We start from the raw sequence: 56,204 nt of genomic DNA, 5'->3' as shown, positions 1-56,204 counted from the left end.
CAGCGGGATGAATTTTCCGCTCACCTTGAAAACGCCGGAACTTTCGGTGGACGCAAACGGCAAGGGCGTGCGGACGAAGCCGCTGCTCGACCTGCTTGCCTTTGCCGTGGCCAATGAGGACGAAGCCAAGCTCAAGGCCAACCAGGCTGAGCTCAAATCGCTTATGCTGGCCGCGCTGCCCATCTGGGAAAGGATCGACGGCAATTACGGCTTCAAGAATTTCGAGGTCGACAGCCCTGTCGGCAAGTTCGGCGCCACGCAATTCAGCACCGCATTCGGCATGGACGGCATCTCCCAGAACGGCAAGGTCGATTACGCGATCAAGGCTGCCGGTCTGACGATCCCGCATCAGACCCTGCCGGAATGGACCACCCCATTGCTGCCCACCGACATCGACCTGCATTTCGGCGGCGCCAATATCGATCTCGATACGATGGCGAAAAAGGCGATCGAAGGCTTTGATCTCAATAAGAATCCGCCGCTGTCGGATGAATTCGGCAAAGCTTTGGTCGCCGATTTCAAGGCCAAGAATCCGAAGGTCGTGATCGCGCACAGCACGGTGAAGAACGGCGCCATCGAAGTTGCGCTGGAAGGCGAGATGACCTTTCCCGGCGAGAAACCCGATGCGAGCGTGACCGTCGATGTCGCCGGCTATGACAAGATCGTCGATGCCTTGAAGGAAGCCGCCAAAAGCGATGAGCAGATGGCGCAGGCCTTCCCCTTTGCCCTGGCCGTCAAAGGCTTTGGCAAGACGCTGCCGGATGGCCGGCTGGAGTGGACGATCAACACCAAGGCCGATGGATCGGTCACGGTCAACGGCGCGATGCTGAAGGGACCGGACGCCGCCCAGGACGACAGCGCAGGTCAGGATGACAACTCAGGCGATGACGGCGCGGACGGAACAGATGATTCCACCGGCAGCGATGATTCCGACGGCGGCGACAATGGTGGGGCCGGAGCGAAGCTGAAGCCTTGAGTGCTTGAGTTAAAGCCCGAGCGCGGCCGCGATCTTTGGCGCCGCATCGCGCCAGTCGTCGACCGAGATAATGTCTTCCGGCGTCGGCGGCAGGAAGGCGCGCAGCGAGTTGTCAGCCATCAAATGGAAGAGATGGGCATCCGCCACGGAGTTGCGCGCCGAAACCAGGTTGGAAGGCTGGTCGTCGACGAAGGCGACGGGCCGGCCCTTGACGCCGCGCAGTTTCGCGATGGCCGGTCCCTTGGCCATTTCCGTCGTCAGCAGCGGGTAATTGAGCCCCAGCGCATCGAGATGCGCGCGGCGCACGGCGCGGTGCTTGTGCGGCATGGCGGTCAGCAGGATGATCTCGGCGCTTCGGCCAAGCGTCGCCAGCGCGTCCGCCGCACCCTCTGCGATGCTTTGCCAATCCGCCTGGGCGTCGAAGAAATCGCCGAGCAGCGCCGTCACTTCCGGCTGCTCGATCAGCCGCCCGCTCGCCGTCTCGGCGATGTTGCCGGTGAGGCGGAAGGAAGCCAGCGTCAACCCGAAGCCGCGCGACTTCAGGAAATGCGGGAAGGGCCGGACGAATTCGAGCACGACATCGTCGACGTCGAGCACCAGCAGCGGCCGATCGTCGGCGGCAAGCTCTTCGATCTGCCGCGCCGTCTCGGGATCGTCGCTCATGTCGAGCGCTCGTGATCGTCGTCGCCGAGCGGAAGGGCGCGCAGCGCCTTGCCGACGGCGGCTGGCGGCGTGCCGGTTTCCTCGGCGAAGCGCAGAAGCGTCGGCTCGTGTGCCAGGATGAATTGCAGAACGCCGGCAAGGAAGCCCGGCTCAGCTGCGGCCCTGCGGATCGAGTTCGCCTCGATGCCGGTGATCGCCAGAAAGCGGGGCAGAAGCTCCGGGTCGGCGGCGACGAAGGCCAGGGCCTTGACGGCAATGGTTTCCGCTTCCTCGCGCATTGACGCTGCGTTCGCCATCGTTACCTTTGCAATGGTGGATTTTTTCGAGTCTCCTTCCGCAGTAACGGCAAGCGTCGCTTGCGGCAAGCCTCCGCTCTTTCCCATGCAACGTCCGAAGGTGGAATTGGTGCAGCTTTCCAACCTCCGGTTTCCGTTTCGTCAATCATATTGGGCTAGAGTGGAAATGGGTTGGGTGCGGTCCGAAGGGGACGCATTGCGACGGCCTTCGGCTTCGAGGGCGGTCGGGACGGGAAACTGATGGCTAAGAAGGTGATGATCGTCGAGGACAATGAGCTTAACATGAAGCTCTTTCGGGACCTCATCGAAGCCAGCGGTTACGAAACGGTTCGCACGCGCAATGGCCTGGAGGCGCTCGACCTCGCGCGCCAGCACCGGCCGGACCTCATCCTGATGGACATCCAGCTGCCGGAAGTGTCCGGCCTGGAAGTGACCAAATGGCTGAAGGAAGACGACGAATTGCATTCGATCCCCGTTATCGCCGTCACCGCCTTCGCCATGAAGGGCGATGAGGAGCGCATCCGCCAGGGCGGCTGCGAGGCCTATATTTCCAAGCCGATCTCGGTGCCGCGCTTCATCGAGACGATCAAATCCTATCTGGGCGACGCCTGATGCCCGAGACCAGCAGAACCGGAGTTTTGAGATGACCGCGCGGATCCTCGTCGTCGACGATATCCCCGCCAATGTGCGGCTGCTGGAGGTTCGGCTGCTTGCCGAGTATTTCGAGGTGCTGACGGCCAATAACGGCCCCGATGCGATCGAGACCTGCGAGAACGGCAAGGTCGACGTCGTGCTGCTCGACGTGATGATGCCGGACATGGACGGGTTCGAGGTCTGCAAGCGCCTGAAGAGCGATCCGGCGACCTCGCATATCCCTGTCGTGATGATCACCGCGCTCGACCAGGTGTCGGACCGGGTACGCGGCCTCGAGGCGGGTGCTGACGATTTCCTGACCAAGCCCGTCAACGACCTGCAGCTGATGACACGCGTCAAGAGCCTGGTCAGGCTGAAGTCGCTGACCGACGAGCTCAGGCTGCGCGCCTCGACCACGCGCAATATCGGCATCGAGGAACTTCTGAGCCGCGATTTTGCGACCGAAGACTCCAAGCCGCGGGTGCTGCTCATCGACGAGCGCAAAACTTCCGTCGAACGCATCCAGAAGATGCTGCGCAACACCGCCGAGCTCGATGTCGCGACCGACCCGAATGCGGGGTTCTTCCAGGCGGCCGAGACGGCGTATGAATGCGTGCTGATCTCGACTGCCTTCTCCGACTTCGATGCGCTGAGACTCTGCTCGCAGCTGCGTTCGCTCGACCGCACCCGCTTCCTGCCGATCATGCTGCTCGCAGACGAGGGCGAGGAGGGCCGCATCCTGCGTGGTCTGGAACTTGGCATCAATGACTACCTGATCCGGCCGATCGACCAGCATGAGCTGACGGCGCGCCTGCGCACACAGGTGCGGCGCAAGCGCTACAACGATCAGTTGCGCGCCAGCGTCGCCCAGACGATCGAGATGGCGGTCATCGACGGGCTGACCGGGCTGCACAACCGCCGCTACCTCGACAGCCATCTGCAGACACTGTTCGATCGCGCCGTGGCGCGGCGGCGGCCCTTGTCGGTGATGATCACCGATCTCGATCGCTTCAAGTCGATCAACGATACCCATGGCCATGACGGCGGTGACGACGTTCTGCGTGAGTTCGCCCGGCGGCTGCGCAAGAATGTGCGCGGCATCGATCTCGCCTGCCGCTTCGGCGGCGAGGAGTTCGTCGTGGTTATGCCGGACACCGACGGCGCGGTCGCCGAGAAGGTGGCCGAACGCATTCGCGCCGAGATCGCACAGGCAGCTTTTGCCATCGGTGCCGACGGCAAGGCGATCGAGGTCACGGTCAGCGTCGGCGTGTCGTCTCTCCTGAAAGGGACCGACAGCGTCGCCGCGCTGATGAAGCGCGCCGACCTTGCGCTCTATGAGGCCAAAAGCGGCGGCCGCAACAGGGTGGTCGCCAAGGCTGCCTAAAACGCGTCGCGATCTTTCAGACCCCGCACGCGCCTGTCTTTATCCTGAAACCGGTTTCCACTTTCGGGAGACATGCTCGGCATAAAGGCGACGATTCTCCAGCGCTGCAACAGGGTTACGAATTTACCTTAACCCAAGCGATTCGTGAGCGGTGGTTAAGAAATGGTTGATTTTTATGAGGTCTTGCGCAAATCTGCGACGCATAGACAGAAGACGAGGCCGGCGCGAGGGTAGAGTAGCCGGCTCGATCCAAAAATACCCCATGATGCTCAGGTCCGCCGCATCTCCTGGGTCCGTGGGGTCGGCCGGCCGGCGCTGGCACATAGTGGCCTCCTCGTACCGCTGCCAACCGCCGACCGGCCCCCTTTTCTCAACACCGACATCGGAACCCCCGTGCTTGATCGTGGCACGGCTCCTTTGTCGTCCGGTCCTTCCTAAAACAAAAACGCCGCCCAGAGGGCGGCGTTTCGATTTCTCGGGATAGCCAGATTACTTGATCTTGGTTTCCTTGAACTCGACGTGCTTCTTGGCGACCGGATCGTACTTGCGGAACGAGAGCTTGTCCGTCTTGGTACGGCTGTTCTTGCTGGTGACGTAGAAGAACCCGGTGTCGGCGGTCGACAGAAGTTTGATCTTGATGTTTGCGGCTTTGGCCATGATTTTCGTCCGTTAATGTTCGTGGAGTTTTGGCCGCTGAAGCACGGGGAAACACCCGGACGCGGGAAACTTGGCGCGACACATAAAGAACGCGCCTGGAAAGTCAAGCCCGAGCGCCTTCTTCGCCTCATTTCGGCATGGCCCGTGTCCACGTCTCAAGCGTTATGCTCGACCAATTGCCCCGCCTTTTTCCAGTCGCCCGTGGTGTTCCACCAGCGGTTGGGATTGGCACGATCGTCAAGACCCTTGGAACGGCTGGCGAGCAGCGGCTGGATGCGGATGACGGGCTCCTGATAGGAATGGGCTTGGAATATCGCCTCGACGACACGAGCGGCGAGTGCCTGGTCGTCGGCGATCTCGAACGACACTTCGACGGTGCCGGGTCGCCGGCGCAGTTCGGTCTCAGCGCCGGCCGCGGCGCCTTCGAGCGGCCGGTAGCGCTCGATGCCTTGCGCCGACTGATAGGCGTTGGCGTCATACTTGCCCATGCGCAGCGGCGTGATCGCCACCACGGCCTCCATGATGCGCTCGACATCGGCGGCCGGCGCTTGGAATGTGACGAGCAGAAGCAGTTCCATCCTGAGGGATCTGGTTTCAAAGCCGCTGTCGACCATCGCAATTCTCCTACCTCGCGTCGGAGGCAGGTTATAGCAGCGGTGCTGCTGACACGGTGATGTCAGGATGCCCGACGCTTCAGCGGCATCGCCTAGAGAATCTTGCGCACCAGCCTGACCAAGATCAAAGCCATGTAGGCGGCAAAGAAGAAGGCCAGCGACCAGCCGAAGCCGGATGGGCCGAAGGCATCCATGCCGATGCCGATCGCCTGCGGACCCAGCACCATGCCAACACCATAGCAGAGCACGAAGGCAGCATTGGCCGATGCCAGCTCATGGCCGGACAGCTGCGAGCCGAGATGGGCAAGGCCGATCGTGTACATGGCGGCGACGACGCCGCCCCAGACGAACAGGAGGGCCGCCATCAGATGCCAGTTCTGTGCGAAGAACGGCATGAAGACCGTGCCGATGAGCCCGACCGTGGCGCAGGCCAGCAGCAGGTAGCGGCGGTCGGAAACGCGGTCGCTGATCATGCCGATCGGGATCTGCAGAAGCACATTGCCGAGCCCGATCATTGTCAGAAGCAGCGCGGCGTCGGCTTCCGAATAGCCGATACGGCTGCCATAGACGGGGAAGAGCGAGAAACCGCCGGTCTCGACGGCGCCGAAAACAAGCACGGCGAAGGTCGCGGTCGGCACCAGCCAGATGTAACGCAGGAAGTGGCTGGTCTCGCTCTCGGCGACGATGGTCGGGCTCTCGTTGCGCGCCGCAAGCACCGGAATGGCGGCAAGCGTCACCAGCGCTATGGTGACGCCGAACGGCAGGAAGCCGGAACTGCCGAGATGGGCGAACAGCCAGGGTCCGGCGGCAAAGCCGAGCGACAGAACGGTGGCGTAGATGCCAAGCACAAGGCCGCGGCGGCTGGGCGGGGCGGAGGTGCTGATCCAGAATTCCGACAGGATGAACAGCACCGTCAGCGAGATGTGCAGGGCGACACGGAGCGGGAACCACATCCAGAAGTCCGGCGCGAAATGGAAGCCGACAAAGGCGAGCGCACCGATGGCAATCATCAACAGCATGGTCCAGGCGACGCCGAGCCGCATGGCCAGCGGGGTGGCCAGCGGTGCGCCGGCGATCGAGGCGAGACCGGCGACGGCGGTATTCAGGCCGATCATCGAAGCGGAGTGGCCGCGGCTTTCCAGAATGACGCTGAGCAACGGCATGCCGAGGCCGATGGCGATGCCGACGACGCTGATCGAAGAGATCGCGGCGACCATCGGCAGCCAGTGTACGCGTTCGTCGCCCTGTTGTTGGGTATCGACCGTCATGAGATCAAAATGCTCTGCTTCTAAAGGACTTCGCGGACGAAGCGGTTGCGGACGAGCCGGAAGAACGGCACGGCGCCACCCGGCCGCAACAATGGATCTTCGGCAAGCCGACTTTCCAGTTCTTCCAGGACCATGCCGGTGATGTCGGGGATGTCGGCATTGCGGGCATCGGCAAGCGGCAGCCAGACGAGTTCTTCGAGTTCGTTCGTCGGACCGCCGCCGGGCAATTCCACGGCAACGTCGTGGCGCCAGGCGCTGAAAAAACGCGTGTCGAAACGGCGCACGCGATTGGGCGGAGTGATGGCGCGGGCGACGAAGCGGAGCGCGTCCAGCGAGGGGATCACGCCGTGTTCGGCGAAACCCTGCCAGTCGCGCTTTGCGGTCGAGAAGGTGCCCTTGCGGCCGATCAGCAGGCCGGCTTCCTCATAGGTTTCGCGAATCGCCGACAGGGCGATTGCGCGGGCCCGCGCCGCGCTGGCACGGCCGGGGCCTGCGGCCAGCTTGCCTTCTTCCTCACCACCCAGAGGGGCAGCGACGGGAACGCGGCTGTCGGCGGGATCGGTGCGGCCGCCGGGGAAGACGAATTTTCCGGGCATGAAGGCGTGCCCGGCATGGCGCCGGCCCATCAGCACCAGAACGTCCTTGCCCCGGCGATCGAGCAGAATGAGGGTCGCCGCATCACGCGGACGCAACGCTCGGCCGCTGCGTACGGCCAGGCCCTTATCGAGCTTGTCGACATCCGCCTTGGTCATTCCTTCCATGCGCTCGACCTAGCGGAAACTTCCTTGATGCGAAAGTGGCTTGCGCGTCGTGGCCTTTGCACCAGGGCCGACCGCGGTGCGGCCTGGCTTAATTAACGGCTCTCGAATTCGTCCTTCTCGTCGCCGAAGCCGTGCATATAAAGCGCCCATTGCAGGCCGATGACAGCTCCCTTGACCGGCTGCAGCAGTGCGACGGCCAGAATAATGGTCAGCGGAACCCAGATCAGCGCGTGCTGCCAGGTCGACAGCGTCGACGCGGCCTCAACGGCCATGAAGCCGCCAACGACGATGTGACCGACGATGACGATGACCAGATAGGCGGGCAGGTCGTCCGCGCGATGGTGGTGCAGCTCCTCGCCGCAGACCTCGCACTTGTCCACGGGCTTCACGAAAGCGCGGAACAGCTTTCCCTTGCCGCAATGCGGGCAGCGGCCGAGTATCCCGCGCTTGATCGCCGTCCACAGGGGACGCGCGACGCGGCCCGAATGATGCTCGCCGCCGAAAACCTGTTCTTGCACTTGGACGTTACCTGGCATTATCGTCTCCTGCCGCGCGGACCGACGCGCGATTGCGACGCGCGGGCGCGGCCCTTGGCCTTGTGGAACGACCGCCTCGAGCCGGGCAGAGGCTTCGGGTCGGTCAGCATCTCGAAACGCATCGCACCGGCCATTGGCGCGACCTCGACCAGCCGGACTTCGACGCGATCGGCAAGCTGATAGCCCTTGCCGGTGCGTTCACCGAACAGTGATCGGGCGGTTTCGTCGTAGATATAGTAGTCGCCGCCCAGAGTTGACACCGGAATAAAGCCGTCGGCGCCATACTGCGGCAATTGGACAAAGAGTCCCGCCTTGGTGACGCCGGAGATGCGCGCGTCGAACGTGTCGTTGACGCGCTCGGCGAGATAGGCGGCAATCAGCCGGTCGACCGTATCGCGCTCGGCCGCCATGGCGCGACGCTCAGTCGCCGAGATCAGCGCGGCGACCTCTTCCAGCCGGTCCGCCTCCTGCTGCGCCAGGCCGCCGGGCCCGAGGCCAAGCGCCGCGATCAGCCCGCGGTGCACGATCAGATCGGCGTAGCGGCGGATCGGCGAGGTGAAATGGGCGTAGCGCCTGAGGTTGAGACCGAAATGGCCGATGTTCTTCGGCGAGTACTCCGCCTGGCTCTGCGAGCGCAGCACCACTTCGTTGACCAGCGCCTCGTTGTCGGCGCCGCGCACCCGCTCCAGAATGCCGTTGAACTGGCTCGGCCGCATCTGCGCGCCGCGCGCCAAGGACAGGCTGAGCGTTGCCAGGAACTCGCGCAGCGATTCCTGCTTGGCGAGCGACGGCGCGTCATGGATGCGGTAGACGAGCGGCTCTTTCTTGCCCTCCAATGTCTCGGCGGCCGCGACATTGGCCTGGATCATGAATTCCTCGATGAGCTTATGAGCGTCGAGGCGCTCCGGCACGACGACGCGGTCGACCGTGCCGTCGGGTTTCAGCAGGATCTTGCGCTCGGGCAGGTCGAGTTCAAGCGGCTGGCGGGACTGGCGGCCGCGCCTGAGCACGGCGTAGGCGTCCCATAACGGCTTCAAAGCGCTGTCGAGGATCGGCCGTGTCTTGTCGTCGGGCGCGCCGTCGATCGCGGCCTGCGCCTGCGGGTAGGCGAGCTTGGCGGCCGACTTCATCATGACGCGGTGGAAGGAATGTCTGAGCTTGCGGCCTTCCGAGGAGAAGGTCATGCGCACGGCGATTGCCGGCCTGTCTTCGCCCTCGCGCAGCGAGCAGAGATCGTTGGAGATGCGTTCAGGAAGCATGGGCACGACGCGGTCCGGAAAATAGACCGAATTGCCGCGCTTCAGGGCTTCGCGGTCGAGCGGCGTACCGTAGCGAACATAGGCTGCGACATCGGCGATCGCCACGGTGATGACAACGCCGCCGGGATTTTTCTCGTCCGTGTCCGGCGTGGCGAAGACCGCGTCGTCATGATCCTTGGCATCGGCCGGATCGATGGTCACCAGCGGCAGACTGCGCCAGTCCTCGCGGTGATCGAGCGTCGCCGGCTTCACCGCTTCGGCCTCGGCAATCACGTCGGCAGGAAAGACATGGGGAATGTCGTGGGCGTGGATGGCGATCATCGAGACAGCCTTCTCGCTGCTCAGCGAGCCCAGCACCGCCAGCACCTTTGCCCGGGGCAGTCCGTAACGGGATGCCCGCGCCGGCTCCACCTCCACCAGATCGCCATTTCTGGCGCCGTTCTGGAATTCCTTGTCGACGATCAGTTCCGGCTGGCGCCGTTCGACCGGCTCGATGCGGAAGGTTCCGTCCTTCAGCACGCGGAAGACGCCGAGCACGGCGTCGCTGCGCTTCTCGAAGATCTTCATCACCCGCCCGGTATAAGCAGGGCCTGACGGATCGTCGGTCGGGAAAGTCTTGGCAAGCACGCGGTCGCCAATGCCGGGGACCGGGCCGCCGGCGGCGCGCGAGATGCGGATGGCGATGACGGGGGGCGAGCCGGCGCCGGTATATTCGCTCGGATTCGCCAGAAGCACGCCGTCATCGTCGCGGCCGAAAATGTCGAGCACCGCGACATGAGGCACGGCGCCCGCGCGGGTGAGGCGCTTGCGCTCCTTGTTGAGGAGGCCTTCATCCTGCAGGTCTCGCAACAGGTCTTTCAGCCAGATGCGGTCCTCGCCGCGCAGCGCGAAGGCCTTGGCGATCTCGCGCTTGCCGGAGCGATCGGGATTTTCGGCGATGTAGCGCAGGACCTCGTCACGCGACGGACGATAGTCGTCCTTGACCTTGGCCCTGGTGTCGGCGTTGCGCGGATCGCCGTGGCTTCTTCCGGAGATCCTGCGCGCCACGTCCTGCTACCCCTTCTTCGCCGCCCGGCGGAAGGGCTTTTTGCCGCCTCCGCCCTTGGCTTCCTTCTCAGCAATCAGGGCGAGCGCTTCTTCCATCGTCACCGATTGCGGGTCCTTGCCTTTTGGCAGCGTCGCATTGACCTTGCCGTAGTTGACGTACGGGCCGTATTTGCCGTCGCGAACGACGATCTTGCCGCCGCCGTCCGGATGATCGCCCAATTCCTTGAGCGCCGCCGGCGTGGCGCCGTTGCGGCCACCCTTGCCCTTCTGCTGCTTCTCGGCGATCACCGAAACGGCGCGGTTCAGGCCGATCGAGAACACGTCCTCGATGCTCTCCAGATTGGCGTAGGTGCCGTCATGCAGCACGAACGGGCCGTAGCGCCCGAGGCCAGCCGAGATCATCTTGCCGGTTTCGGGATGTTTTCCCACATCGCGCGGCAGACCCAGCAGCGCCAGCGCCTTCTCGTGGTCGATCGAGTCGGGCGTCCAGCCCTTGGGCAGGCTTGAGCGCTTGGCCTCCTTGCCTTCGCCGCGCTGGATATAGGGGCCGAAACGGCCACTGCGCAGGGTAATTTCCTCGGCGGTATAAGGATCTTTGCCGAGCAGCTTGACGCCGTCCTCGCCATTGCCGTTCTCGCCATTGGGATTGGCGGCGTCGCCGAGCTGGCGGGTGTAGGAGCATTCGGGATAGTTCGAGCAGCCGACAAAGGCGCCGAACTTGCCGAGCTTCAGCGACAGGTTGCCGGTGCCGCATTTCGGACAGATGCGCGGATTGGAACCGTCCTCACGCTCCGGGAAGACCAGCGGCGCGAGTTCTTCATTGAGCGCATCGAGCACGTCGGCGACGCGCAGTTCCTTGATGTCGTCGACGGCGCCGGAGAAATCCTTCCAGAAGTCGCGTAGCACGTCCTTCCAGGCGAGCTTGCCGTCGGAAATCTCGTCGAGCTTCTCCTCGAGCGAAGCGGTGAAGTCATATTCAACATAGCGCTCGAAGAAGCTTTCGAGAAAGGCCGAGAGCAGCCTGCCCTTGGCCTGCGGCACGAGCTTGCGACGGTCGATGGTGACGTAGTCGCGATCCTCGAGCGTCTTCAGGATCGCGGTGTAGGTCGATGGCCGGCCGATGCCGAGCTCTTCCAGCTTCTTGATCAGCGACGCCTCGGAATAGCGCGGCGGCGGCTCGGTGGTGTGCTGGGTCGCGTTGATCGCCTGGCGGGCAAGCTGCTCGCCGGAGCGGATCTCGGGCAGGCGGCGGCTCTCCTCGTCCTCGGCGTCCTCGTCCTTCTGATCGGTGTAGGCGGCAATGAAGCCGTCGAAGCGGACGACCGAGCCGATCGCGCGCAGCTCGGCGGTGCGGGCGCCGTTGACCGCCTCGATCTCGACCGTGGTGCGTTCGATCTCGGCCGGCTGCATCTGGCTGGCGATGGCGCGCTTCCAGATCAGCTCGTAAAGCCGGGCCTGGTCGGCATCGAGATATTGCCGAACGGAAGCCGGCGTGCGCTTGAAATCGGTCGGGCGGATCGCCTCGTGGGCTTCCTGGGCGTTCTTGGCCTTCGTGGTGTAGAAACGCGGCTTCTCCGGCAGGTATTTCGCGCCGAACTCGCTGACGATAGCGTTGCGGGCGGCCTCGATCGCCTCCGGCGCCATCTGCACGCCGTCGGTTCGCATATAGGTAATGAGGCCGGCGGTCTCGCCGCCGACATCCATGCCTTCATAGAGCTTTTGCGCCACCTGCATGGTGCGGTTGGCCGAGAAACCGAGGCCTGACGAGGCGGCCTGCTGCAGCGTCGAGGTTGTGAAGGGCGGGCCGGGATTGCGTTTTGTCGGCTTAGCTTCGACCGACAATGCCTTGAAGGTCGCGCCTTCGAGCATCGCCTTGATGTCGTCGGCCTGCGCCTTGTTGGCGATATCAAGCTTCTGCAGCTTCTTGCCGGCAAAGGCGGTCAGCCGCGCCTCGAAACTGTCGTTGCGCGGGGTGCCGAGGATGGCGGCGATCTGCCAGTATTCCTCGCGGATGAAGCGCTCGATTTCGGATTCGCGGTCGCAGACCAGGCGCAACGCCACCGACTGGACGCGGCCGGCAGAGCGGGCGCCCGGCAGCTTGCGCCACAGCACCGGCGACAACGTGAAGCCGACGAGATAATCGAGCGCGCGGCGGGCGAGATAGGCGTCGACTAGCGGCGCGTCGATCTGGCGCGGATGGGCCATGGCATCGAGCACCGAGGCCTTGGTGATGGCGTTGAAGACGACCCGGCTGACCGGCTTGTCCTTCAGCGCGCGCTTCTGCTTCAGGACTTCCAGCACATGCCAGGAAATCGCTTCGCCCTCGCGATCCGGGTCGGTGGCGAGGATCAGCCCGTCGGCATCCTTCACCGCCTTGGCGATGTCGGCAAGGCGCTTGCCGGACGCGGTGTCGACCGACCAGGACATGGCGAAGTCCTCGTCAGGGCGCACCGAGCCGTCCTTGGCGGGAAGATCGCGGACATGGCCGAAGGAGGCCAGAACCTTATAGTTCTTGCCGAGATATTTGTTGATTGTCTTCGCCTTGGCCGGCGATTCGACGACGACGACGTCCATGAGGTCTCTTAATCAGCTGTGAGGTGGCGGAAGAACTCCGCGACGCACGACGAAATCCCACTCTTTTCGTCGCTCACATGGCCGTGCTTTTGCCATCGGTCAAGGGGAAGCGGCCAATTTGGGAAGCGGCCGCGGACGATACACTCTTAGAGTGTATGGCAAAGATCACATTTTTTGGGGATGGATGTATGCGCGCCTCGAACCGGGCGGGCGGCTATCGCGCGCTTGTTCGGTCAACGCGTTTGCCTGTTTCTTCCTGCGGCGAAGCGGCGACGTGCCACACAATGGTGATTGGCAGGGGCGTGCCCGCATCGCTATATCGTCGCTAGCACAATCGGACTCATTGGATGGCATTGGACATCGGCTATGTCAGCGCGGTCGGGGCAGGGGCGATCTCTTTCCTGTCGCCATGCGTGCTGCCGCTGGTGCCGCCCTATCTCTGCTACATGGCCGGCGTTTCCGTCGACGATTTCCGCGGCAATCAGAGCGTCACGGCGAAGGAGGGCGCGCGCGGCGCGCTGCTTTATGCTTCCGTGGCCTTCGTGCTCGGCTTTTCCACCGTCTTCGTGGCGCTCGGCGCCGGGGCCTCGACCATCGGGCGGTTGCTGCGCGTCTGGCAGGAGCCACTGGCGGTGGCGGCGGGAGCGCTCATCATCATCATGGGCCTGAACTTCCTTGACATCCTGCGCATTCCGCTTTTGTCGCGCGAGGCGCGCTTCCAATCGCAGGGCAAGCCGGCCAGCATGATCGCGGCCTATGTCATGGGGCTGGCCTTCGCCTTCGGCTGGACGCCCTGCATCGGCCCGGTGCTGGGACCGATCCTGACTTTGGCCGGCGGGCGCGAGACCGTGGGTGAGGGCGCGCTTTTGCTTGCCGCCTATTCGCTCGGCCTCGGTATCCCGTTCCTGATCGCGGCGCTGTTTTCCGGCGCCTTCATGCGCTTCCTCGGCAAATTCCGCGTCCATCTCGGCCGCGTCGAGAAGGCGATCGGCGCGCTGCTGGTCATCGCCGGCGTGTTTTTCCTCACTGGCGGCGTACAAAGCGCGTCCTATTGGCTCTTGGAGAATTTTCCGGTGCTGGGAAGGCTGGGGTAGTTTAGTTGCTGGCAGAGAGTCGAGCTGTGAACCCGTTGTAGAGATCAGTATCGAAGGGTCCTGTGCCCTCTATCTCGTGTTCCATAATTTGCTATGGAGACCTGGGGCGACCACTATGTTCAGACAACCCATCGAGTCACCTGCTCCGCCGTCTCACCGGAATTTCCGCCGCGGCGATCACTTCGGCACGCCGGAGATGCCCAGCGCCTCGACGTAACGCTCGCCGAACACCTTGTCCTGCCATGGGTTGATCTGTCTCTGCAGGGTGAGCGTGTAGGTCGGGAACGCCTCCATCAGCCGCCGCGCCGCCGCCCGCGCCTCCTCCAGCCGGTTGAGTTTGACCAGCGCCATAATCACCACCCGGTGCGAGGAGCCGTAGTTCGGCATCTCCTGCAGCGCGCGTTCTCCCCATGCCAGCGCTTCCTCGTAGCGCTCGAGCATCAGGTAGCTCATCCCGATGCCCGAGAGCGCGATGCCCTTCTCGGGGTCGACCGGGCTCAGCCGCATTGCCCTGTGAAAGTGCTCGATCGCGACGAGCGGGCGGCCGGAATGTGCGTTGACCCAACCGCAGCTCGTATGGCCCTGCGCCGAATTGGGATTGAGCAGCAGGGATCGTTCGATCGTGGCCAGCGCCATCTCGTAGTCCTTCGCGCTGTAGGCGATCACCTGCGCGGCGAAGCGCAGGCTCGTGGGGTCGTCGCGCGCTTCCGCCAGTACCTCGCGCGCCATGCGCGTGGCGACCCGGGTATCCTCGGGCTCGTGCCAGCACTGGCTCACGGATATGCTGCGGATATAGGCGCCGAGTGCCTTCGCCAAGTTGAAGCCGGGGTCGATGCTAAGCGCCTCGTTGGTGAGCCGACGCACGTCGGCAAAGCCTTCGCGCGTCATGCTGTAGAAGCGCGGCAGCGCGCGAAGGTAGAGGTCGTAGGCGCTCATGTAGTCGGTCGGCTTCATGCGCGCCTGCTTGATTTCCTCCAGCCGGATGCTCGGCTCGACAGCGCCGACGACGCTCTCGGTCACCTTGTCCTGCAGGTCGAAGATGTCGCACATATCGCCCTCGAAGCGGTCGGCCCAGACATGGTGTCCGCTGATCGCGTCCACCAACTGCCCACTGATACGCACCCGCGATCCTGCCCTGCGGATGCTGCCTTCGAGCACGTAGCGGACGCCCAGCTCGCGCCCGACCTGGCGCAGGTCCACCGCCCGGCCCTTGTAGGTGAAGGACGAGTTGCGGGCGATCACGAAGAAGGAGTTCACTCGGCTCAATCCCGTGATGATGTCCTCCACCAGCCCGTCGGCGAAGTATTCCTGATCGGGGTCGCCGCTCATGTTGGTGAAAGGCAGAACCGCGATCGAGGGTTTCTCGGGCAGGGGAGGCGGGGCAGCGCTGGCGTCGGACTCGACGCGGTAGGCGCGCACGGGCCGCTCGATGTTCTTGAGGCGCAGCTCGCCGAGCGGCGTGAAGCCGCAGTCGAGCTTGCCCTGAAGGTGGTCGTAGGCGGTGCCCGAGACGACAACGGTGCCGGGATCGGCGACGCTTTCGAGGCGGGCGGCGATGTTGACCCCGTCGCCGTAGAGGTCGCCGTCCTCCTCGCAAACCACGTCGCCGAGATTGACGCCGATGCGGAAGCGAATCCTCTCTTCCTCGGGGGTCTCCGCCTCGCGTTCTGCCAGGGTCCGCTGGATCGCCATCGCCGAGGTCACCGCGTTGACGACGCTCGCGAATTCGCACAGCATGCCGTCGCCGGTGAGCTTGACGATCCGACCCTGATGCTCGGAGACCAGCGGTTCGAGGAGGTCCTTGCGGTAGATCTTCAGCCGCTCGAGCGTGCAGCGCTCGTCGCGCTCCATCAGGCGCGAATAACCGACCACGTCGCAAGCCAGGATCGCAGCGAGGTGGCGCCGCACGGTCATCGCACCGCTCGGCCAAGCGCCTGCACGCGTGCCGCTCCGCGTCCATGTCCCGCCAACTTCCAGACGCGCCACGCGCATGGTATCCATCTCTCCCAGTCTCCGCCCGTCGCCGATGTGGAACGGAAAACGCAGCTCGACCTTGCCTTCACGACATTTCGCCATCCCGCTTGCGACGCAGCACCCCCAGCAGGCCGGGGATATTTCCTGACCTGTGTAACCGGCTGACGCCACCGTGGCGGTGCTTTTGTATCGGGCATCACACCCGACGTTCGCACTTGGAGACTTGGCTTTGCCATCTCACCGGAATTTAACCGCATTGGTGCAGCATGGCCTACGCTGTTAATATGCGTTGATTCAAACCTTTTTCATACGGTTGCCCATCCATGAGCCAGAGATCCTGCCTGTCTGTCATCCTTGCCGCCGGCGAAGGCACCCGCATGAAAAGCGCGATGCCCAAGGTGCTGCATGCCATTGCCGGCCTGCCGATGGTGGCTCACGTCGTGAAAGCCGCTGAGGGTGCCGGTGCGACCGGCGTGGCGCTCGTGATCGGCCACGGCGCAGACGAGATGCGCAAGGCGGTGCAGAAATTTGCGCCAAAGGCGGAGACTTTCGTGCAGGACAAGCGGCTCGGCACCGCGCATGCGGTCCTCGCGGCGCGTGAAGCAATATCAAAGGGTTACGACGATATTCTCGTGATGTTCGGCGACACGCCGCTAATCGATGCGCAGGCGCTGGCCGCAGCGCGGCAGAAGCTGGCTGAGGGTGCCGCCGTCGCGGTCATCGGCTTCCGTCCGCCAAGCCCGGCCGGCTACGGCCGGTTGATCGAAAAAGGCGGTCATCTCATTGCCATCCGCGAGGAGAAGGACTGCTCGGAGGAAGAGAAAAAGATCGGCTTCTGCAATGCCGGCATGATGGCGGTGGCGGGCAAGCATGCGCTGCGGCTGCTCGACAAGGTCGGCAACAAGAACGCCAAGGGCGAATTCTACCTCACCGACATCGTCGAGATCGCCGGCGCGGAAGGGCTCGACGTAGTGGCAACGGAAGCGAGTTTCGAAAGCGCGCTCGGCATCAACAACCGGGCCGAGCTCGCCGAGGCGGAAGCGATTTGGCAGGCGCGCCGTCGGCGCGAGGCGATGCTGTCCGGAGTTACGCTGATCGCGCCCGAAACCGTCTATTTCTCGCACGACACCGAGATCGGCGCCGATACGCTCGTCGAGCCGAATGTCTGGTTCGGGCCGGGTGTGAAGATCGCGTCAGGCGCCAAGATTCACGCCTTCAGCCACATCGAGGGCGCAACGATCGCCTCAAATTGCGATGTCGGGCCGTTCGCCCGGCTGCGGCCGGGCGCGGACCTTCGAAACAAGGCAAAGGTCGGCAATTTCTGCGAGGTCAAGCAGGCGACGATCGAAGAGGGCGCCAAGGTCAATCACCTGACCTACATCGGCGATGCGCGCGTGGGTGCCGCTGCCAATATCGGCGCCGGCACCATCACCTGCAATTATGATGGCTACTCGAAATTCTTCACCGATATCGGCGAGGGCGTCTTTGTCGGCTCGAATTCCTCGCTGGTGGCGCCGGTCTCGATCGGCAAGGGCGGGTACATCGCTTCCGGCAGCGTGATCACTGAAAGCGTGCCCGACGATGCGCTGGCCTTCGGCCGCGCGCGCCAGAAGACGATTCCCGGCAAGGGGAAGGAATTGCGCGAACGCTTCGCCTCGGCCGCCGCGGCGCGGAAGAAGGCAGCGGCGGAATAGCGTTTCAGGTGGTGCTTTCGGTGATTTTGCCGAAAGCAGCCGTTACCACGATCTCGCCGACGATTGCCTTGTTGAACTGAGGCAGGTCTTCAGCGGGTATCCAATACTCGAGATGCGCTCTGCTGCCGGCATGCTCGACGCGGTAGCCGTCGAGGAAGCTTTTCAGGACCTCAAACCGCGTGACGAAACCGGAACCGCTCGCCTGCACGTTCCAGTCGCGGGCGATCTGGACAGCATAGGCTTGAGTGAGCACCGGATAGAAATCGGCTGATCGGGCAGGCGCGGCGGAAATTCGCGCATGCCCAAAGCCTTGATCAGCGTCAGCAAGGCCCCAAGGAGCGTTCGCCATACGGGCCTTTGCCAACTGTGGCGTGGCGTTTGTCGTTCGAACGATGACATGCTCCGGCCACAAATGTTTACATGGTGATGAACGCCGCCAAACCGTCTAAGCGACAAGACAAGGCGTTTGCGGTAACCGGATGCAAGGGCGTTCTGAGAATGTCCAATGGTACAAAAACCGTTCCCGGTGACATGGAACGAAACGCAAAGTGACTTTTACGGCAGGCCGGCAATCCATAGATAGCGCTGGGTTTTCTGCTGGGAATCGGGGGCAATCGCCATGTGCGGTATCGTTGGAATCGTTGGCCGAAGCCAAGTCGCGCCGCTCATCGTCGATGCGCTGAAGCGGCTTGAATATCGCGGCTACGACTCGGCCGGCGTCGCCACCATCGAAAGGGGCGAGCTCGGCCGCCGCCGCGCCGAGGGCAAGCTGGTCAATCTCGAACGCCGGCTGAAGGACGAGCCGCTGGACGGCACGATCGGCATCGGCCACACACGCTGGGCGACACATGGCGTGCCGAACGAGACCAATGCGCATCCGCATTTTTCCGAAGGCGTCGCCATTGTCCACAACGGCATTATCGAGAATTTCGCCGAGCTGCGCGACGAACTCACCCGCGACGGCTACTCTTTCTCTTCGCAGACCGACACCGAGGTCGTCGCGCATCTGGTGGCGCGCGAGCTCGCCAAGGGGCTGAAGCCGGTGGAAGCCGCGCATGCGGCGCTGAAGCGGCTTTCCGGCGCCTTTGCCCTGGCAATCATGTTCAAGGGCGACGAGGACCTGATCGTCGGCGCCCGCAACGGACCGCCTTTGGCCGTCGGCCATGGCGAGGGCGAGATGTTTTTGGGCTCCGACGCCATTGCGCTGGCGCCTTTCACCAATGCGGTCACCTATCTCGAAGACGGCGACTGGGCGGTCGTGCGTCGCGAAAGCGTGACCATCTACGACATCGACGGCAGACAAGTCGACCGCAAGCGCCAGCAGTCACTGTCGACCAGCTTCATGGTCGACAAGGGAAACCGCCGCCATTTCATGGAAAAGGAAATCCATGAGCAGCCGGAGGTGATCTCGCACACGCTGGCGCATTACTTGGATTTCGCATCGGGGGTGTCGAAGCCGCTCGACCTGCCTTTCGACTTCGCCAAGATCGGCCGCCTGGCGCTTTCGGCCTGCGGCACCGCCTATCTCGCCGGGCTGATCAGCAAATACTGGTTCGAGCGCTATGCGCGGCTGCCGATCGACATCGATGTCGCCTCCGAGTTCCGCTATCGCGAGATGCCGCTTTCGGCCAATGACGCGGCGTTCTTCATCTCGCAGTCGGGCGAGACCGCCGACACGCTTGCTTCGCTGCGCTATTGCCGCAAGGCCGGCATGAAAATCGGCGCTGTCGTCAATGTGCGGGAATCGACCATGGCGCGCGAATCCGACGTCGTGCTGCCGACGCTGGCCGGGCCGGAGATCGGCGTCGCCTCGACCAAGGCTTTTACCTGCCAGCTATCCGTCTTGGCTGCGCTCGCGGTCCGCGCGGGCGTGGCGCGCGGCACGATCTCGCGCGATGAGGAAAAGCAGCTGGTGCGCGAGCTTTCCGAGGCGCCGCGCTACGCCACCCGGGTGCTGAAGCTTGACGAGCAGATCGAGCGCATCTCGCGCGAGCTGTCGCGCTACAAGGACGTGCTCTATCTCGGCCGCGACACCAATTTTCCGCTGGCCATGGAAGGCGCGCTGAAGCTCAAGGAAATCTCCTACATCCACGCCGAAGGCTATGCCGGCGGCGAGCTGAAGCACGGGCCGATCGCGCTGATCGACGAGAACATGCCGGTGATCGTCATTGCGCCGCATGACCGCATCTTCGAAAAGACCGTCTCGAACATGCAGGAAGTGGCGGCGCGTGGCGGCAAGATCATCCTGATCACCGACAAGAAGGGCGCGGCGCAGGCCGGCATCAAGACGATGGAGACGATCATCCTGCCCGAAGTGCCGGAGATCATCTCGCCGATCATCTACGCGCTGCCGATCCAGATGCTGGCCTATTTCACCGCCGTCTTCATGGGCACCGACGTCGACCAGCCGCGCAATCTGGCGAAGTCGGTGACAGTGGAGTAGCACCGTCACTACCGCCGGATTGTGGATTGCGTCATGGGTTCCTCGGTTAGTGACAGTACTTCGAAGTGCGACGGCCAACAGCCTTCTTTCGTCATCCACGGGCGGAGCAGGAGCGAAGCTCCTGCGCAGACCCGAGGATCCATTCCGTGACGTTTGCGGCGGATCAAAGCGGTGCAGAATTAGGCACTACCACCCGATACCCCGGAACAGCTCGAACCACTCGGGATTGGCCTTTTCGATCAGTTCGATCTTCCACTGGCGAGGCCAGCGTTTCAGCGACTTTTCACGCTGGATCGCATCGCGGATGTCGAAATACTCCTCGTACCAGACCAGGCGTTGTACGCCGTAGCGCCCGGTAAAGCGCGAGCCTTCGCCGGACCTGTGCTCCGGCATCCGCCGGCCAAGATCGTTCGTCACACCAGTGTAGATGGTGCCGCGCTTCTTGCTTGCTGTCATATAGACATAGCCGGTCATGCGTGAACGATAACGAATTGATGGTTAGGGACTATTCTGACGGGTGGCATTTTTTGGCCGGCGTCACGGAATGGATCCTCGGGTCTGCGCGTCCGCTTCGCTCCCGCTCCGCCCGTGGATGACGAGGGAGGAGTGTTGCGGCCAATCGCGAACGGAGCAGCTTCCATTTGGAATGCTGAAAGCCGGTTGATGGAGGGCACCCTTAAAAACTTCGCAGTTCCAAACCGGCTCGCGGTTCACTAATCTCAGCGTTGCAACCTGCGCCGCGGTGAACTCATGTCCGACGCCCTGAAGACCTCTGGCATGACCCGGCTAAGGAATTATTTCCTGACCGGCTTCATCGTCTGCGCGCCGCTGGCCATCACGGTCTATATCGCCTGGTCGCTGATCGGCTGGGTCGATTCCTGGGTAAAACCCTATATCCCAGCCCGCTACAACCCCGATACCTATCTGCCGTTCCCGGTTCCGGGCTTCGGGCTGATCGTGGCGCTGGTGCTGATCACGCTGATCGGTTTCCTGACGGCGAACATCGTCGGCCGCGCCATTGTCAATTTCGGCGAGCGGCTGCTTGGCCGCATGCCGCTGGTGCGTGGCATCTATGGCTCGCTGAAGCAGATTTTCGAGACGGTGCTGTCGAACAAGGGCGACATGTTCCGCCAGGTCGGGTTGGTCGAATATCCGAGAAAGGGCGTCTGGTCGCTGGTCTTCGTCGCCAGCGACAAGGAAACCGAGATCAACCAGAAGCTCGATCAGGAAGGCGATCCGCTGATTGCGGTGTTCATGCCCTGCACGCCCAATCCAACCACTGGTTTCCTGATGTATGTCCACAAGTCCGAGATCGTGCCGCTCGACATGTCGATCGAGGACGGCGCCAAGCTGATCGTCTCGGCCGGCATGGTGGCGCCGGAGGTCAAGGCCAAGCTGGTGACGCTGAACGGCGAGCCCGTCGACGACGGCCTCGCCAACCCGGCGATTGGCGCCGCTCAGCCGGCGCGCAGCAGCCGCACCGCCTCATCGCGGCCGAACAGATAAAGCAGCAGCCGCAGCGCCCCGCCGCGTTCGGACTGCAATTCCGGGTCGCGCGACAGGATCAGGCGTGCGTCGTCGCGCGCGGCTTCGAGCAGATCGGCATGGAACTCGAGGCGCGCCACCTGGAAGCCTGGTGTGCCGGACTGGCGGGTGCCCAGCAACTCACCTTCGCCGCGCAGTTTCAGGTCCTCCTCGGCGATCTTGAAGCCGTCCTCTGTCTCGCGCATCACCGAGAGCCGGCGTTTGGCCGTCTCGCCCAGCGGCTCCTTGTAGAGCAGGACGCAGGAGGAGGGCTTGTCGCCGCGCCCGACCCGGCCGCGCAACTGGTGCAACTGGGCAAGGCCGAAGCGTTCGGCATGCTCGATCACCATGATCGTGGCGTCGGGCACGTCGACGCCGACCTCGATCACGGTGGTGGCGATGAGGATGCGCGTTTCGCCCTGCTTGAAGGCGCGCATCGCCTCGTCTTTCTCCGCACCCTTCATGCGACCGTGCACGAGACCGATCCGGTCGCCGAAGAGCGGTTTCAGCGAAGCAAAACGGTCCTCCGCCGACATCAGCTTGATCTCTTCGGATTCCTCGACCAGCGGGCAGATCCAGTAGATTTTCTGGCCATCGGCGACGGCATCAAGCATGCGTCCGACCAACTCATCCAACCGCTCCATCGGCAAGGTGACGGTGCGGATCGGCTGCCGGCCGGCCGGCTTCTCGGTCAGTTTCGAGACGTCCATGTCGCCGAAGGCGGTCAGCACGAGCGTGCGCGGAATGGGCGTCGCCGTCATCACCAGCATGTCGGGCGCATCGCCCTTGGCGGTGATGGCGAGGCGCTGATGAACGCCGAAGCGGTGCTGCTCGTCGACGACGGCAAGCACCAAGTCGTGAAACGTCACGCTTTCCTGGAACAGCGCATGCGTGCCGACGACGATGTCGATTTCGCCGCCGGCAAGACCGGCAAGCGTCTCGGCCCGCTCGCGGCCCTTCTCGCGCCCGGTCAGGATAGCGAGGCGCAGGCCGACCTTTTCCGCCAGCGGCGCGATCGTCGCCAGATGCTGGCGCGCCAGGATCTCGGTCGGCGCCATCAGCGCCGCCTGGCCGCCGGCCTCGACCGCGCGCGCCATGGCGAGCAGCGCCACCACCGTCTTGCCTGAGCCGACATCGCCCTGCAGCAGGCGCAGCATGCGTTCGGGATCGGCGAGATCGGCGTTGATCTCGCCAAGCGCGAATTCCTGGCTGGGCGTGAGCCTGTAGGGCAGGGCGGCGCGCAGCTTCTCGACGATGCTGCCGTCGCCGGTAAGCGGCCGGCCCGAGAGCCGGCGAATTCTCGCTCGCACCAGCGCCAGCGAAACCTGGCCGGCCAGCAATTCGTCATAGGCAAGGCGTCGCCAGGCCGATCCCTCGACGGCAACGTCGATCGGATCCTTCGGATAATGGATGCGGGCGAGCGCGTCGCCGAAGGACGGGAATGTATGGCGGCGCATGAAGGCGTCGTCCTGCCACTCCGGCAATTCTGGCAGGCGGCCAAGAGCCTGTCCGACGGCGCGGCGCAGCACCTTTGCCGAGAGGCCGGCGGTGAGCGGATAGACCGGCTCGACCAACGGTAGGCCCTCGGCCTCGTCGATCGGCGCGATGTGATCGGGATGGACCATCGTCGGGCGGCCGTTGAACCACTCCATGCGGCCCGAGATCACCACACGCTCGCCCTCGGGAAGCATTTTCTGCAAATAGGCGGCATGGGCATGGAAGAAGGTCAGCGCGACCTCGCCGGTGTCGTCATGGGCGTAAACCCTGTACGGCACCGACCTGTTGCCGCGCGGCGGCGGCTGGTGGCGGTCGACGCGCACCTCGAGCGTGACGATCTGGCCCTCGGCCGACAGCGCGATGCCGGGCCGGTTGCGGCGGTCGATGACGGTGTTGGGCAGCACGAACAGAAGGTCGGCCGCGCGCGCAGCGCGATCGCCGAGGTCGGCCGGCACGACACGCTCGATCAGCAATCCGACCTTCGGGCCGACGCCGGCAAGCGAAGTGATCGGAACGAACAAGGGATCGAGGATGGTGGGACGCATGGTGTCAGCTTATGTCGCGACGAGGGCAGCGCAAAGGCTGACACCGCTCTCTATCCACGCTATATGCGCCGCTTGGACAGGGATGCGGCGCCATGACCGGAACACAGCGATCAAGCGAGGGGTTGGACGCGCGCCGCCGCAAGCTCCTGTTCCGCTCCTGGCATCGCGGCATGCGCGAGATGGACCTGATCCTCGGTTCCTTCGCCGACGCCGAGATCGGCGCCTTGACCGGCGATGAAATCGACCAATATGAGAGACTTCTCGAAATTCCCGACACCGAATTTTTCCCGATGGTCACCGGCGAGCGCCCGGTTCCGCCCGATATCGACTGCGCGGTTCTGCGGAAGATCCTGGCGTCGCGCCGGACCATGACATTTTGAAAAACGCATATCCATGACCCTCATTCCTTCCATTGGCCTGCCCAAGGGCCGCGCCGGCCAGTTCATCGTCGACGGCGTCGCCGACGGCTACGAAGCTTTCGCCCTGGTGCGGACGGCGCAGGAGATCGCGCCCGACAAGCCGCTGCTGTTCGTCGCGCGCGACGGCCAGCGGCTGCCGGCGATCATCGAGGCGCTCGCCTTTGCCGCGCCCGGCCTACCGGTGCTGGAGCTGCCGGCCTGGGACTGCCTGCCTTACGACCGCGTTTCGCCCGGCGCAGATGCCGCGGCGCGTCGGCTCGACGCGCTTTCGGCCATGATCGCGCTGGCCAAGAAACCGCATCGCGCGGTGATCCTCACCACCGCCAATGCGTTGCTGCAGCGCATCCCGCCGGCCGAGCTGATCGAAGCTCAGACGTTCCATGCCAAGCCGGGAAACCAGATCGACATGAACGCGCTGATCGCGCGGCTGGAAACCTCCGGCTTCGAGCGCGTGCCGACCGTTCGCGGGCTTGGTGAATTCGCGGTGCGCGGCGGCATCCTCGACCTTTTCGCGCCCGGCTGGAGCGAGGCGCTCAGGCTCGACTTCTTCGGCGACACGCTGGAATCGATCCGCGTCTTCGACGTCGCGACGCAGCGCACCACCGGGCAGCGCAAGTCGATGTCGCTGCAAGCGATGAGCGAGGTGGCGCTGACACCGGAAACGATCAGCCGCTTTCGCCGCTCCTATATCGAGGCCTTTGGCGCGCCGTCGCGCGATGACGCGCTCTACGCTGCGGTCAGCGAAGGCCGCCGCTTCGCCGGCATGGAGCACTGGCTGCCGTTCTTCTACGAGCGGCTGGCGACCGTGTTCGACTATCTGCCGGATGCGCCCGTCGTGTTCGACCATCTGGCACATGAGGCCTTGGCCGAGCGCCACACGCTGATCCTCGACCACTATGAGGCACGCCGGAAGCAGGCCGACAGCGCGCTCAAGGATGCCGTCCCTTACAAGCCGGTGGCGCCGGATCTGCTGTATCTCTCGCCCGAAAACCTCAAGGCGTCGCTCGGACCGCGCGAGGACATAGACTTCACCGTCTTCGACGCCCCCGACGTCGGTGGCAAAAAAGTCTTCCATGGCGGCTCGCGGCAAGGCCGCAGCTTTGCCGAGGAGCGCGCCGATCCCAACATCAACGTCTTCGACGTTGTCGTGAAGCACATTGCCGATGAGCGCGCGGCGCGTCGCCGCGTCGTCGTCGCCGGCTGGACCGAAGGCTCGCTCGACCGGCTCGGGCAAATTCTCGCGGAGCACCATCTCAGGAATCTGAAACCTGTCGCGACGCTGGCCGAGGTCGAAAAGCTAGAGCCGGGGCAGGCGGGCCTTGCCGTGCTGCCGCTCGAATCCGGCTTTGAGACCGACGATCTGGTCGTCGTCGCCGAGCAGGACATCCTCGGCGACAGGCTCATTCGGCGTTCCAAGCGCAAGAAGAAGGCCTCCGATTTCATAGCCGAAGCCTCGTCGCTGTCGGCAGGCGACATCGTCGTCCATGCCGACCATGGCATAGGCCGCTTCATCGGCTTGCGCACCATCGAAGCGCTCGGCGCGCCGCATGACTGTCTCGAAATCCACTACGCCGGCGACGATCGCCTGTTCCTGCCGGTGGAAAACATCGAGCTTCTGTCGCGCTATGGCTCGGATTCGGCCGAAGCGACGCTCGACAAGCTGGGCGGCGGCGCCTGGCAGGCGCGCAAGGCACGGCTGAAGCGGCGCCTGCTCGACATGGCCGGGCAATTGATCCGCATCGCCGCCGAGCGGCAGATGCGCGCCGCGCCCTCCATGATCCCGGCGGAAGGGCTTTATGGCGAGTTCGCCGCGCGTTTCCCCTATGAGGAGACCGACGACCAGCAGACGGCGATCGATTCCGTCCTGGACGATCTCGGCGCCGGCAAACCGATGGACCGGCTGATCTGCGGCGACGTCGGCTTCGGCAAGACGGAAGTTGCGTTGCGCGCCGCCTTCATCGCGGCCATGGAAGGGTTCCAGGTCGCGGTCGTGGTGCCGACGACGTTGTTGTCGCGGCAGCACTTCAAAACCTTCTCGCAGCGCTTTTCGGGCCTGCCGATCCGCATTGCGCAGGCGTCGCGCCTGGTTGGTTCAAAAGAATTGGCGGAGACCAAGAAGGGCATCGCCGAAGGCACGGTCGACATCGTCGTCGGCACGCACGCGCTGCTCGGCAGCTCGATCTCGTTCAAGCGCCTCGGCCTGCTGATCATCGACGAGGAGCAGCATTTCGGCGTCAAGCACAAGGAGCGGCTGAAGGATCTCAAGTCCGACGTGCATGTGCTGACGCTGTCGGCGACGCCGATCCCGCGCACGCTGCAACTGGCGCTGACCGGCGTTCGCGAGCTCTCGCTGATCGCCACGCCGCCGGTCGACCGCATGGCGGTGCGCACCTTCATCTCACCCTTCGATCCGCTGGTCATCCGCGAGACACTGCTGCGCGAACGCTATCGCGGCGGCCATTCCTTCTATGTCGTGCCGCGTATTAGCGACCTGGCCGAAATCCATGATTTCCTGAGGGAATCCGTGCCGGAGCTGAAAGTGGCGGTGGCGCATGGCCAGATGCCGCCGGGCGAGCTCGACGACATCATGAACGCTTTCTACGACGGTCAGTATGACGTGCTACTGTCGACGACCATCGTCGAATCCGGGCTCGATATCCCGACCGCAAACACGCTGATCATCCATCGCGCCGACATGTTCGGCCTCGCGCAGCTTTATCAGTTGCGCGGCCGCGTCGGCCGTTCGAAGGTGCGCGCCTATGCGCTGTTCACGCTGCCGGCGAACCGCAAGCTCACCGATACGGCCGAGCGCAGGCTGAAGGTGCTGCAATCGCTCGACACGCTCGGCGCAGGGTTCCAGCTCGCCAGCCACGACCTCGACATCCGTGGCGCCGGCAATCTTCTGGGCGAAGAGCAGTCCGGCCATATCAAGGAGGTCGGCTTCGAGCTCTACCAGCAGATGCTGGAAGAGGCGGTGGCCGAGGTGAAGGATACCGGCGAGGCGCAGGACGGCGGCTGGTCGCCGCAGATCGCCGTCGGCACCGCGGTGATGATCCCGGAAAGCTATGTGCCCGACCTGCAGCTCCGCATGGCGCTCTACCGACGCCTTGGCGACCTCGAAACCACCGAGGAGATCGACGGCTTCGGCGCCGAGCTGATCGACCGTTTCGGGCCTTTGCCGGAAGAGGTGACGCACCTGTTGAAGATCGTCTTCATCAAGGCGCTCTGCCGCAGGGCCAATGTCGAGAAGCTCGATGCCGGGCCCAAGGGCGTCGTCATTCATTTCCGCAAGCGCGAGTTCCCCAATCCGGTCGGGCTGGTCAAGTTCATCGGCGAGCAGGGATCGCTGGCCAAGATCAGGGCCGACCATAGCGTCGTTTTCATCCGCGACTGGCCGAACGCGGAGAAGCGGCTCGCCGGCTCGGCCGTGGTGATGACGCAACTGGCGCGGCTCGTCGATAAGGCCGCGTAACGGCGTCTACATTGGAAGCCGAGCAGCTCAACGCATTCGCCACCACTGAAAAACCCGGCTAGAATAGGCAGTCGGCTTCGTGTAAGGAGCCGCGACCTCGTATCGAGGCTGGAATGGCGGGCAAGCACGCTCGCCGGTTTATTTGACGCAATTCCGGACGGAAAGCCGTTTTCCTGGAGTTGCTCTGGAAGGGCGTTGGTGCAGCGATGACGAAATGGTCGCCGAATTCGTGGAGGGCAAAGCCGATCAAGCAGGTTCCGGCCTACCCGGACCTTGGGGCTTTGCAGGCCACGGAAGCGCGGCTCGCGACCTATCCGCCACTGGTCTTTGCCGGCGAGGCGCGCAAGCTGAAGAAGCAGCTGGCGGCGGTCGCCGCCGGCGAAGCCTTCCTGCTCCAGGGCGGTGACTGCGCCGAGAGCTTTGCCGAGCATGGCGCCGACAACATCCGCGACTTCTTCCGCGTCTTCCTGCAGATGTCGGTGGTGCTTACCTTCGCCGGCGCGCAGCCGGTGGTGAAGGTCGGTCGCGTCGCCGGCCAGTTCGCCAAGCCGCGCTCGTCCGACAACGAGACGAAGGCCGGCGTGACGCTGCCGAGCTACCGCGGCGACATCATCAACGGCATCGAATTCGACGCCTCCTCGCGCATTCCCGATCCGGCGCGCCAGGAGATGGCGTATCGCCAGTCCGCCGCGACGCTCAACCTTCTGCGCGCCTTCGCGCAGGGCGGCTATGCCAGCCTTGAGAACGTGCATCGCTGGATGCTGGGCTTCGTCGCCGACAGCCCGCAGGGAGAAAAATACGAATCGCTCGCCAACCGCATCACCGAGACGATGGATTTCATGCGCGCGGTAGGCATCACGTCCGAAACCAATTTCGCGCTGCGCGAGACGGATTTCTACACCAGCCACGAGGCGCTGCTGCTCGGCTATGAGGAAGCGCTGACGCGAGTCGATTCGACCTCCGGCGATTGGTACGCGACCTCGGGCCACATGATCTGGATCGGCGATCGCACCCGCCAGCCAGATCACGCGCATATCGAATATTGCCGCGGCATCAAGAATCCGCTCGGCCTGAAATGCGGGCCGTCGCTGACGCCGGACGGCCTGATGGAATTGATCGACCTGCTCAATCCCGAAAACGAGCCGGGCCGGCTGACGCTGATCGCGCGCTTCGGCTCCGACAAGGTCGCCGAGCATCTGCCGAAGCTGGTGCGGGCAGTTAAGAAGGAAGGCCGCAACGTTGTCTGGTCGTCGGATCCGATGCATGGCAACACGATCGAGGCGGCCGGCTACAAGACGCGGCCGTTCGACCGCATCCTCAAGGAAGTGCAGACCTTCTTCGAAGTTCATCGCGCGGAAGGCACGCATCCGGGCGGCATCCATATAGAGATGACCGGCAAGAACGTCACCGAATGCACCGGCGGCGCCCGCGCCATCACGGCGGAAGACCTGCAGGACCGCTATCACACCCATTGCGACCCGCGCCTCAACGCCGATCAGGCGATCGAGCTCGCCTTCCTGGTCTCGGACCTGCTCAAGAAGAGCCATCCGGTCCAGCACAAGCAGGCCGCCAACGCCTGAACAGAGGCTTGACGCCCATCATTGGAGGCGCTGGCGGCGATGCCGTCGCCTTTTGACGTCGGGCTGATAAACGTCAAGTCGCGGGTCATTCCGGATCGGGCGGTCCGGGCGGATCGCCCGGGAAACTGGTCCTGCCGGGCGGAATGACGGCAAAGCTGATCTCCAGCGGCGGTGCCTTGAGCGACCAGTCGAACGGCACGGTCTTGACCGGCAGGCCGGCGATCCACGCCTGCTGTTGCGGGGAGAGCCTCCAACCGGTCGGCCACACCAGCAGCAGGCCCTGATCCCGCAGGCGCTGGTCCGTGATCCAGGGGGCAAGGCGCCTGTCGAGCGTCGTGAAAATCGACGGCTGGTCCGCCGCTTCCAACCCGGCAAGCTGAGCCACGCCGTCCTCGCCGCCGACGATGCCCAGTGGTCCTGGTACCGTCTCATGCCAGATCGCTTCGGCCGTCTGCGAGATCGATCGTGCCGGCCAGCACATCGGCTGCAGGCGACCGAGGACGTTGCAACCGGTCCAGCGTGTAATCGCATAGGCGCTCGATACGCCGACCACGCATAGCAGTGCCAGCAGCGTCAGTCGGCGCAACTCGGCCGCGCCCAGGCGCTGTCCCAAGAGTGCAACCGCGAGGGTGCCGACCAAATTGTACATCGTCGCGCCCCAGGACTCGCCGGTGCCGGTAAACAGCGAGGCGGCCATGATCAGGAGCGCCGGCCCCAGGCCCATCCATGCCAGGTAGACAATCGCGCGCCGCTCGGGGGCACGGCGGGCCGGTAAGGGGTCTCGTGCCGGGTCGGGCCGCCGTCGCAGCAGGCCGGAAATAGCAAGAACGGCGGGAAGAGCGGCAAGCCCTGCAAGCTGAACGCCGATATAGTAGAGCCGTGCGCGGTTAGCGAGCACCCAGGCGTTGCGATGCTCCGCATAGGTCAGCGGCAGGAAATCGAGGCGGAAAAGCGCAATTGCCAGCGGCGCCGCGAGGCCCAGAAAAACCGCAAGACCGAGCCATGGCCATGGGGTGGCAAGCCGGCTTCGGGCACGGGTGTCGTACAAGATCCAGATGCCGCCGAAGGCGAGCAGCAAAGCCGTCGAGAACTTGGCATAGAGCCCCAGGCCGGAAACGAGGCCGAGGGCGAGCCACCATCCTGGCCGTCCGTCGCGCGCCGAGCGCCACAGCAGCCATGAGATTGCCGCCCAGAAAGGCATCTGTGCGTAATCATGGTTGAATTGCGGGGTGGGCCAGCCGAAGAAGTAGATCGAGGGCATCAACAGCACGGCGGCGAGCGCCCGGGTCGGGCCCATGATGTCGCGCGCGAGAAGGTAGACCAGGACGAAAGTCGTCGAGATCATCAACTGCGACAGCATATATTGCGGCCAGCGGAACGAGCCGGTGAGCAGGTGGCTGATCTCGAGCAGCCAGCAGGGGAGTTGCGGGTGCTTGTAGGTCAGCAGCACCCATTCGCGTCCCCACATGAAACCCTCGACGACGTCGCGCGGCGGCCCAACATTGACGAGCGCGGGCATGATGGTCCAGCAGGCGATCTGGATCAGGCACAAAAGCGCCAGTAACCGCCATGGATGCCGGACCAGACCTTTCCAGATGGAAGACAGATCGTCTTCCGCCGCAGCCGCGGCGGGCCAGACATGCACGGATTCACTGGTTCTCGACATACGGGCCTAAAATCATACCGATGGATTGCTGAACAGTCCGATAGCAAAAGCTTACGAAAAAGTATTCTTCCGCAACATTGTAAAACCAAGATTGCGATGGAACCCGTCGCCGGCGCTTCGGGCAGGACCGGCCGGCCGATCATTGCCGGAGCCCGTCCGTAGCGCCGCGGTTTTAGCAATACAGGCTCCTCCATGCGCCATCAGCATGCCGTCATCCATCACCGGGGGCTCGATTTCTGGTCGGCGCGCGCCGCGGTTCTCGTCGTCATCTGCCTGCAACTTCTGGTCATCAACAACCTGTCCTTCGGTCCGCGCTGGCTGGCCCCTACAGTGGAGGCGGCGCTGCTGGCGCCCCTGTCGATCGCGACGGCCTGGACGCAAATGGCGACGCGCAATGCCGTCGACCATGAGCATTGGTACGCGATCGGCCGATTGCGCCTCTATATCCGCCGCGCAGCATTGGTGATGACCGGCGTCATCAGCATCATGAATTGCGGGTCGCTGGTCTTCCTGGTGCGGGCGTTGCTGGAAGGGCATGCCGGGGCCGGCACGACGCTGCTCGTCGACGCGCTCAACATCTGGGTCACCAATGTGATTGTCTTTGCGCTGTGGTTCTGGAGCACCGACCGGGGAGGTCCGCCGACCTGCGGGCTGGTCAAGCGCGCGCAGGCAGACTTCCTGTTTCCGCAAATGACGCTACCCGATCGCGAGATACAGGGCTGGCTGCCGGGCTTCGTCGACTATGTCTTCCTGGCCTTCACCAATGCCACGGCGTTCTCGCCGACCGACACCTTGCCGCTCACGCAGCGCGCGAAGCTCCTGATGATGGCCGAAGCGATGATCTCGCTCCTGACGATCGCGCTGGTGGCGGCGCGTGCGGTGAACATCCTGGCCTAAAACTGGATCGATATTCGGGTGAGGGCGGCCTGCGAACGACGGTTTTCTGCCCGGCCTGACCTGAATCTCAACGCAGCTCATCGCCGATATCAGGTGGCCCGCTCCCAGCGCATGCCGGCCAATCGCGGATCGGCAAAGGCGGTGCGTGAGAATTCCAGCCGCTTGTCCGGGAATTCGCAGATCGCCTGAAGGCCGAAAGAGCCGATCCGGATGCGCCAGGTCTGCGGCTCCAGCGGTTTTGCCTTGGCAAAGCCCTTGCACGTCAACAGCGCGATATTGACGCCCTTGGGATCGCGCACCGAGCGATAGCGGATCGCCTGCAGCTCGGCTTCGCGCGCGACATCGGCGATCGCCTGGCAGGCGGTGTAGTCGGTGGCGTGCGTCCAGGCCTTCTCGTCGCGATCGAGCGGCGGCCGTGTCAGGTCGACTGCGCGGTCGCATTTTATCGCGGCGGCGAAGGCGGTGTATTCCGCCGCGTCGCTCGGCCATTGCGTCGCCGGCGACTCCGCAAAAAACAGCAAGCGGTAGAAGGCCATCTCCGCCACCGCCGTCAGCACCGTCTCAGCAGCGTAGTAGACGCCTTTCGTCTTGCCGGCGCGGCGGAAGCGGGAGCCGTACGGATAGACGGAGCCGTAGCGAAAAGGCGTCGCCAACAGATAGTGGAGATGGCGGCACTCAAGCGGGATCCGCGGCTTGGTGTCCTCGATGAGATCCTCAAGCAGCGCCTGCTCGTCGAGCGTGTCGATGAGCTTAAGGGTCGAGACGCGGTGCTGCGCCTCGACCATCCGCCAGTACTTGCCTTCGAGCCGGACGGCCTCAGACGAGAGCGCGCCGGGAGTCCAGGTAGGCAATGACATCGACAAGTCCGGCAATCGTCAGGATTTTTTCGAGCGGCGTGCCGTCGAGCGTGGTGTTGGGATTCTTCAGCCACGCCCGGGCGACTGTCTCGTCGCCGCCGACGATGGCGTCGAGCGAGCGGAACAGGCGCACGAACAGCACCGCCAATTCGAACGGCTTGGTGCCGCGTTCAAGCAGGAATTCCTGCCGGCGCATGCGCGAGACCGTTGCTTCCGACACGCCGATGACCAAGGCAAGCGTCCTGGCGGTGATATCGAGCAGGTCGGCCGCGCGCAGCGTGGCCTTGGTAATGACGGCATTTTCGGCCGCCGTCGCGGCCGCGACTGGACGTTGCATAAGCGCACCCTTTCATTTCTGTGGAAAATATAATCCACAAAAATTCGCCTGGAAAGGGGTGTGTCAGTCTTTCTTGTAAAGCAGCCAGCTTTTGCCAGCCCGGCTGACCGTGGCCGAGTGCTTTGTCACACGGTTGCGGCCGCCGACCTTGGAGCGGTAAAGCGCCTGGTCGGCCTTGGTGTAGAGATCCTCGGGGTTTTCCGCCTCCGAGGCCATGCAGATGCCCATCGATACGGTAACGGTGCCGTAGTTCATGCCGGTCTGGCTGCTGGTGAACGGTGTCTGCTCGATGAGCGCGCGGATGCGCTCGGCGATCTCGTATGTGGCTTCCTCGCTGGCGCCTTCGACGATAAGCGCGAACTCCTCGCCGCCAGTGCGCGCGACAAATATGTCGGCACGCACGCTGGACTGGAAGATCTCGGCGATGATCTGCAGGATCCTGTCGCCGACCGGGTGGCCATAGCGATCGTTTATGTCCTTGAAATGATCGATATCGGCAAGGATCAAGGCGTTGAACAGGATGCCGCGGTTGCTGTTGTAGATCCGGGTGATCTCCTTGTCGAAGGCGCGGCGGTTCCACAGCTGCGTAAGCGGGTCGGTGTCGGCAAGCCGCTTGTATTCCTCGAGCTTCGACTTGACGCTTTCAAGCTCGGCTGTCTTTTCGCTGAGCGTGCTGGCGATCTGACGGCCATGGTCGATCGTCGAGCTGGTGGCGGCCGACATCGCGCCTGCGATCTTCTGCAGGAGTTCTTGCGAAAGCAGGCTGCGATTGCTCAGGCCGCTCGAGGTCTCGTCGAGGATGCGGCCATACTTCTCGATATGCGAGCGCTCGCTGCGCAACAGGGCGGCGATGTCCTCGAGCTCCTTGGCGACCACCTCACGGGCGTGCTCGACAATGGCGGGGCCGTGGTGCTGCGGGAAGAAGCTCCGTCCGATGCGGTCGAGATCTTCCTGGGTTGGGCGGTTGCTCAACGAGACGACGGCAAGGCTGAGTTCGCGATTGCTGCTGCTGAGCGCCTCGTAGAAGATTTCATAGTTACGCGGCAGGCCAAGCACGCCGAGCTGTCGCATCGTCGTCACGACGGTGCTGGCGATGTCGGTATTCCTGTCGGTCGGAATGGCTGCCGGCTTCATGTCTGTTCACTGCCCCTTCAGTGCGACCGGAGACCTGCCACCGCCGGCGTTCGCTCACGCGGGGATTTGAATCAGAATTGCGACGGCGCGTCCCCAACACGACCATCGCTTGTGGGAATCATAAATGCAGTCCTGCTAAAGTTTCCTTAATAGCCTGCATTTCCTCATTGTCCTTGCTACCACAGGGTGCAAAGCGGTGCAGGGGCAGCTTCTGAAACGCGTCGCTTCGGTGTCGCATTTTCCGGTGCCCGGTCATCTCAAAACTGAAATTCTACATCCGGCAATGAACGGTGCAGACGACGTCGAAGGAGGCCGGAATGGACGACAATCATAGCGGATCGTGCCTGTGCGGGGCGGTGCGTTTCAGAACGAAGGGCCCGCTACGCGGCGTGATTTATTGCCATTGTTCACAATGCCGCAAGCAGAGCGGCCATTTCTACGCCGCAACCAATGTAGCGGACGCCGACATCGTTATCGAAGGCATGGAAAATCTCACCTGGTATGAGGCATCCGACTTCGCCAAGCGTGGCTTTTGCAAGACATGCGGCTCGGTGCTGTTTTGGAAGCCGAAAGGCGATGCATATATTTCGGTTATGGCTGGTTCATTCGAGGAACCGAGCGGGCTTCAGGGCGAATGCCACATCTTCGTCGGCGACAAGGGCGATTATTATTCGATCGAGGACGGGTTGCCGCAGTTCGAGAAATCGGCGCCGTCGATAAAGGTCGCGGGCGGATGAATTTTGCAGCGGCTGCCTTATTCCCTTGATCCCACCATTGCGATATCCCCTGCCGGTGACTCGCAAAGGGGCAGAGGAATGCAGCGGCTGATCGATGCTTTCATCAATTCAGTGCGGGCCTTCCGCAAGTTGGCCGCCCACGAAAAGGCGTTCCAGCAGGAATTGCTGTTGCTGGCGCTCGCCTTGCCGGCGGGCTGGTTCATCTCGGTTTCCTGGCGCGGCTATGCCCTGCTGATCGGTGCTGTGCTGCTCCTGATCATGGTCGAAGTGCTCAACACCGGCATCGAGGCGGCCTGCGACGCAATCTCGCGCGAATTCCACATCGACATCCAACTTGCCAAGGACTGCGGTTCGCTGGCCGTGCTGATTTCGATCGTGATCGCTGGCGGCGTCTGGGGCATCGCCCTCATCGAACGCCTTGTCGGCGCGCCGATCTGATCCTCGCGGATTGATCAAGATCCTGCCTGGTCTTCCCTGGCGCGTTCGCGCTTCGCGAAGTGATGGCCTACCAACCAGGCGACCACGGCGATAACGATGCCGACGCCGAGGGCGATGAGCAGGCGCTGATGGCGAGCAAACGCCTGGCCCACGATTTCCTCCGCGCCCAGGCCGAAGACATAGCCGATGCCGCTGAACAGGGCCGACCAGACCGCGGACGAGATGGCATTCAGGATGACGAAACGCGGCATGGACACGGTCGACAGGCCGGCGGCGACGCCGCCGACCAGGCGCATGCCGTAGATATAGCGGTTGGTCAGCACGAAAATGTTGGGATGGGTGTTGAGCAGGCGATAGGCTCGGCTGAAGCCCGGACGCCTGCGCAACAGTCTCACATAGCGATGTTCGGCGAAGCTGCGCCCCAGGGTGAAGAAGAACGTGTCGCCGGCGAAGGCGCCGAGGAAGGCGGCAAAGAAAGTCTGCCACAGCACGAAAACATGCTGATGAGCGAAGAAGCCGCCCAGGATCGCCGCGCTTTCGCCTTCGGCCACGCAACCCAGGAAGACCGCGACCAGCCCGTATTGCTCGATGAGGCGATGGATGGTCTCGCTCATTCCGTTGCGGGCCGCGCGGACAGTTTTTCGTCAATGCGCCTGATCTGCTCGGCCATGCGCAGGATTTCGTCACGCATGCCGATGATCTCGCTATGGCGAAGCTCGTCGAGTTTTTCATGCAGGGCCATGATCTCGATCTCGGCCTTCAGATTGACCTCGTAGTCATGGGCGGCGTCGATGCGGTCGCGCTCGGTCTGGCGGTTCTGCGACATCATGATCACCGGCGCCTGGATAGCCGCCAGCATCGACAGAACAAGGTTGAGGAAGATGAAAGGGTAGGGGTCGAAGGCGTCGCGGGTGAGCAGCCAGGCGTTGCCGGCAGTCCAGACAACAAGAAAGGCCAGGAAGCTCAGGATGAAGGACCAGGAGCCGCCGATCCTGGCGATGGTGTCGGCAATACGGTCGCCATAGGTCTCGTGGAAGGCCACGGCCTTGTTGGTGTCGCGGGTGATGGTGGTGCGCTCGAGCGTCGACTGGAGCACGCGGCTCTCGATCGGACCGAAACCGTCCGGCTTTCGCTTGAGCAGACGGTTCGCCATATCTTCGACGATCTTGTTCATTTGTCCTCTCCTTCGGCCGGGCGTCGATAGAGGTAGAGGCTGCCGGGCCGGACGTGAAGTGATAGATTGCGGCGAACAAGCGGGGACAATGATGCTCGATTTCCAGAAAATCCATGCACGGGCGGCAAAGCGCAAGGGCGGAGAGGCCGTGCTGGCGCAGTTGCTTGGCCCCGCGCCCGATAATATGGCGGTTGCAAAGATCCCCGACGACCGCATCCTCTCCACCATGGCCGAGCGCATTTTCGCCGCCGGCTTCGTGTGGCGGGTCCGACAGCAATCTTTTGAACATAGAGGAAGCTTGTAACGACATTCCGGCTTCCCATATGCGTCAAAGGACGGTGGAAGGCCATGAAAACAAACACTTTTTCTACAGATGCCATATATTCGGAAATTGTTGGAATACCCTACTATCGGTGGTCTACAGCCATCCAAGGCAAGGGCGATTCTTTGCGTCGCCAGTCATTCAAAGCGGAAGAATGGAGCAAGCGAACCGGCATCCCATTGGCCGATGAAGCCTTGATTGATGATGGTGTCTCTGCCTTCCGGGGAAAGAACCTAAAAGACGGTGCGCTTGGTGCGTTTCTGACAGCCGCACAGGAAGGCAAGTTCGTTATCGGCTCTTTTCTTCTGATAGAGTCGATTGACCGATTGAGCCGCCAAGGTGCCTTCAAAACCGCTGCCATCGTGCAAGACATTTGGTCAGCCGGAATCTCTATCGTCACCTTGGCCGATGACAAAACCTACCATCCCGACTGTAACGACATGGACGCCTTGTGGATCGTGCTTGTTGCCATGCGGGCAAAGGAAGAGTCGGTCACCAAGGAATTCAGAACCCGAGACAGCTACGCCAAGCGCTACGAACACGCTAAGAAAACCGGTGTGCTTCCTGTACAAAGCATGTTTGGCTGGCTCACCAAAGACCCACAGACGGGCAAAGCGATTTTCGATGGTGAACGTAAGCCAGCCATCGTTGAACGCATCTGTGACATGAGCTTGGCCGGGCTAGGTCTGCCCAAGATCGCCAAGACCCTGAATGCAGCCGGTGAACAGCCGTTTGCCATTGAAAAGCGCTCAAAGGGAACCGCTGCATATTGGACCGTTGCGAACGTTGCACACATCCTAAAGAACCCGGCTCTGTATGGTGACTATCACAGGAAAGATGGAACGGTGATGGTTGGGATTTTCCCGCCAGTGATCACCAAGGATGATTTCAACCGCATTCAGGCAGGCATGGCACAACGCCAGCGCACAGGCAGGGGCAACAAAGGCCAAGCCTATTCAAACCTGTTTGGTGGCATCGGCAAGTGTCACTATTGCGGTGAACCCATGACCATCCGGAACCCTAAGAGAGGGAGGGCGACACAGTTTTATTGCAAGGGAAAGCTGGTGGGAAAGTGCCATGCCCGGCCATGGAACTATGAAGTGTTTGAAACCGCCTTCCTGTCATTCGTGAATGAGATTGACTTACAGGCTATCATGCATGGTGGTGGTGGTTCCCGCACCGATGAAATTACACAAGCTTTGCAGAGCCTAGAGGGTGAGCGGCTTAACACCCAAAAAGCCCAAGATGCATTCATAGAAATGATAAAAAAGAATCCAGTGCTGGCACCAAGCTTTGCAACCGCCATGGTGGACAATCAAACCAAGCTGGATGCCATTAGCGAACAGCTGAAGGTGCTGGAAAGCGAACGAAACAAATTTCGTGCAGAAAAGTCAGCCTCGACCGAAGCCAATCTGGTGGAGTTCCCAAAGGTAGGAGCTGGACCCGGTGAAGTGACCGTCGAACAGCTTTACCACCTAAGGGCAAAAACCGCTGAACACATCAGGACCATTGTGGAGCAAGTCAGGCTAAAGCGTGAGCCTGCATCCAAGTTCGGTGCAAGGTTCACTGTTGAATTCAAAGGCGGTGGACTGCGTACCGTGCATGTGGACTACACGAGCCCACGCAAGCCCTTTGCGATCACCAATGATGACGAGTCCGGCAACCCGGACACAATTCCAGAGGATGCAGAGACGGCGCTTGAACTGATGAAACATGTGATTGCCGATAGCGCTGAGGAAATCCATTGGTTTATCGAGAATGGGGAACTGGATAGCGCCAACGAAATGATGGAAAATTTCCGGAGCTTCGCAGACACCATCAGGCAGCGGGTCGAGTAGCCGCTTACCGGACCAAGGCTGCACTGATTGAGCCACCGGCGGGGTCAGCGCAGAGACCGCAGGTATTTTTTTAAGACCCAACCAGCGATCTCCGTATGGTCGGCAAGGATGGTTCGCACCTCCAGCCACTTACCTGAGCGTCGCAGCACCTCGACTCGTTGGCCCGGCTGAAGCCAGACATAGTGCCCGCCAGAGTATTTTCTTTGCCAATTTAACGGGACTGCACGAAGCACGACGTAAGTCGGCGGTCCCATTTCTAATCGATGGGAAAGCCTTTCGAAAGAATCCTGCAGGGTAGAGAGCCTATCGTTTATGTCGTGAATAATCTGCTGCTTGTTTGCGTCAGAATGGGTAATTATGTCATCCTTAGTTTTCTCTAAGTCGATACCAGATTGGACATAGAAAAAAAGGCACAAAATGATCGGAAACAAATATGCAATAAAAATACTCTCAAAGCGCCCGACCTTGCCCTCTTTAAGCATGTCGTGCAAAGAAATTACTGTATCTAATATCGCCTTATATATGGCGGCCTCGGGATCAAGCGCATTGCCGGCTTGGCTATAAATATCACTTGCTTGGTCCCTGATGCGTTCTGCGGCATCTGCGAATGTTCCAGCGCCCGATTTGGCGATCTGATTATTGATCAGCTCTTGTAGAATTTGTCCGGCCGATGTGCCTGCAAACGCCTCAATGACATCCAGAGCTGGATTGCGTCGGTAATGATCGAACGCTTTTCCGAGTCCGCCAAGAGCTGCGAATGTTGGAAGGTCCGAGGCGGCGGAAAAGGCGCCAGCAAACCTCTGAGCTTCCCTCATCGCCGGGCTATTGGCGAAACCTGCTGCGGCGTCGGCAAGTCGCTGCATCTCCCCCATGACGGGACTGTCGGCGAAGCCGGTGATCACGGCGCCAAGCCGCTGCATATCCCGCATAGCGGAGCTGTCGGCGAAGCCGGTGATCACGGCGCCAAGCCGCCGCATGTCCCGCATGGCAGGGCTGTCGGCGAAGCCGGTGATGCCGCTGGCGACCCTCTGGACTTCGCTCATGGCAGGGCTGTCGGCGAAGTCGCTGATGCCGCTGGCGATCCTCTGGAACTCGCTCATGGCCGGACTGTTGGCGAAGCCGGTGATGCCGCTGGCGATCCTCTGGACTTCGCTCATGGTAGGGCTGTCGGCGAAGCCGGTAATACCGCTGGCAAGCCTTTGAGCCTCAGTGATGGCACGACCGCCAACGCTGGCGAGCCGCTGGGCTTCCTCGAAGGCATGGCTGCCGACGCTGGCAAGCCTCTGGGCTTCCTCGATGGGGTAACTGTGGGCGTTGGCGAGCCTCTCCGCTTCCTTGAGGGCACGACTGCCGGGAAGGTCGGCAACGGCGTTGGCAAGCTTCTGAGCTTCCGTCATCGCAGGGCTATTTGCAAAATCGAGCAGGGCACGTGTTGCGGAATCACGTTGCCAAGCGTCAAACGCCGAATCGCTCATCCTTGAGGACCTCAAGCTCGAATCTTCCGTACAATGTAATCTCTGTAAGCGGAAATCCAAAGTCCGGTACGGCGAACCGGACGCAGTTTGCGTCCGCACCCCGCCGGGCATAACTCGCACGCACTCCTCCGTCACAACCGGCCAGACGGCCTAACGCCTGCTTCCCAGAGGACAGCGGAACAATTTGCCACGGAACGCTGGAGGACTCCGAATAGGCACGTGCTGACAGCTTTATGTAACAATTCGTGATCGCCAATTATTATATAGATTGAAGCTTTTCGATAAGTCATAGAAATACTGTTGACGTGATGGCGTGGGTGTTCATAGATGACGGTTGTTCAGCAACCCGAAAGGCATGACCGTGTACCAAAATGAACTTTTAAAGAAGGCCAAGATTGAACTTATCGAGGAATTGAATCGAGAGTTCATTACAATGGCCTGTGCAATCGCAATGGCAAAATCAGTGGGAGAAGTGAAAGGCAGATGCCTTTCAAGGGACACCACGGAAGAAATCGCAGATGAAATTTTCAAAAATGTTTGTGGTGAACATGATGTTGCGGCGCAAATCCTTATGAAGCTGTCATACTCTCCCGTGACCAGAGAGGATGCAGCGGACATCCTGTCAAGCGCTGGCGTAATGGCAGATTTTCTGGACCGGTTTGAAACCACCGAAGCTGCCTAAGTCCTGATAAAAGGGCGAACGCCAAATCCTCCCTATCCCTGCCTTGCCCTAAGCGGCAGCTCTGGCAGAATGCAAAGCTTCTTGGGTGGGGAGGACTGCGTGGCAAAGTTGCTTTGGTTGGTTGCGGCAATGCTGTTTGTGGGACACGCCAGTGCGGCAGTCATTCAAAAGAAGGCTACTGCACCAGGGTCACCCGATTTGATCACGGTCACCGGGATCATTGAGCCCAGCGACGATCTTCAATTTAAACAAATCGCTGCGACGACCGGGCAAGCGATTGTTCTGCTCAATAGCGAGGGCGGGTCCGTCTTGCCAGCCCTTGAAATAGGAAGATCCATTAGACTCAAGGGTTTCGCCACGGCTGTGGCGAGCGGAACTCTTTGTGCCTCTGCGTGCGCTCTGACATGGCTCGCCGGTGCACCACGACTGGCAGGCCAAAGCGCCAATATCGGCTTTCATGCCTCTTATGTCGTCAAGGATGGCACTCCCAGTGAAACTGGCGTCGGAAACGCTCTAATAGGGGCCTATTTGAACCAGCTCGGTCTTTCGCAAAATACGATCGTCTTCGTCACTTCTGCGCCGCCTGAAGGGATGGCTTGGCTCTCGGGAGAGAAGGCCGGTGAATTGGGTTTGCAGTTCGCTTCTTATCAAACGAACGCCGTGTCGTCAGACACTGTTGAGACGCAGACCGCACCCGAGCCGTATGATCCGATGAGGGTCGCCGCAGCCTTTTACAATGCGCTGTCTAATGCTGATGGTGTTTCCGCAGCGGCACTGGTGGTTCCGGAAAAGCGTGGTATCGGCCCGTTCAACGAAACCTCTATTCATTCCTATTTCGGAGGGCTTTCCGTTCCGTTGCAGCTTGAATCCGTTGCACGGCATGGTGCAGACAAGGTTGCCGTCGCTTACACGTATTCCCGAGCTGATGGTTCGACCTGCAACGGCAAGGCAGAGGTGCAGACGACGTACAAGTACGGCAAGACTCTGATCAGCAAGATACGTGCGCTTGATGGGTGCTAGCGGATTCATGATCCGACAAGCGCATTTTTCACGTTGCGGCAGAGCAAGAGAATTTGCAGGCAGGGAAAGTCGAGCAACCGAAGAACGCCCCAAACCTACCGTTGCGTTTCACCAAATCGCCAGCGCACCCATTCATCGGACATTTCGTGCCAGTCTTGTCCGTGAGGCGCTTTTGGCGGTGTTTCTGTTGCTTAAATTCCCACGGCGGCATGTTGGCCTCTTGGGCGGCCCATATTCCTCTTTTGTGACGTTGCGCATCATCCAACGCTTCCAAATATCGTTCGCCCGGTCCGTATCGTTCGAGAACCCAAGCCCATCCATTCACAACCATCTCTAACTCTATGTTTCTCGTTACGAACAGCGGCCCCCCGAACATTGCGGCGTTATGGGTATGGTTAGAAGACGTTTTGAATTCGGCACCAGAGTATTCTTCGGTGATAAACGGTACGCAGACGATACGTTCATGTCTGTCCACTATCCGGCCTGTGTCCATCTTCATTCGAATTTCGAGTTCTACCCATCGATCGCTGATTAAAGCCGAAAGGAAATCTTTAGCTTCACGCCCGCCGATCTGTTCCAATTCAGGTGCGTCGATGAATGCAAATCGGACTGCAACGTCAAGCTCCGATTGGTCACTTGATCTGCCTGTGAATTCGCTGGCCTTAATTCTTGTTAGAAATCCGTCACCATCGAATATTTTCCGAACAGGGACTCTAATCGTTGCCCCCTCCGGATGTTCAGGCACAATAATTGTCGAATTTCCTTGGCTCATGACATCGGGGATGCGCCACAGACGACGTTGAAATCTTAGATCAAACAACTGACGCTTCTATAACCGGGACGCTACTCTAACGAAGCGAGCACGTCCTTGGCAAGAATGCGCTAATCCGGTTGATCTAGGCCGGCAGTGACAAGCGGAGTTCGCATGCACTGTTAAACCCATTTTCGCATGATATTTCGATGCCCAGCGCACCGTGTTGGAGAGGTGCTCGGGGATCGATCCACTCAGTTCACAGCTTCAGCGAGTTTTCCCCAAGAAGCCCCAAAGCATGTCTCGGGCCTAGCATCGAGTCGGTGAAATCCGGTAATATGGTGACTCGATTTGGCGCCGGGGATTCGACATGAAGAATGCAGCAATTGCCATTGTATCTTCCGTGATAGGTGGTGTTATTATCGCCCTTTTTAACTATACGTTCTTGCGAGATCGGCCTGAGATTCCAAGGATCGATATACAACAGACCACATCAGCCATTCCGGTTGACACGGCCAAATCGATACTTCTTCCAAACGCTATCGGGAATTCGGATTTCTTTTCGGGAGTTTACGCCATTGAAACATTCGACATCAAAAACAACGGCGACAAAATCTATAAAGGCGTCCTATTCCGGGCTACTGACTTTGAAACTGCGGTGATTCAACACGAAGGCAAAACGGAAAATTTGACTGGGGATAAGCAATTGGACATGAACCCCGGTGACACCATCACGGTTTCCGGAGTTTCACGAGCGTACAAAAGCCCGTATGGCATTACCAATGCCGGGAAGCTTTTTGCAGCCGTAGGAGATATTCCTATTCCAATCCGAAGTTCGGCAATTGATGAAACTAGCCCCATTTCTCCCATTATCGCTTTTGCAATTGATAATCCGTTCACCGCCTACATGGCGGTCATGTTGATGGTGCTATTTTCCGTTCTGGTGGTTGTTGCGTTATTTGTAGTGGTAGCCACGACCCTCCATCCACAGATGAAATTTCGGATTTTCTCAAACAAGACGTTTTCGGAAGAACTGGCCTATCTGACTTTCATGCAAAGGTACGATCCAGAGCGATACGAAGAAGTCAGTAAAATGGCCGAAAGATACGAAAAAAAGAAACTGCCAAAGATCGTGGAGGCGATCAAATAACATCGCCATTGGCTTGGGGGTGAACCATGCGAAGGCTTATTGGAGTAGGGTTCTTACTAGCGGGAGCCCGCCTGGCGCTAGCTGGAATTGGCATTCTCGGGCTGCAAATCTTATGGTTCCTGCAGGACGGACACTGGATTTCGTTATCGGTCATCGACCCGACCTGATGAAGCAATTTTTGGACCCTGCCATTTACCCTTGAGGTTTCTTCCCGGAAAGCTGGCTTGGCGTTCACAAAATCCTTGAATGGTGTTCGGTGCGTTCTGCCTTGGCGGTGTCGTTATGTCGTTTGCTGAAAGTCTCTGATCGAAGCCGACCATAATGATTGCGTCGATTGGGTAATCGTCATCGACGTTTTTCAGGGCATATCGTGCGACGGCCTCCTTTGAATTGGCTCGCTCGACCTTGCATGTGATGGGAGCGCCAAAATGGCGGTTCCCAATGCTTGTCCAGAATTCGGTCGTGGCCGCTCCGAAATGGCTCTCCTTGGGCTCAGGGATGGCCAGCAGGCAGTGATAATGCAGAAAAGTGCCATCTATGCCGTTCTTCTTGATTGTCTCACAGACGCCTAGCGCTGGCAGCTTTCCCTTTGATCCAAATTTCCTACGCATCGCTGAGAAATAGGCTCTGACCAATCGGTCTCCGGTCGGACGATCCCTCTCGAAAAGGACGAATGGTTTCGGTGGCGGTGTGGTATCTTTGCCCCTTTGGTACAGCCGCCGGTAGGCGGCCTCCGGATCGTTTGCTGCCACGAATGAGATCGTGACGAACTGGGTCATATCGTGCTTTTGCACCTCGGTTAGGATGAGGTCCTTAGCAACGCCCGTTCCCGCCTTGGCCAAATGGTCTTCGAAGATTTTTTGGATCATTGAGCTGGCGTTGCCGGGAGCAGATTCCTTTGCAAGTGCGGCAAGGCGACTGTGGGTGGAAGAGGCAGGGGGGACGTTAATCATCTTGGCGAGAGGATTTGGTCGCTTGCAATTCTGTAGTAATAATCGTTATATTTTTCGCTAGCGTATTGAGTTCCCTAGCGGCAGTTTCGAATCTTATCCAGTAACAGCTTCGATTATTTCGGTCTATGATAGCTTCCATTTGAAATTGGCATGCTTTAACCAGCTGATCTATGTAATACTCGTCGCCGCCAATTCCAAATGCGCTTTTGGCAATTTCTAATCGGTTTCCTTCGTCTCTAAGTTTGAGGCCGCCTAAACTACCTTTATTGTCTTCTTGGATTTTCATTAATTTCTTTCTTTAGATAAGATAACAGAGTTGGTGCGGTCAGTCCGCTTTTTCGCCTAAATCATTGTAACGATGCTTGGCATCGGTGTGAAATATGCCTTATCACGGCGCCACTTGCTGATGGAGTCTTTTCATAGGACTGGTTTTACACAAAAGTATGTAGGCCGCCGTGTAGGTTGATCTAGATCACGAATTGTTACAACATGATATGTTTCGTGTGAAGGTTATTTGGCCGTTTCGGCTAGAGCTGCGTAATTACAACCCTCTTGTGGCTTGAGCGGTAGCGTCGGTGCAGGCTCCTGTGCAGCAAGCCAATTGTCGAGCGGGTCCATCAGATAGGTAAATGGTGGAAGCTTTCCGGCGTCCTCCAATCCAGCAATGGTGTAGGTCGGAATCTTGCGCCGCTTCGCTTTTGTCGATTTGCTGTTCATGGGGGAGTAAACTTCCAAGGTCAGGTTTGCGGTCCTTCACAGCCTTATGTCGAAGCTGCGTTGCAGTGCGTCCAAATCGGCTTTGTGCTCACGCCAATGCGTGGCGAAGTTTGCCGGGCCGACTTCCCGTAGGAGGCGATCAATTTCGATGCGGGCGACAGGCGACAGCTCTTTGATCCACCATTGAGCTTCTGACGGTAGCTGGTCCGACAGTTCTTCGATTGCCGTCTTCACTGCGAGCGCCCCTACGCTGCATCCGCCAGAATGCGATAGACAGAGGAACGCCCAATTCCGAGTTCCTTAGCGATATCGGCGGGTTTCTTTCCGGCGCCGTGCATCGACACAACCGACGACGTTTTGCGTCTGGCAGTTGGCTGACGCCCAGTGAACTTTTTCTCGGCCTTCGCCTTAGCGATGCCCTCCCGCTGCCGTGCCAGCATGATCTCACGCTCGAACTGGGCGATCGACCCGACAAGATTCATGAGCAGTCGGCCGGTGGGCGATGTCGTATCAATCGACATGTCGAGTATCTTCAACCCGACCTTCTTTGCGGCCAACCGGGCTTCGATATTGTGAACGTCGCCGACAGAGCGGGCGAGCCGATCAAGTCGGGTAACCACTAACGTGTCCCCTTCTCGAACAAACTCGATGGCTCTTTCAAGTTCCGGGCGCTTTGAATTAACGGAAGAAACTTGCTCGCTGAAAACCTTCTCGCACCCCTGTGATTTCAGGTCCCGGAGTTGCGCTTCATAGCCGGCCTGTTGCTCAATGGTGCTGGTTCTGGCGTAGCCTACAAACATGCGTCATCCTTCCCAATAAGCTCTAAGACATTGTGGGACACAATTCCTAAAATGTCAATGGAACTCTTGTGGGACGCCTCCTGTGAGATACAGTCCGTCCCATAAGAGCAGGGTCTACTGGTACGGGAAGGGCAGAGGGCAGAGCTGTGAGTCCAGCGACTTTTTTGGAACTTGCCTTAGCGGCCGGGGTAGCGCTGGTGGCCGTAATCATTCTGCTACAGGTGCTGGAAGCGAAGGTTGAAGCAAGGGTCAAGCGTCGTCCGGAAACCTTTTCGCAACTTCAAGATTGTTCCGCTTGCCTTTCCGGGGTCCATATCCGCCAAAGAGCACCTTCTCGGACTCCCGACTTCGGACCATATAGGGTCCAGGTCGATTTGCTCGACGACGAACAAAAAAAGCTTATAGAGCAACAGGTCAATTTTCTTAAGGCCAATAGCTTCGTGGAAGCGTTGCACCAAATCTTAGATAAATGGGTCCATTCTCACAGTTCGCTCCAGCTTCCCGACGGGAGGCGCTACATGGAATTTGCAACTGAGTCATCTCGGCCAAATTTCGGCGGGAAGTTCTTTTACGAAAGACATGGGTGGCCGACAAGGCCAGGCAATCACAAGAAGATGTCATAAAGTTTGGCGAGAAACTTTACTTCCTTGAAATGACAAGCGGATTCGAGGAAAGCCCAAGCTTTAGGGTATTGGGCATGTGCTGCGACGGGTAAGTGGCCTTTCTCGCTCATTATTACGACGAAATAGGAGATAGAACCGAAAAATACACCCAGATTCGAGTATCAAAATTGACAGAGGACTTAATTTTGTCGTTCAAAAGGCTGGCTGCGCTAACTGAATTCGCAGAGTCGGTAGCAAAAGCAAAATCAGCTAAGCAGTACAAGCGCAAACGTAAGTTAGAACTGGAAATCAAGAAAAAGGAACAACTGGCAGCGTTTCAACGGTGACTGGTCTGAATGCCGACTGGATGCAGCGCTATTCCTGTTGGTCGATTTAGAGAGCGCTAATGTTTCGGGACATAGCGAGAACAGGAAGGCTATATGGACCCCGTGACTGAAATCGAACTCAGGGCCATTCATGCGTTCGTTTCGGCCCGCATTCCTTATACGTCCCGAGTCGCCCGGCTTATGCGGACCACCACGGAGGCATTTCACTTCTCTGGAAAGTATTATGCGAGCACGCTCGCAAAGGGGATCAACCTGACCATAAGTCGCCGTGCAGCAGAGTTGATGGCTGTCTCCAACAGGGCAGAATTCAGCAAGGGGACCATCTTGGAGCACATGCTCCCGCTGAAAGCGATGTATGCCGAGATGCTTACGTTTGGTAATCAGGTGAGCTTTGAGCAGATTGTGTCATACTTCGCCGACACACTCCAGAAGTGCCCATTGGTTACGGTGACTAGGGAGGAGGACCGCCGGCTTCGCAACGACTTGCCGCATGCTGAGCGTTACCCTGCCGCCGGCATCGAAATCGGAACTGTGGACGCAATGACGTTTGGTTCGATGCCGAAGTGGACTCCCTTGAAAAGGCGGGGGCAGATTATGCCTGACAATCCCGGGGTTGAGGGCGATGCCGATTTGCACCCTGAGGAGCACGTAGCTCGAAGAGGGCATTTGAGTTGGGGTGCTGGAGACCTCGAATTCGACTAGCTTGAATAGCTGCCAACCACGGGAGGACAGAGGATGGGGCAAATCTCGGAAGCGCACTATGCTAAGATGAAAACGAAGTTTCGCTTAGACGTGGCCCGCTTCCTTGCCGAAGTGGCAACGGGAAAGGGGACAATCACCTATGGTGAACTTTCTAGAAGGTTCGGCGTGGCTACTAGGGGCTGGGGCGACATTCTCGGCGGCATAGCGATTTGGTGTTATGAAGCGGGGCATCCATTGCTTCCTGTGATTGTCGTGAAGGCCTCCACCAGGATGCCATCCGAAGCGGCCGTTCTGTACTCCGATCTCGGCTTGCGGTCTAACGCCCTGATTCTCCAGGAGCAGCAGAAATGCTTTCTAGCCGATTGGGGAGCAACGTCCATCAGGCCGGCTTTCTAAATTCGTCGATACTGGCCGAGCGATAAGCAGCAGGCGATCAGCCCCCAAGCTCATCCGGCGATGTCCCTCGGTTGGTACGTTCCCACGGGAAGTTCGTCTAACCGGAATCGGCGGCTTCTCTTTATGACGCCGATTGGCTTCTTTTCGCTAAAGCCTTTAGCTGCTCAATAGCGACCTTCAAATCGGTGTCAGAGAGCCCCGAGAGTATCAGGCCGGCCTGAACCTCAAGCATAGCTCGCTGCTCGGACTGAGCCAGATCGCCCTCCTGAAAGAAAACCCTCACGGGGACATCCAGAGCCCTGCCAAGGCGCACAAGGGTTTCAAAATTTGGCCAATATACCCCTCGCTCCCATTGAGAGACGGCGTCTACTGACCTGTCCGTTCGGAGCGCCAAATCCTCTTGCGTAAGCTGACGCAAGCTTCGGAGTTCCCTCAGAATCGTGCCGAAATTTTTGGTCGCTGACATAAGGCAGCATTGCGCTGTCAGCTTCGGGCGGTGAACCGAACAAGCTCGGTCGAAAGCCCATAAAAACCGTAGGATATTACGGGTTTACGTTGAGCTATCGCCCGCTGCAGGCTATTGAATGTTGGGGCAAGGGTATTGCCTTTATGGCATCAAAGGGGCGGCCATGGTCAACGTCGTTAGGTGGGTCTTCCTATCGCTATGTCTGGTTGGCGGTGTAGTCGAGGCAAGGCCCGAAAGTCTAAACACTTGGAGCGTGCAGAGGAATGGCCGTACGTGCTCAATACTCTATGCAGCCGAGAATCGAAATTTTGCGATTACCAATGATGAAGGAAATTACGTCGTAAAAATCGGCTTTGGAGATCGAAAGGGAATCTCTAGAAAAGGCAACAGGGTTGATATTGTTCTTGGATCAAAATTTTATCAGCCATATAACTTGATATCGGGCAACTTTGCAGTCTCAGGCGATGGGGGTAGCTTCCTCACAAGGCTCACGCCAGAAGAATGGACAAAGGTACTCGATAAGCTTTACGTTGGGAATGACGTAACTGTCATTATTAAGGGTTATAAGCCATGGAATTTCAGTCTTTCTGGGTTTCTCGACAGCTATCGTGAGTTTTATAAATGTTTTGATCAGAAGAAAGGCGACGCTGTTTCTGGCGTAGACTCCGGAGCCTCCAAGCCGCCGTCTCGTGTTAACCTTCTGGGACCAGAACAGGAACCTAAGTTCGTAAACATCAATGCCCAATTCAGAGAGAAATATAAGACGGAGAGCAACGACCTTCTCAAATCCACAATGTTCGAAAAAAGGCGTGGCGAACTTACAGGTTTTGGAAAAGGCTCGGTAGCGCACTGGACCGGAACAGTGTCCGAAGTGAAGGCGGTTGGGCTTGGTCCATACTGGGCTTCTTTGACGGTCGATGTAGGAAGTGGAGTTAAAATAGGATCAGGTGGGTTGCTTGACAGCCCGAAGGCTACATTTGCGGCACCGGATACGCTGGAAGCTGTTCCGGTGGATGTCAGCTTGATCAGCCCCAAGTCAACTCTGTATGAAACTCTTCTGGAACTGAAAATTGGCCAAACAATAGAGTTCTCGGGAAACTTTTATCCGTCAGAAGCCGGCGGTATTTTAGATATGAACTTGCTAGAGGAAAATTCGATACTTACGCCGTTCTATAGGTTTAAGTTTGAGACGATTACGCCGAAATAGCCGGCGTCGGTTCCCTTTGTCTGCGAGGGCGGCCCCGTTTTTTGCCTGTCATTGCTGATGGGCGCAATAGTAGGCAGCATTCGGAAGGTCGCTGATGGACCGAACGCATGACTGGTATGGGCTGAAATAGATGTACATGCCCATTGCAACGACAATGGCAGCACCCACGGTCAAAGCCGCTCTGATGGTATCGTTCATCCGAAATCCCTCTGCGTGCGGCACCATGAAAGCCACAGAAATCCTTATTTTCCATGATGTTCAATTGACTGTTGACGGGTCATCGAGCAGAAATGGCCAGGTTTCGAGGAAGCGTTCCTCGGCTTCGAGCCGAAGCGGCTTCTGTTCCAGCCGGACGACTTCTGGCACGAGCTTGCATCCGACAGCCGCATCGTGCGCAATCCGCAGAAGATCAAGTCGGTGCGCGACAATGCCGCCTTCGTCGATCGCGTCTCGAAGGAGAATGGCAGCTTCGGCAAATTCATCGCCTCCTGGCCCGCGGACGACCAGGTCGGCCTGACCGCGTATCTCGCCAAGCATGGCAGCCGGCTCGGCGGCAACACCGGCCAGTATTTCTTGCGCTGGCTCGAATGGGACACGTTTGTCGTCTCTACCGACATGGCGGCGGCATTGCGCGATGCCGGCCTCGACATCGCCGAAAACCCAACCTCGAAGCGGGACCTCGACAAGATCCAGGCGCAGATCAACCAATGGTCGGCCGAGACCGGCCTGCCGCGCCGCCACATCTCGCGCATCCTGGCGATGTCGATCGGCGAGAACCGCTCGGCAGAGGCGCTGCGCGAATATATGAGCGACTAGGTAGTTGGGATCGATCGACGCCCGTCGATCGATCAGGGAGATAGTCGGCTCTGCCGGCGCCGCCTATTAGTCAGGATACGGTCCTCAATCGATCAAGGACATAATCGGCTCCGCCGATTAGTCAGGATACGATCTTCGATCGATCCCAAGTGGCACAACCAAACGCCATTGCGGGGCGATTTCAGCCACGCTAAATCCGTACCATGACCAAGACCGCTCCCGATATCCTGCGCATTGCCGTCGCCCAGCTCAACCCGACCGTCGGCGACGTCGCCGGCAATCTGGCAAAAGCGCGCGAGGCGAGGGCGGACGCAGCGCGCCAGGGCGCCGATCTGGTGCTCTACACCGAGCTCTTCCTCGCCGGCTATCCGCCGGAAGACCTGGTGCTGAAGCCTTCCTTCCTGAAGGCTTGCGAGAAGGCGGCGCAGGATCTCGCCGAGGACACGGCCGATGGCGGGCCGGGTGTCATCGTCGGCACGCCGCTGAAGCGCCGGACCGGCACGCATAACTCGATCGTCTTCGCCGACGGCGGCAAGATCATCGCCGAGCGCTACAAGCTCGACCTCCCGAATTATGGCGAATTCGACGAGAAGCGCGTCTTCCAGGCCGGGCCGGAACTGCAGGGTCCGGTCAACTTCCGCGGCGTGCGCATCGGCATTCCGATCTGCGAGGACATCTGGGGCGACATCGCCGTGTGCGAGACGCTTGCCGAAAGCGGCGCCGAGATCCTGCTGGTGCCGAACGGCTCCCCCTACTATCGCGCCAAGATCGACGTTCGCCACCAGGTCGTCATCCGCCAGGTCATCGAGACCGGCCTGCCGATGATCTATGCCAACCAGCTCGGCGGCCAGGACGAGCTGATCTTCGACGGCGCCTCGTTCGCCATCGGGGCCGACAAGACGCTGGCCTTCCAGATGAGCCAGTTCGAGGAGGCGGTCGCCGTCACCACCTGGAAAAGAAAGGGAGACAGCTGGGTCTGCTCGGAAGGCCCGATGTCGAAGATCCCCGAGCGTGAAGAGGCCGACTACCGTGCCTGCATGCTGGGTCTGCGCGACTACGTCAACAAGAACGGTTTCAAGAACGTGGTGCTCGGCCTCTCCGGCGGCATCGACTCGGCGATCTGCGCCGCTTTGGCCGTCGATGCGCTGGGCGAAGAGCGGTTGCGCACCGTCATGATGCCCTACCGCTATACGTCGAAGGATTCGCTGAAGGACGCCGAGGACTGCGCACGCGCGCTTGGCTGCCGCTATGACATCGTGCCGATCTCCGAGCCGGTCGAAGGCTTCAGGCACGCGCTGACCCAGCTCTTCGAGGGTACCCAGGAAGGTATCACCGAGGAGAACCTGCAGAGCCGCGCCCGCGGCACGATCCTGATGGCAATCTCCAACAAGTTCGGCTCGATGGTGGTCACCACCGGCAACAAGAGCGAGATGTCGGTCGGCTACGCCACGCTTTACGGCGACATGAATGGCGGCTTCAACCCGATCAAGGATCTCTACAAGATGCAGGTCTACGCGCTGTCGCGCTGGCGCAACAACCATGTGCCGCCGGGTGCGCTCGGACCGTCGGGCGAGGTAATCCCGAACAACATCATCGACAAGGCGCCGTCGGCGGAGCTGCGTGAGAACCAGACCGACCAGGATTCGCTGCCGCCCTATCCGGTGCTGGACGACATCCTGGAATGCCTGGTGGAGAACGAGATGAGCGTCGACGACATCGTCGCGCGCGGCCACGACCGGGCGACGGTGACGCGTGTCGAGCATCTGCTCTATATCGCCGAATACAAGCGCCGGCAGGCGGCGCCTGGCGTGAAGATTACCAAGAAGAATTTCGGCCGCGACCGCCGCTACCCGATCACCAACCGGTTCCGGGATCGCGGCTAGTCCGCGAGATTGCGCCGCGCATGCAGGATGTTGAAATCAGTTTCGACCTGTCGCGGATCGATTTCCGGGCGACCTCCGATCTGCTCATGCAAAGCTATTGGGGTGCATCCAGAACCGACGAAGCCAACCGCCGCGCCTTCGACAACTCGCTCTGCATTGGCGCCTATCTCGATGGCAAGCAGGTCGGATTCGCCCGCGCGATCACCGACTACACGGTCTTTGCCTATCTTGCCGACGTCATCGTCTGGCCGGAGCGTCGTGGGCATGGCATCGGCAAACGGCTTGTGCAGGCACTCTTAGATCATCCCGATATGAAGACGGTTTCTCATTGGAGCCTCACGACCAGCGACGCTCACAGCCTCTACCAGAAGTTCGGGTTCCGGGCGGAAGGGCGCTACATGCGACTGGATCGCTCACCCGCTGCCTGAGGCCTGGCCACAACCCGCCGTTGTTGCAAATTCGTCGCAGTGCTTGGACCAGATGTCGTTTTGGCGACGGGCCGACTTGGCGATCGGCTGATGCCTGCCTATAACAACCTTTCCGCGATTCCCTTCCGGGAGGACCGTATGGCAGGATTTGACATCGTTATGCGAGGCCGCGAGGCCTAGGTCGGCGCCGGCGCTCCGAGGGTTTCTCGGAGAGCCAGACGCGGACCAGGCATCTGCCGCTGCCGGTCGCCGCCTCAGGGCAGGCGGCCTACCATACTGAACCTCCCGCTTTCAGGGTCGCCGCAACGCGCGGACGCGGGTTTTCCAATTCGATTTTTACCGGGACCGGGCTTGTTTGCGCCCGGATGACATCATGGCTCGTTTCAAGATCGACCTGCGCGCAAGCGCCTTTCGCAGCGTGCTTGGCTTTACGTTCAGCCACTGGCGCCGCCAGCCATGGCGGCTTTCGCTCATCATGGGCGCCTTCCTGCTCTCGACGCTAGCCGACGTGCTGACACCCTTCTATTCCGGCCGCTTGGTCGATGCGGTCGCCAGCGGCGCCGGAACTGACGCAGTCGCCTGGAATGCGGCGATGACGGCGTTCTCGACCCTGATGGCGCTGGCGTTGGCCGGCGTCGTGCTGCGCAATGTCGCCTTCCTATGTATCGTCGAGTTGACGCTGAAGATGATGTCGGACATCGCCGCCGATGCCTTCCATCGGGTGCAGCGCTTCTCGACGGACTGGCACGCCAACAGCTTTGCCGGATCGACCGTGCGCAAGATAACGCGCGGCATGTGGGCGCTGGACCTGCTCAACGACACGATCCTGATCGCGCTGCTGCCGTCGGTCGTCATGCTCGTCGGCTCCACGCTGCTGCTCGGCTGGTTCTGGCCGTTGATGGGGGCCGTGGTGGCCGCCGGTTCGGTGCTGTTCATCGCTGTCACGGCTATGCTGTCGCTCGGCTATGTCGCGCCTGCCGCAAGGCTCGCCAACAGCTGGGACACGCGGCTGGGCGGCTCGCTGGCAGACGCGGTGAGCTGCAACGCCGTCGTCAAGGGCTTCGGCGCGGAGGCTCGCGAGGAAGCGCGGCTGGCGCGCGTCGTCGCCAAATGGCGCCTGCGCACCGGCCGTACCTGGATGCGCGGCACCACCAACGGTACCACGCAAGGAGCGCTGCTGCTGCTGATGCGGGCGGCGGTGATCGGTCTTGCCCTCATGTTGTGGGCCTGGGGCCAGGCGAGCGCCGGCGATGTCGCCTTCGTGCTGACCTCGTTCTTTGTGCTGCAGAGCTATCTGCGCGACATCGGCACGCATATCCGCAACCTGCAGCGCTCGATCAACGACATGGAGGAACTGGTCGACTTCCAGTCCGAGCCGCTCGGCATCGAGGATCGGCCCGGCGCTCGCCCGATCCGGATCAGCGACGGGCACATCGCCTTCGACAAGGTGACGTTCCACTACGGCACCCACCTTCTGCCGCTTTACCGCGATTTCTCGGTCGATATCGCGGCCGGCGAGCGCATCGGGCTGGTCGGGCATTCGGGCTCGGGCAAGACGACCTTCGTCAAGCTGATCCAGCGGCTTTATGATGTGAGTGCCGGGCGGATACTGATCGACGGGCAGGACATCTCGCAGGTCGAGCAGGCTTCGTTGCGCAGCCAGATCGCCATCGTTCAGCAGGAGCCGATCCTGTTCCACCGGTCGCTCGCCGAAAACATCGCCTATGCCAGGCCCGGCGCCAGCCAGGCCGAGATCGAGCATGCGGCCAAACTCGCGAGCGCGCATGATTTCATCACCAGCCTGCCCAAGGGCTATGGAACCCTGGTCGGCGAGCGTGGCGTGAAGTTGTCGGGCGGCGAGCGTCAACGTGTGGCGATCGCCCGCGCCTTCCTGGCCGACGCGCGCATCCTGATCCTGGACGAGGCGACATCGAGCCTTGATTCGGAATCGGAAGTGCTGATTCAGAAGGCGATGGAGCGATTGATGGTCGGGCGCACGACCCTGGTGATCGCGCACCGGCTCTCGACGGTGCGCGCGCTCGACCGGCTGCTGGTCTTCGATCGCGGGCGCATCGCCGAGGAAGGTTCGCACGACGACCTGATCCGGCTGAACGGCGGCATCTACCGGCGGCTGTTCGAGCGTCAGGCGCTCGAGCTGACCAAGGGCCTCGTCGCCTGAGGAAAGGACGGCGCCCGGCCTCCGCCGGGCGCCATCAGCCGCAACACGGTTGCAACCGCTCTCCCGTCATGCGGTTAAAGGGGTTCAATATGTTTTTCAAATTACTTTATGTAAATTGAAGTTTTTAGAAAATTCTATTTTAGATTTTAGCTATTTACGTGCTTTCAAGCAATGATTTGAGTGTATTTACAGAAAAGAAAATCAGGTGTGGCAGAAGAAGGCCTCTTGGAGATTTTCGCAGGAAGCTGACCGGATGGAGATTTCCTTTGGGAAGCACGGCCGCCCTTAGCGCTTTCGTATAGGCAATCATAATGAATCTCGTCTCCGCAAAAGCGGGTCCGGGACACGTGGTTGCGCCACTGGAATCTCAGCATGGCTCGGTTCGGCCTTTAACCGCCGAGGATCTCGAGCAGGTCGCCGCGCTGTTCCTGATGAAGTTTCGCCATCGTCGTCGCCAGCGCGATCGAGCGATCGCGCAGACGGCGGACTATATGAAGGGGCTTTACCTGGACGGGGATGAGAGCAAGGCTCTTGTCCAGGTCAACCCGCAGGGCCGCTTGGGTGGCTTCATGGGCGTTCTGAAAGCCCGCTATGAACTCAATGGAAGGGCATTGAGCGCGGCCATCATCGGTCCCTTCATGACCGACTCCCGCACCGATCACGGTTGGGCCGGCCCGCAATTGCTGCGTGCCCTGCATCAAGGCGAATTCGATCTATATCTGACCGATTCCGCCAACCGGACATCCTTGGCGTTCGCGCGTCGATGAAGTATCAGCTTCTGCCGGTGCATTGCCTGGAGTGGACCTGTATTTTCCGGCCGGGCGCCATGGCCGCCGCCGTGCTGCGCCGTAGATGGCCCGGGCTGCCTCGCCTTGCGCTCGATCCTTTCGCGGGAGCATTTGATGCGCTCGCACGAAGAAGGTTCGATCCACCGGCCAAGCATTCGTCAAGCCAACGCATCCACCGGGAGCCGATCGATGCGGCCCAATTTGCGGAGCGACTGCCTGTCCTCGTGACCGATTACTCCCTTCGGCCGAGTTGGAGGGGCGAGGAGTTGCCGCGGCTGCTCGCGCTGGCGGCCGAGAAGCGGGCCGACGGGCCACTTCATTTCGGCGGGACTTACGACGAAACGGGCGGGATGCTGGGCTGCTACGCCTTCTACGGCCAGGCCGGCGGCATCGCGAACCTATTGCAAATCCAGGCGTCCGGATCCCACTGGGGTGTGACGCTGGATGCCCTCATCGCGGCTGCGCGGGAGATGGGCTGCGTCGGCATCACCGGGCAGACGCAGAGCCGGTTCATGCCGCAACTCTTCGGCCA

Annotated in this window: 53 protein-coding genes and 2 pseudogenes (2 of these 55 cut by a window edge); 28 read left to right on the top strand and 27 right to left on the bottom strand. The window is 60.7% G+C overall.

All coding sequences use genetic code 11. The features are described from left to right. Positions 1–976: the 3' portion of a hypothetical protein gene (locus LB552_RS02195; protein WP_224601591.1), read on the top strand. Its footprint begins 602 nt before the window's first position; only the last 976 of its 1,578 coding nucleotides appear in the window; its start codon lies beyond the left edge, outside the window; it ends in the stop codon at positions 974–976. A 9-nt stretch (positions 977–985) separates the two neighbouring features. Here LB552_RS02195 and LB552_RS02190 read toward each other — a convergent pair whose 3' ends face one another. After that, the gene (locus tag LB552_RS02190) at positions 986–1,639 is read right to left on the bottom strand and encodes a hypothetical protein (RefSeq protein ID WP_224601589.1); all 654 of its coding nucleotides are present in this window, start codon (positions 1,637–1,639) and stop codon (positions 986–988) included. Next, positions 1,636–1,935 (bottom strand): DUF3572 domain-containing protein, encoded by a 300-nt coding sequence (locus LB552_RS02185; protein WP_224543752.1) that lies wholly within the window; start codon positions 1,933–1,935, stop codon positions 1,636–1,638. The genes LB552_RS02190 and LB552_RS02185 overlap by 4 nt, the downstream gene beginning before the upstream one ends. Positions 1,936–2,175: 240 nt before the next feature. Between LB552_RS02185 and LB552_RS02180 the strand changes: the two genes are divergently transcribed. Together LB552_RS02180 and LB552_RS02175 are read left to right on the top strand one after the other, a co-directional pair. Next, positions 2,176–2,547: a response regulator gene (locus tag LB552_RS02180; protein ID WP_027166515.1), complete on the top strand. Its 372-nt coding sequence runs from the start codon at positions 2,176–2,178 to the stop codon at positions 2,545–2,547. Positions 2,548–2,578: 31 nt separating this feature from the next. Further along, a complete protein-coding gene (locus LB552_RS02175) occupies positions 2,579–3,952 on the top strand; it encodes a PleD family two-component system response regulator (RefSeq protein ID WP_224601587.1) in 1,374 nt (457 codons plus the stop codon). Between the two features lie 489 nt (positions 3,953–4,441). Here LB552_RS02175 and rpmG read toward each other — a convergent pair whose 3' ends face one another. The 7 genes from rpmG to topA form a co-directional block, all read right to left on the bottom strand. Continuing rightward, the gene (gene rpmG, locus LB552_RS02170; RefSeq protein ID WP_006201775.1) at positions 4,442–4,609 is read right to left on the bottom strand and encodes a 50S ribosomal protein L33; all 168 of its coding nucleotides are present in this window, start codon (positions 4,607–4,609) and stop codon (positions 4,442–4,444) included. Between the two features lie 155 nt (positions 4,610–4,764). Continuing rightward, on the bottom strand, positions 4,765–5,223 hold the full coding sequence (locus LB552_RS02165) for a hypothetical protein (protein ID WP_224601585.1): 459 nt from the start codon (positions 5,221–5,223) through the stop codon (positions 4,765–4,767). 92 nt (positions 5,224–5,315) lie between these two features. Continuing rightward, entirely contained in the window at positions 5,316–6,491 is a 1,176-nt protein-coding gene (locus tag LB552_RS02160; protein ID WP_224601583.1) for an MFS transporter, read from the bottom strand. 20 nt (positions 6,492–6,511) lie between these two features. Continuing rightward, on the bottom strand, positions 6,512–7,252 hold the full coding sequence (locus LB552_RS02155) for an NUDIX hydrolase (RefSeq protein WP_224601581.1): 741 nt from the start codon (positions 7,250–7,252) through the stop codon (positions 6,512–6,514). Positions 7,253–7,344: 92 nt separating this feature from the next. After that, positions 7,345–7,788 (bottom strand): DUF983 domain-containing protein, encoded by a 444-nt coding sequence (locus LB552_RS02150; protein WP_224601580.1) that lies wholly within the window; start codon positions 7,786–7,788, stop codon positions 7,345–7,347. Continuing rightward, positions 7,788–10,094 carry a ribonuclease R gene (rnr, locus tag LB552_RS02145; RefSeq protein WP_224543758.1) on the bottom strand — a complete coding sequence of 769 codons (2,307 nt, stop codon included), beginning with the start codon at positions 10,092–10,094 and terminating at the stop codon, positions 7,788–7,790. Before rnr ends, LB552_RS02150 begins: the two co-directional genes overlap by 1 nt. 6 nt (positions 10,095–10,100) lie before the next feature. Continuing rightward, positions 10,101–12,668, bottom strand: a complete 2,568-nt coding sequence (gene topA / locus LB552_RS02140; RefSeq protein ID WP_224543760.1) for a type I DNA topoisomerase — start codon at positions 12,666–12,668, stop codon at positions 10,101–10,103. Between the two features lie 347 nt (positions 12,669–13,015). Between topA and LB552_RS02135 the strand changes: the two genes are divergently transcribed. Next, complete coding sequence (locus LB552_RS02135; protein ID WP_224601578.1) at positions 13,016–13,762, top strand: cytochrome c biogenesis CcdA family protein; 747 nt, start codon at positions 13,016–13,018, stop codon at positions 13,760–13,762. Positions 13,763–13,939: 177 nt separating this feature from the next. Here LB552_RS02135 and LB552_RS02130 read toward each other — a convergent pair whose 3' ends face one another. After that, positions 13,940–15,763, bottom strand: coding sequence for an adenylate/guanylate cyclase domain-containing protein (locus LB552_RS02130; protein WP_224601576.1), 1,824 nt, complete (start codon positions 15,761–15,763; stop codon positions 13,940–13,942). A gap of 296 nt (positions 15,764–16,059) precedes the next feature. Here LB552_RS02130 and glmU point away from each other — a divergent pair, with 296 nt between their 5' ends. Beyond that, positions 16,060–17,430, top strand: a complete 1,371-nt coding sequence (gene glmU / locus LB552_RS02125; protein WP_224601574.1) for a bifunctional UDP-N-acetylglucosamine diphosphorylase/glucosamine-1-phosphate N-acetyltransferase GlmU — start codon at positions 16,060–16,062, stop codon at positions 17,428–17,430. 4 nt (positions 17,431–17,434) lie between these two features. Here glmU and LB552_RS02120 read toward each other — a convergent pair whose 3' ends face one another. After that, positions 17,435–17,794, bottom strand: coding sequence for an ADP-ribosylation/crystallin J1 (locus LB552_RS02120; RefSeq protein WP_411965360.1), 360 nt, complete (start codon positions 17,792–17,794; stop codon positions 17,435–17,437). 255 nt (positions 17,795–18,049) lie between these two features. Here LB552_RS02120 and glmS point away from each other — a divergent pair, with 255 nt between their 5' ends. Then, positions 18,050–19,873, top strand: a complete 1,824-nt coding sequence (glmS, locus tag LB552_RS02115; RefSeq protein WP_095765116.1) for a glutamine--fructose-6-phosphate transaminase (isomerizing) — start codon at positions 18,050–18,052, stop codon at positions 19,871–19,873. A gap of 186 nt (positions 19,874–20,059) precedes the next feature. Here glmS and LB552_RS02110 read toward each other — a convergent pair whose 3' ends face one another. Next, on the bottom strand, positions 20,060–20,347 hold the full coding sequence (locus LB552_RS02110; RefSeq protein WP_224601572.1) for a GIY-YIG nuclease family protein: 288 nt from the start codon (positions 20,345–20,347) through the stop codon (positions 20,060–20,062). Positions 20,348–20,623: 276 nt separating this feature from the next. Between LB552_RS02110 and LB552_RS02105 the strand changes: the two genes are divergently transcribed. Further along, positions 20,624–21,379, top strand: a complete 756-nt coding sequence (locus LB552_RS02105; protein ID WP_224601570.1) for a DUF502 domain-containing protein — start codon at positions 20,624–20,626, stop codon at positions 21,377–21,379. Here LB552_RS02105 and recG read toward each other — a convergent pair. Continuing rightward, positions 21,331–23,439, bottom strand: coding sequence for an ATP-dependent DNA helicase RecG (gene recG, locus LB552_RS02100; protein ID WP_224601568.1), 2,109 nt, complete (start codon positions 23,437–23,439; stop codon positions 21,331–21,333). The genes LB552_RS02105 and recG overlap by 49 nt on opposite strands. Positions 23,440–23,531: 92 nt before the next feature. Between recG and LB552_RS02095 the strand changes: the two genes are divergently transcribed. The 3 genes from LB552_RS02095 (at position 23,532) to LB552_RS02085 (ending at position 28,910) form a co-directional block, all read left to right on the top strand. Continuing rightward, positions 23,532–23,819 carry a succinate dehydrogenase assembly factor 2 gene (locus LB552_RS02095; protein ID WP_201410317.1) on the top strand — a complete coding sequence of 96 codons (288 nt, stop codon included), beginning with the start codon at positions 23,532–23,534 and terminating at the stop codon, positions 23,817–23,819. A 13-nt stretch (positions 23,820–23,832) separates the two neighbouring features. Then, positions 23,833–27,330, top strand: a complete 3,498-nt coding sequence (gene mfd, locus LB552_RS02090) for a transcription-repair coupling factor (protein ID WP_224601566.1) — start codon at positions 23,833–23,835, stop codon at positions 27,328–27,330. Positions 27,331–27,536: 206 nt separating this feature from the next. Beyond that, complete coding sequence (locus LB552_RS02085) at positions 27,537–28,910, top strand: class II 3-deoxy-7-phosphoheptulonate synthase (protein WP_095765121.1); 1,374 nt, start codon at positions 27,537–27,539, stop codon at positions 28,908–28,910. An 85-nt stretch (positions 28,911–28,995) separates the two neighbouring features. Here the strand turns inward: LB552_RS02085 and LB552_RS02080 are convergent, their stop codons facing one another. After that, positions 28,996–30,429 (bottom strand): glycosyltransferase family 39 protein, encoded by a 1,434-nt coding sequence (locus LB552_RS02080; protein WP_224601564.1) that lies wholly within the window; start codon positions 30,427–30,429, stop codon positions 28,996–28,998. A gap of 339 nt (positions 30,430–30,768) precedes the next feature. On the opposite strand from LB552_RS02080, the gene LB552_RS02075 reads away from it, so the two are divergent. Next, positions 30,769–31,473 carry a hypothetical protein gene (locus LB552_RS02075; protein ID WP_140840299.1) on the top strand — a complete coding sequence of 235 codons (705 nt, stop codon included), beginning with the start codon at positions 30,769–30,771 and terminating at the stop codon, positions 31,471–31,473. Between the two features lie 89 nt (positions 31,474–31,562). Here LB552_RS02075 and LB552_RS02070 read toward each other — a convergent pair whose 3' ends face one another. From LB552_RS02070 to LB552_RS02060, 3 genes are all read right to left on the bottom strand, one after another. After that, positions 31,563–32,330, bottom strand: a complete 768-nt coding sequence (locus tag LB552_RS02070; protein WP_224601562.1) for an RES family NAD+ phosphorylase — start codon at positions 32,328–32,330, stop codon at positions 31,563–31,565. Then, positions 32,290–32,667 carry an antitoxin Xre/MbcA/ParS toxin-binding domain-containing protein gene (locus tag LB552_RS02065; protein WP_027166494.1) on the bottom strand — a complete coding sequence of 126 codons (378 nt, stop codon included), beginning with the start codon at positions 32,665–32,667 and terminating at the stop codon, positions 32,290–32,292. Before LB552_RS02065 ends, LB552_RS02070 begins: the two co-directional genes overlap by 41 nt. A gap of 63 nt (positions 32,668–32,730) precedes the next feature. After that, positions 32,731–33,801 (bottom strand): GGDEF domain-containing protein, encoded by a 1,071-nt coding sequence (locus tag LB552_RS02060; protein WP_224543770.1) that lies wholly within the window; start codon positions 33,799–33,801, stop codon positions 32,731–32,733. Between the two features lie 317 nt (positions 33,802–34,118). Between LB552_RS02060 and LB552_RS02055 the strand changes: the two genes are divergently transcribed. Further along, positions 34,119–34,538, top strand: coding sequence for a GFA family protein (locus LB552_RS02055; RefSeq protein WP_224601559.1), 420 nt, complete (start codon positions 34,119–34,121; stop codon positions 34,536–34,538). A 78-nt stretch (positions 34,539–34,616) separates the two neighbouring features. After that, positions 34,617–34,976 (top strand): diacylglycerol kinase, encoded by a 360-nt coding sequence (locus LB552_RS02050; protein ID WP_095765126.1) that lies wholly within the window; start codon positions 34,617–34,619, stop codon positions 34,974–34,976. A 14-nt stretch (positions 34,977–34,990) separates the two neighbouring features. Here LB552_RS02050 and LB552_RS02045 read toward each other — a convergent pair whose 3' ends face one another. Then, positions 34,991–35,590 (bottom strand): DedA family protein, encoded by a 600-nt coding sequence (locus tag LB552_RS02045; RefSeq protein WP_224601557.1) that lies wholly within the window; start codon positions 35,588–35,590, stop codon positions 34,991–34,993. Further along, on the bottom strand, positions 35,587–36,150 hold the full coding sequence (locus tag LB552_RS02040) for a DUF1003 domain-containing protein (protein WP_224543773.1): 564 nt from the start codon (positions 36,148–36,150) through the stop codon (positions 35,587–35,589). The genes LB552_RS02045 and LB552_RS02040 overlap by 4 nt, the downstream gene beginning before the upstream one ends. Before the next feature lie 91 nt (positions 36,151–36,241). Between LB552_RS02040 and LB552_RS02035 the strand changes: the two are divergent. Both LB552_RS02035 and LB552_RS02030 read left to right on the top strand, forming a co-directional pair. Continuing rightward, a pseudogene (locus LB552_RS02035) lies at positions 36,242–36,433 on the top strand (DNA-3-methyladenine glycosylase I); the annotation flags it as partial. A 65-nt stretch (positions 36,434–36,498) separates the two neighbouring features. Next, the gene (locus LB552_RS02030) at positions 36,499–38,310 is read left to right on the top strand and encodes a recombinase family protein (protein WP_224601555.1); all 1,812 of its coding nucleotides are present in this window, start codon (positions 36,499–36,501) and stop codon (positions 38,308–38,310) included. A gap of 44 nt (positions 38,311–38,354) precedes the next feature. Here LB552_RS02030 and LB552_RS02025 read toward each other — a convergent pair whose 3' ends face one another. Continuing rightward, positions 38,355–39,785 carry an SH3 domain-containing protein gene (locus tag LB552_RS02025; RefSeq protein ID WP_224601553.1) on the bottom strand — a complete coding sequence of 477 codons (1,431 nt, stop codon included), beginning with the start codon at positions 39,783–39,785 and terminating at the stop codon, positions 38,355–38,357. Positions 39,786–40,140: 355 nt separating this feature from the next. Between LB552_RS02025 and LB552_RS02020 the strand changes: the two genes are divergently transcribed. After that, on the top strand, positions 40,141–40,467 hold the full coding sequence (locus tag LB552_RS02020; RefSeq protein WP_224601551.1) for a hypothetical protein: 327 nt from the start codon (positions 40,141–40,143) through the stop codon (positions 40,465–40,467). A gap of 99 nt (positions 40,468–40,566) precedes the next feature. After that, positions 40,567–41,487, top strand: coding sequence for a hypothetical protein (locus LB552_RS02015; RefSeq protein WP_224601549.1), 921 nt, complete (start codon positions 40,567–40,569; stop codon positions 41,485–41,487). A 28-nt stretch (positions 41,488–41,515) separates the two neighbouring features. Here LB552_RS02015 and LB552_RS02010 read toward each other — a convergent pair whose 3' ends face one another. Further along, positions 41,516–42,307, bottom strand: coding sequence for a thermonuclease family protein (locus tag LB552_RS02010; RefSeq protein ID WP_224601546.1), 792 nt, complete (start codon positions 42,305–42,307; stop codon positions 41,516–41,518). Between the two features lie 301 nt (positions 42,308–42,608). Between LB552_RS02010 and LB552_RS02005 the strand changes: the two genes are divergently transcribed. Further along, positions 42,609–43,388, top strand: coding sequence for a hypothetical protein (locus tag LB552_RS02005; protein WP_224601543.1), 780 nt, complete (start codon positions 42,609–42,611; stop codon positions 43,386–43,388). A gap of 143 nt (positions 43,389–43,531) precedes the next feature. Here LB552_RS02005 and LB552_RS02000 read toward each other — a convergent pair whose 3' ends face one another. The 5 genes from LB552_RS02000 to LB552_RS01980 form a co-directional block, all read right to left on the bottom strand. After that, positions 43,532–44,257: a hypothetical protein gene (locus LB552_RS02000; protein WP_224601542.1), complete on the bottom strand. Its 726-nt coding sequence runs from the start codon at positions 44,255–44,257 to the stop codon at positions 43,532–43,534. Between the two features lie 76 nt (positions 44,258–44,333). Next, positions 44,334–44,627, bottom strand: coding sequence for a hypothetical protein (locus LB552_RS01995; RefSeq protein ID WP_224601540.1), 294 nt, complete (start codon positions 44,625–44,627; stop codon positions 44,334–44,336). Between the two features lie 224 nt (positions 44,628–44,851). After that, positions 44,852–45,058 carry a hypothetical protein gene (locus tag LB552_RS01990; RefSeq protein ID WP_224601538.1) on the bottom strand — a complete coding sequence of 69 codons (207 nt, stop codon included), beginning with the start codon at positions 45,056–45,058 and terminating at the stop codon, positions 44,852–44,854. A gap of 36 nt (positions 45,059–45,094) precedes the next feature. Further along, entirely contained in the window at positions 45,095–45,292 is a 198-nt protein-coding gene (locus tag LB552_RS01985) for a hypothetical protein (protein ID WP_224601536.1), read from the bottom strand. A gap of 11 nt (positions 45,293–45,303) precedes the next feature. Then, positions 45,304–45,858, bottom strand: a complete 555-nt coding sequence (locus tag LB552_RS01980; RefSeq protein ID WP_224601534.1) for a recombinase family protein — start codon at positions 45,856–45,858, stop codon at positions 45,304–45,306. A 715-nt stretch (positions 45,859–46,573) separates the two neighbouring features. Here LB552_RS01980 and LB552_RS01975 point away from each other — a divergent pair. The 3 genes from LB552_RS01975 to LB552_RS01965 all read left to right on the top strand — a co-directional run bounded on the left by LB552_RS01975 (position 46,574) and on the right by LB552_RS01965 (position 47,905). Then, positions 46,574–46,807, top strand: a complete 234-nt coding sequence (locus tag LB552_RS01975) for a hypothetical protein (RefSeq protein WP_224601532.1) — start codon at positions 46,574–46,576, stop codon at positions 46,805–46,807. A 93-nt stretch (positions 46,808–46,900) separates the two neighbouring features. After that, a complete protein-coding gene (locus tag LB552_RS01970; RefSeq protein WP_224601530.1) occupies positions 46,901–47,509 on the top strand; it encodes a hypothetical protein in 609 nt (202 codons plus the stop codon). A gap of 33 nt (positions 47,510–47,542) precedes the next feature. Further along, the gene (locus tag LB552_RS01965; RefSeq protein WP_224601528.1) at positions 47,543–47,905 is read left to right on the top strand and encodes a hypothetical protein; all 363 of its coding nucleotides are present in this window, start codon (positions 47,543–47,545) and stop codon (positions 47,903–47,905) included. A gap of 121 nt (positions 47,906–48,026) precedes the next feature. Here LB552_RS01965 and LB552_RS29825 read toward each other — a convergent pair whose 3' ends face one another. Then, on the bottom strand, positions 48,027–48,371 hold the full coding sequence (locus LB552_RS29825; protein ID WP_224601526.1) for a helix-turn-helix domain-containing protein: 345 nt from the start codon (positions 48,369–48,371) through the stop codon (positions 48,027–48,029). Between the two features lie 163 nt (positions 48,372–48,534). Between LB552_RS29825 and LB552_RS01955 the strand changes: the two genes are divergently transcribed. The 7 genes and pseudogenes from LB552_RS01955 to LB552_RS01925 form a co-directional block, all read left to right on the top strand. Then, on the top strand, positions 48,535–49,578 hold the full coding sequence (locus tag LB552_RS01955; RefSeq protein ID WP_224601524.1) for a hypothetical protein: 1,044 nt from the start codon (positions 48,535–48,537) through the stop codon (positions 49,576–49,578). 273 nt (positions 49,579–49,851) lie between these two features. Next, positions 49,852–50,394, top strand: a pseudogene (locus LB552_RS01950) (DNA-3-methyladenine glycosylase I); the annotation flags it as partial. 203 nt (positions 50,395–50,597) lie between these two features. Further along, entirely contained in the window at positions 50,598–52,277 is a 1,680-nt protein-coding gene (locus LB552_RS01945) for an NAD+ synthase (protein WP_095765129.1), read from the top strand. 20 nt (positions 52,278–52,297) lie between these two features. Next, on the top strand, positions 52,298–52,705 hold the full coding sequence (locus tag LB552_RS01940; protein WP_224601522.1) for a GNAT family N-acetyltransferase: 408 nt from the start codon (positions 52,298–52,300) through the stop codon (positions 52,703–52,705). Positions 52,706–53,078: 373 nt separating this feature from the next. Then, a complete protein-coding gene (locus tag LB552_RS01935; protein ID WP_224601520.1) occupies positions 53,079–54,884 on the top strand; it encodes an ABC transporter ATP-binding protein in 1,806 nt (601 codons plus the stop codon). Positions 54,885–55,195: 311 nt separating this feature from the next. Then, a complete protein-coding gene (locus LB552_RS01930) occupies positions 55,196–55,651 on the top strand; it encodes a hypothetical protein (RefSeq protein ID WP_224601519.1) in 456 nt (151 codons plus the stop codon). After that, positions 55,648–56,204 carry the 5' portion of a hypothetical protein gene (locus tag LB552_RS01925; RefSeq protein ID WP_224601517.1) on the top strand. It continues 154 nt past the right edge of the window, so the window shows 557 of its 711 coding nt (coding positions 1–557); its start codon is at positions 55,648–55,650; its stop codon lies off the right edge, out of view. Before LB552_RS01930 ends, LB552_RS01925 begins: the two co-directional genes overlap by 4 nt.

Source organism: Mesorhizobium sp. CA7 (genome assembly GCF_020165015.1).
GTDB lineage: Bacteria > Pseudomonadota > Alphaproteobacteria > Rhizobiales > Rhizobiaceae > Mesorhizobium.
Note: the sequence above shows the minus strand (reverse complement) of the source record. Positions and strands in the feature narration are given on the sequence as shown.

What these genes read in the sequence shown, in the direction of transcription:
- LB552_RS01940 (WP_224601522.1), top strand. Translation starts at nt 52,298, where the DNA reads ATGCAGGATGTTGAAATCAGTTTCGACCTGTCGCGGATCGATTTCCGG.
- LB552_RS29825 (WP_224601526.1), bottom strand. Translation starts at nt 48,371, where the DNA reads ATGTCAGCGACCAAAAATTTCGGCACGATTCTGAGGGAACTCCGAAGC.
- glmS (WP_095765116.1), top strand. Translation starts at nt 18,050, where the DNA reads ATGTGCGGTATCGTTGGAATCGTTGGCCGAAGCCAAGTCGCGCCGCTC.
- recG (WP_224601568.1), bottom strand. Translation starts at nt 23,439, where the DNA reads ATGCGTCCCACCATCCTCGATCCCTTGTTCGTTCCGATCACTTCGCTT.
- LB552_RS02190 (WP_224601589.1), bottom strand. Translation starts at nt 1,639, where the DNA reads ATGAGCGACGATCCCGAGACGGCGCGGCAGATCGAAGAGCTTGCCGCC.
- LB552_RS02075 (WP_140840299.1), top strand. Translation starts at nt 30,769, where the DNA reads ATGCGCCATCAGCATGCCGTCATCCATCACCGGGGGCTCGATTTCTGG.
- mfd (WP_224601566.1), top strand. Translation starts at nt 23,833, where the DNA reads ATGACCCTCATTCCTTCCATTGGCCTGCCCAAGGGCCGCGCCGGCCAG.
- LB552_RS02135 (WP_224601578.1), top strand. Translation starts at nt 13,016, where the DNA reads ATGGCATTGGACATCGGCTATGTCAGCGCGGTCGGGGCAGGGGCGATC.
- LB552_RS02060 (WP_224543770.1), bottom strand. Translation starts at nt 33,801, where the DNA reads ATGAAGCCGGCAGCCATTCCGACCGACAGGAATACCGACATCGCCAGC.
- LB552_RS01995 (WP_224601540.1), bottom strand. Translation starts at nt 44,627, where the DNA reads ATGAAAATCCAAGAAGACAATAAAGGTAGTTTAGGCGGCCTCAAACTT.
- LB552_RS01980 (WP_224601534.1), bottom strand. Translation starts at nt 45,858, where the DNA reads ATGTTTGTAGGCTACGCCAGAACCAGCACCATTGAGCAACAGGCCGGC.
- LB552_RS02070 (WP_224601562.1), bottom strand. Translation starts at nt 32,330, where the DNA reads ATGTCATTGCCTACCTGGACTCCCGGCGCGCTCTCGTCTGAGGCCGTC.
- LB552_RS02045 (WP_224601557.1), bottom strand. Translation starts at nt 35,590, where the DNA reads ATGAGCGAGACCATCCATCGCCTCATCGAGCAATACGGGCTGGTCGCG.
- LB552_RS02130 (WP_224601576.1), bottom strand. Translation starts at nt 15,763, where the DNA reads ATGGATACCATGCGCGTGGCGCGTCTGGAAGTTGGCGGGACATGGACG.
- LB552_RS01955 (WP_224601524.1), top strand. Translation starts at nt 48,535, where the DNA reads ATGGTCAACGTCGTTAGGTGGGTCTTCCTATCGCTATGTCTGGTTGGC.
- LB552_RS01965 (WP_224601528.1), top strand. Translation starts at nt 47,543, where the DNA reads ATGGGGCAAATCTCGGAAGCGCACTATGCTAAGATGAAAACGAAGTTT.
- rpmG (WP_006201775.1), bottom strand. Translation starts at nt 4,609, where the DNA reads ATGGCCAAAGCCGCAAACATCAAGATCAAACTTCTGTCGACCGCCGAC.
- LB552_RS01930 (WP_224601519.1), top strand. Translation starts at nt 55,196, where the DNA reads ATGAATCTCGTCTCCGCAAAAGCGGGTCCGGGACACGTGGTTGCGCCA.
- LB552_RS02105 (WP_224601570.1), top strand. Translation starts at nt 20,624, where the DNA reads ATGTCCGACGCCCTGAAGACCTCTGGCATGACCCGGCTAAGGAATTAT.
- LB552_RS02050 (WP_095765126.1), top strand. Translation starts at nt 34,617, where the DNA reads ATGCAGCGGCTGATCGATGCTTTCATCAATTCAGTGCGGGCCTTCCGC.
- LB552_RS02150 (WP_224601580.1), bottom strand. Translation starts at nt 7,788, where the DNA reads ATGCCAGGTAACGTCCAAGTGCAAGAACAGGTTTTCGGCGGCGAGCAT.
- LB552_RS02030 (WP_224601555.1), top strand. Translation starts at nt 36,499, where the DNA reads ATGAAAACAAACACTTTTTCTACAGATGCCATATATTCGGAAATTGTT.
- LB552_RS02165 (WP_224601585.1), bottom strand. Translation starts at nt 5,223, where the DNA reads ATGGTCGACAGCGGCTTTGAAACCAGATCCCTCAGGATGGAACTGCTT.
- LB552_RS02095 (WP_201410317.1), top strand. Translation starts at nt 23,532, where the DNA reads ATGACCGGAACACAGCGATCAAGCGAGGGGTTGGACGCGCGCCGCCGC.
- LB552_RS02005 (WP_224601543.1), top strand. Translation starts at nt 42,609, where the DNA reads ATGAAGAATGCAGCAATTGCCATTGTATCTTCCGTGATAGGTGGTGTT.
- LB552_RS02020 (WP_224601551.1), top strand. Translation starts at nt 40,141, where the DNA reads ATGACCGTGTACCAAAATGAACTTTTAAAGAAGGCCAAGATTGAACTT.
- LB552_RS01935 (WP_224601520.1), top strand. Translation starts at nt 53,079, where the DNA reads ATGGCTCGTTTCAAGATCGACCTGCGCGCAAGCGCCTTTCGCAGCGTG.
- LB552_RS02175 (WP_224601587.1), top strand. Translation starts at nt 2,579, where the DNA reads ATGACCGCGCGGATCCTCGTCGTCGACGATATCCCCGCCAATGTGCGG.
- LB552_RS02000 (WP_224601542.1), bottom strand. Translation starts at nt 44,257, where the DNA reads ATGATCCAAAAAATCTTCGAAGACCATTTGGCCAAGGCGGGAACGGGC.
- LB552_RS01990 (WP_224601538.1), bottom strand. Translation starts at nt 45,058, where the DNA reads ATGAACAGCAAATCGACAAAAGCGAAGCGGCGCAAGATTCCGACCTAC.
- LB552_RS02185 (WP_224543752.1), bottom strand. Translation starts at nt 1,935, where the DNA reads ATGGCGAACGCAGCGTCAATGCGCGAGGAAGCGGAAACCATTGCCGTC.
- LB552_RS02110 (WP_224601572.1), bottom strand. Translation starts at nt 20,347, where the DNA reads ATGACCGGCTATGTCTATATGACAGCAAGCAAGAAGCGCGGCACCATC.
- LB552_RS02180 (WP_027166515.1), top strand. Translation starts at nt 2,176, where the DNA reads ATGGCTAAGAAGGTGATGATCGTCGAGGACAATGAGCTTAACATGAAG.
- LB552_RS02025 (WP_224601553.1), bottom strand. Translation starts at nt 39,785, where the DNA reads ATGAGCGATTCGGCGTTTGACGCTTGGCAACGTGATTCCGCAACACGT.
- LB552_RS02065 (WP_027166494.1), bottom strand. Translation starts at nt 32,667, where the DNA reads ATGCAACGTCCAGTCGCGGCCGCGACGGCGGCCGAAAATGCCGTCATT.
- LB552_RS02055 (WP_224601559.1), top strand. Translation starts at nt 34,119, where the DNA reads ATGGACGACAATCATAGCGGATCGTGCCTGTGCGGGGCGGTGCGTTTC.
- glmU (WP_224601574.1), top strand. Translation starts at nt 16,060, where the DNA reads ATGAGCCAGAGATCCTGCCTGTCTGTCATCCTTGCCGCCGGCGAAGGC.
- LB552_RS02040 (WP_224543773.1), bottom strand. Translation starts at nt 36,150, where the DNA reads ATGAACAAGATCGTCGAAGATATGGCGAACCGTCTGCTCAAGCGAAAG.
- LB552_RS02085 (WP_095765121.1), top strand. Translation starts at nt 27,537, where the DNA reads ATGACGAAATGGTCGCCGAATTCGTGGAGGGCAAAGCCGATCAAGCAG.
- LB552_RS02160 (WP_224601583.1), bottom strand. Translation starts at nt 6,491, where the DNA reads ATGACGGTCGATACCCAACAACAGGGCGACGAACGCGTACACTGGCTG.
- topA (WP_224543760.1), bottom strand. Translation starts at nt 12,668, where the DNA reads ATGGACGTCGTCGTCGTCGAATCGCCGGCCAAGGCGAAGACAATCAAC.
- LB552_RS01945 (WP_095765129.1), top strand. Translation starts at nt 50,598, where the DNA reads ATGACCAAGACCGCTCCCGATATCCTGCGCATTGCCGTCGCCCAGCTC.
- LB552_RS02080 (WP_224601564.1), bottom strand. Translation starts at nt 30,429, where the DNA reads ATGCCCGCGCTCGTCAATGTTGGGCCGCCGCGCGACGTCGTCGAGGGT.
- LB552_RS02155 (WP_224601581.1), bottom strand. Translation starts at nt 7,252, where the DNA reads ATGGAAGGAATGACCAAGGCGGATGTCGACAAGCTCGATAAGGGCCTG.
- LB552_RS01970 (WP_224601530.1), top strand. Translation starts at nt 46,901, where the DNA reads ATGGACCCCGTGACTGAAATCGAACTCAGGGCCATTCATGCGTTCGTT.